The organism is Streptomyces sp. NPDC047081, from assembly GCF_040643775.1.
GTDB lineage: Bacteria > Actinomycetota > Actinomycetes > Streptomycetales > Streptomycetaceae > Streptomyces.
In genome coordinates this window covers 225751-282594 of sequence record NZ_JBEYUY010000006.1, presented here as the reverse complement: position 1 = coordinate 282594, position 56844 = coordinate 225751, and the positions used below count along the sequence as shown (strand labels likewise).

49 protein-coding genes, 1 pseudogene and 1 riboswitch (2 of these 51 cut by a window edge) are annotated in these 56844 nt (G+C 70.7%); of the genes and pseudogenes, 27 read left to right on the top strand and 23 right to left on the bottom strand.

The genetic code is table 11. The annotated features are described in order from the left end of the window. The 3 genes in view from nuoL to nuoN are tightly spaced (at most 5 nt apart) and all read left to right on the top strand, a layout consistent with a single transcriptional unit that may run on beyond the window. A protein-coding gene (nuoL, locus tag ABZ848_RS14240; RefSeq protein WP_360830510.1) for an NADH-quinone oxidoreductase subunit L crosses the window boundary here: on the top strand, positions 1–1841 show its 3' portion. The gene continues 55 nt to the left of window position 1, outside the view; only the last 1841 of its 1896 coding nucleotides appear in the window; its start codon lies off the left edge, out of view; it ends in the stop codon at positions 1839–1841. A gap of 5 nt (positions 1842–1846) precedes the next feature. Next, a complete protein-coding gene (locus ABZ848_RS14235) occupies positions 1847–3418 on the top strand; it encodes an NADH-quinone oxidoreductase subunit M (protein ID WP_360830507.1) in 1572 nt (523 codons plus the stop codon). Beyond that, entirely contained in the window at positions 3415–5073 is a 1659-nt protein-coding gene (gene nuoN, locus ABZ848_RS14230; RefSeq protein ID WP_360830504.1) for an NADH-quinone oxidoreductase subunit NuoN, read from the top strand. The genes ABZ848_RS14235 and nuoN overlap by 4 nt, the downstream gene beginning before the upstream one ends. A gap of 62 nt (positions 5074–5135) precedes the next feature. On the opposite strand, the gene ABZ848_RS14225 is transcribed toward nuoN, so the two are convergent. Then, positions 5136–5684: a hypothetical protein gene (locus ABZ848_RS14225; RefSeq protein ID WP_360830501.1), complete on the bottom strand. Its 549-nt coding sequence runs from the start codon at positions 5682–5684 to the stop codon at positions 5136–5138. Positions 5685–5965: 281 nt separating this feature from the next. Between ABZ848_RS14225 and recQ the strand changes: the two genes are divergently transcribed. After that, entirely contained in the window at positions 5966–7966 is a 2001-nt protein-coding gene (recQ, locus tag ABZ848_RS14220; protein WP_360830499.1) for a DNA helicase RecQ, read from the top strand. Positions 7967–8051: 85 nt separating this feature from the next. On the opposite strand, the gene ABZ848_RS14215 is transcribed toward recQ, so the two are convergent. The 8 genes from ABZ848_RS14215 to fahA form a co-directional block, all read right to left on the bottom strand. Next, the gene (locus ABZ848_RS14215) at positions 8052–11156 is read right to left on the bottom strand and encodes a fumarate reductase/succinate dehydrogenase flavoprotein subunit (RefSeq protein WP_360830496.1); all 3105 of its coding nucleotides are present in this window, start codon (positions 11154–11156) and stop codon (positions 8052–8054) included. A gap of 29 nt (positions 11157–11185) precedes the next feature. Then, the gene (locus tag ABZ848_RS14210; RefSeq protein ID WP_360830493.1) at positions 11186–12022 is read right to left on the bottom strand and encodes an ABC transporter ATP-binding protein; all 837 of its coding nucleotides are present in this window, start codon (positions 12020–12022) and stop codon (positions 11186–11188) included. Beyond that, positions 12006–12911 (bottom strand): ABC transporter permease, encoded by a 906-nt coding sequence (locus tag ABZ848_RS14205; RefSeq protein ID WP_360830947.1) that lies wholly within the window; start codon positions 12909–12911, stop codon positions 12006–12008. The genes ABZ848_RS14210 and ABZ848_RS14205 overlap by 17 nt, the downstream gene beginning before the upstream one ends. Positions 12912–12922: 11 nt before the next feature. After that, a complete protein-coding gene (locus ABZ848_RS14200) occupies positions 12923–14320 on the bottom strand; it encodes an ABC transporter substrate-binding protein (protein ID WP_360830490.1) in 1398 nt (465 codons plus the stop codon). Positions 14321–14336: 16 nt separating this feature from the next. Next, positions 14337–14564: a ferredoxin family protein gene (locus ABZ848_RS14195; protein WP_030180763.1), complete on the bottom strand. Its 228-nt coding sequence runs from the start codon at positions 14562–14564 to the stop codon at positions 14337–14339. 35 nt (positions 14565–14599) lie between these two features. After that, entirely contained in the window at positions 14600–15388 is a 789-nt protein-coding gene (locus ABZ848_RS14190; protein ID WP_360830486.1) for a GntR family transcriptional regulator, read from the bottom strand. 143 nt (positions 15389–15531) lie between these two features. Then, on the bottom strand, positions 15532–16473 hold the full coding sequence (locus tag ABZ848_RS14185) for a M56 family metallopeptidase (RefSeq protein WP_360830483.1): 942 nt from the start codon (positions 16471–16473) through the stop codon (positions 15532–15534). A 203-nt stretch (positions 16474–16676) separates the two neighbouring features. Next, positions 16677–17888: a fumarylacetoacetase gene (gene fahA, locus ABZ848_RS14180; RefSeq protein ID WP_360830480.1), complete on the bottom strand. Its 1212-nt coding sequence runs from the start codon at positions 17886–17888 to the stop codon at positions 16677–16679. A 195-nt stretch (positions 17889–18083) separates the two neighbouring features. On the opposite strand from fahA, the gene ABZ848_RS14175 reads away from it, so the two are divergent. From ABZ848_RS14175 to ABZ848_RS14165, 3 genes are all read left to right on the top strand, one after another. Beyond that, on the top strand, positions 18084–19346 hold the full coding sequence (locus tag ABZ848_RS14175; RefSeq protein WP_360830477.1) for an ATP-grasp domain-containing protein: 1263 nt from the start codon (positions 18084–18086) through the stop codon (positions 19344–19346). A gap of 64 nt (positions 19347–19410) precedes the next feature. Beyond that, positions 19411–20613, top strand: a complete 1203-nt coding sequence (locus ABZ848_RS14170) for an FAD-dependent oxidoreductase (RefSeq protein ID WP_360830474.1) — start codon at positions 19411–19413, stop codon at positions 20611–20613. A 131-nt stretch (positions 20614–20744) separates the two neighbouring features. Then, positions 20745–21560: an HAD family hydrolase gene (locus ABZ848_RS14165; protein ID WP_360830472.1), complete on the top strand. Its 816-nt coding sequence runs from the start codon at positions 20745–20747 to the stop codon at positions 21558–21560. 22 nt (positions 21561–21582) lie between these two features. On the opposite strand, the gene ABZ848_RS14160 is transcribed toward ABZ848_RS14165, so the two are convergent. The 3 genes from ABZ848_RS14160 to ABZ848_RS14150 form a co-directional block, all read right to left on the bottom strand. Beyond that, entirely contained in the window at positions 21583–22065 is a 483-nt protein-coding gene (locus ABZ848_RS14160; protein ID WP_360830469.1) for a transglycosylase SLT domain-containing protein, read from the bottom strand. Positions 22066–22069: 4 nt separating this feature from the next. Continuing rightward, positions 22070–22262: riboswitch (cyclic di-AMP (ydaO/yuaA leader) on the bottom strand. 256 nt (positions 22263–22518) lie between these two features. Next, positions 22519–24516, bottom strand: coding sequence for a CocE/NonD family hydrolase (locus tag ABZ848_RS14155; RefSeq protein ID WP_360830466.1), 1998 nt, complete (start codon positions 24514–24516; stop codon positions 22519–22521). Positions 24517–24535: 19 nt separating this feature from the next. Then, positions 24536–26038, bottom strand: a complete 1503-nt coding sequence (locus ABZ848_RS14150; RefSeq protein ID WP_360830463.1) for a peptide MFS transporter — start codon at positions 26036–26038, stop codon at positions 24536–24538. Between the two features lie 229 nt (positions 26039–26267). On the opposite strand from ABZ848_RS14150, the gene ABZ848_RS14145 reads away from it, so the two are divergent. The 5 genes from ABZ848_RS14145 to ABZ848_RS14125 all read left to right on the top strand — a co-directional run bounded on the left by ABZ848_RS14145 (position 26268) and on the right by ABZ848_RS14125 (position 31960). Then, a complete protein-coding gene (locus ABZ848_RS14145) occupies positions 26268–27278 on the top strand; it encodes a polyprenyl synthetase family protein (protein ID WP_360830460.1) in 1011 nt (336 codons plus the stop codon). 141 nt (positions 27279–27419) lie between these two features. Then, a complete protein-coding gene (locus ABZ848_RS14140; RefSeq protein ID WP_360830457.1) occupies positions 27420–28430 on the top strand; it encodes a CHRD domain-containing protein in 1011 nt (336 codons plus the stop codon). A gap of 268 nt (positions 28431–28698) precedes the next feature. Continuing rightward, positions 28699–29934: an outer-membrane lipoprotein carrier protein LolA gene (locus ABZ848_RS14135; RefSeq protein WP_360830455.1), complete on the top strand. Its 1236-nt coding sequence runs from the start codon at positions 28699–28701 to the stop codon at positions 29932–29934. Positions 29935–30069: 135 nt separating this feature from the next. Continuing rightward, complete coding sequence (locus tag ABZ848_RS14130) at positions 30070–31050, top strand: ABC transporter ATP-binding protein (protein WP_360830452.1); 981 nt, start codon at positions 30070–30072, stop codon at positions 31048–31050. Beyond that, on the top strand, positions 31037–31960 hold the full coding sequence (locus ABZ848_RS14125) for an ABC transporter permease (protein WP_360830449.1): 924 nt from the start codon (positions 31037–31039) through the stop codon (positions 31958–31960). The genes ABZ848_RS14130 and ABZ848_RS14125 overlap by 14 nt, the downstream gene beginning before the upstream one ends. 3 nt (positions 31961–31963) lie before the next feature. On the opposite strand, the gene ABZ848_RS14120 is transcribed toward ABZ848_RS14125, so the two are convergent. Together ABZ848_RS14120 and ABZ848_RS14115 are read right to left on the bottom strand one after the other, a co-directional pair. Continuing rightward, positions 31964–32551, bottom strand: coding sequence for an NAD(P)H-dependent oxidoreductase (locus tag ABZ848_RS14120; protein WP_360830446.1), 588 nt, complete (start codon positions 32549–32551; stop codon positions 31964–31966). Between the two features lie 153 nt (positions 32552–32704). Next, positions 32705–33223 (bottom strand): DUF6668 family protein, encoded by a 519-nt coding sequence (locus ABZ848_RS14115; protein WP_360830443.1) that lies wholly within the window; start codon positions 33221–33223, stop codon positions 32705–32707. Between the two features lie 230 nt (positions 33224–33453). On the opposite strand from ABZ848_RS14115, the gene ABZ848_RS14110 reads away from it, so the two are divergent. Next, positions 33454–35022 (top strand): tetratricopeptide repeat protein, encoded by a 1569-nt coding sequence (locus ABZ848_RS14110; protein ID WP_360830440.1) that lies wholly within the window; start codon positions 33454–33456, stop codon positions 35020–35022. A gap of 9 nt (positions 35023–35031) precedes the next feature. Here ABZ848_RS14110 and ABZ848_RS14105 read toward each other — a convergent pair. The 4 genes and pseudogenes from ABZ848_RS14105 to ABZ848_RS14090 form a co-directional block, all read right to left on the bottom strand. Next, positions 35032–35218, bottom strand: a pseudogene (locus ABZ848_RS14105) (M28 family peptidase); the annotation flags it as partial. A gap of 175 nt (positions 35219–35393) precedes the next feature. Next, positions 35394–35870: a VOC family protein gene (locus ABZ848_RS14100; RefSeq protein WP_360830437.1), complete on the bottom strand. Its 477-nt coding sequence runs from the start codon at positions 35868–35870 to the stop codon at positions 35394–35396. A 31-nt stretch (positions 35871–35901) separates the two neighbouring features. Continuing rightward, complete coding sequence (gene rarD / locus ABZ848_RS14095; protein ID WP_360830434.1) at positions 35902–36888, bottom strand: EamA family transporter RarD; 987 nt, start codon at positions 36886–36888, stop codon at positions 35902–35904. 168 nt (positions 36889–37056) lie between these two features. Next, a complete protein-coding gene (locus tag ABZ848_RS14090; protein WP_360830432.1) occupies positions 37057–37911 on the bottom strand; it encodes an SDR family oxidoreductase in 855 nt (284 codons plus the stop codon). Positions 37912–38003: 92 nt separating this feature from the next. On the opposite strand from ABZ848_RS14090, the gene ABZ848_RS14085 reads away from it, so the two are divergent. From ABZ848_RS14085 to ABZ848_RS14065, 5 genes are all read left to right on the top strand, one after another. After that, positions 38004–38414, top strand: a complete 411-nt coding sequence (locus tag ABZ848_RS14085) for a helix-turn-helix domain-containing protein (protein WP_360830429.1) — start codon at positions 38004–38006, stop codon at positions 38412–38414. A gap of 227 nt (positions 38415–38641) precedes the next feature. Further along, positions 38642–39226, top strand: coding sequence for a DUF6082 family protein (locus ABZ848_RS14080; RefSeq protein ID WP_360830426.1), 585 nt, complete (start codon positions 38642–38644; stop codon positions 39224–39226). Between the two features lie 282 nt (positions 39227–39508). Next, positions 39509–39745 carry a hypothetical protein gene (locus tag ABZ848_RS14075; RefSeq protein WP_360830945.1) on the top strand — a complete coding sequence of 79 codons (237 nt, stop codon included), beginning with the start codon at positions 39509–39511 and terminating at the stop codon, positions 39743–39745. A gap of 225 nt (positions 39746–39970) precedes the next feature. Further along, a complete protein-coding gene (locus ABZ848_RS14070) occupies positions 39971–40492 on the top strand; it encodes a DUF6082 family protein (RefSeq protein WP_360830423.1) in 522 nt (173 codons plus the stop codon). Positions 40493–40592: 100 nt separating this feature from the next. Beyond that, the gene (locus tag ABZ848_RS14065) at positions 40593–40841 is read left to right on the top strand and encodes a hypothetical protein (protein ID WP_360830420.1); all 249 of its coding nucleotides are present in this window, start codon (positions 40593–40595) and stop codon (positions 40839–40841) included. A 61-nt stretch (positions 40842–40902) separates the two neighbouring features. Here the strand turns inward: ABZ848_RS14065 and ABZ848_RS14060 are convergent, their stop codons facing one another. The 5 genes from ABZ848_RS14060 to ABZ848_RS14040 all read right to left on the bottom strand — a co-directional run bounded on the left by ABZ848_RS14060 (position 40903) and on the right by ABZ848_RS14040 (position 47998). Continuing rightward, complete coding sequence (locus ABZ848_RS14060) at positions 40903–41982, bottom strand: 2-oxoacid:ferredoxin oxidoreductase subunit beta (protein ID WP_360830417.1); 1080 nt, start codon at positions 41980–41982, stop codon at positions 40903–40905. Beyond that, the gene (locus tag ABZ848_RS14055; protein WP_360830414.1) at positions 41975–43918 is read right to left on the bottom strand and encodes a 2-oxoacid:acceptor oxidoreductase subunit alpha; all 1944 of its coding nucleotides are present in this window, start codon (positions 43916–43918) and stop codon (positions 41975–41977) included. The genes ABZ848_RS14060 and ABZ848_RS14055 overlap by 8 nt, the downstream gene beginning before the upstream one ends. A 321-nt stretch (positions 43919–44239) precedes the next feature. After that, the gene (locus ABZ848_RS14050; RefSeq protein WP_277751740.1) at positions 44240–44899 is read right to left on the bottom strand and encodes a response regulator transcription factor; all 660 of its coding nucleotides are present in this window, start codon (positions 44897–44899) and stop codon (positions 44240–44242) included. Between the two features lie 373 nt (positions 44900–45272). Continuing rightward, positions 45273–46649 (bottom strand): sensor domain-containing protein, encoded by a 1377-nt coding sequence (locus ABZ848_RS14045; protein ID WP_360830412.1) that lies wholly within the window; start codon positions 46647–46649, stop codon positions 45273–45275. Between the two features lie 149 nt (positions 46650–46798). Next, on the bottom strand, positions 46799–47998 hold the full coding sequence (locus tag ABZ848_RS14040) for a sensor domain-containing protein (RefSeq protein ID WP_360830409.1): 1200 nt from the start codon (positions 47996–47998) through the stop codon (positions 46799–46801). Positions 47999–48241: 243 nt separating this feature from the next. Here ABZ848_RS14040 and ABZ848_RS14035 point away from each other — a divergent pair, with 243 nt between their 5' ends. The 9 genes in view from ABZ848_RS14035 to ABZ848_RS13995 are tightly spaced (at most 6 nt apart) and all read left to right on the top strand, a layout consistent with a single transcriptional unit that may run on beyond the window. Next, a complete protein-coding gene (locus ABZ848_RS14035) occupies positions 48242–48637 on the top strand; it encodes an NADH-quinone oxidoreductase subunit A (RefSeq protein WP_360830406.1) in 396 nt (131 codons plus the stop codon). Further along, entirely contained in the window at positions 48628–49308 is a 681-nt protein-coding gene (locus ABZ848_RS14030; protein WP_360830403.1) for an NADH-quinone oxidoreductase subunit B family protein, read from the top strand. The genes ABZ848_RS14035 and ABZ848_RS14030 overlap by 10 nt, the downstream gene beginning before the upstream one ends. Beyond that, the gene (locus ABZ848_RS14025) at positions 49305–51176 is read left to right on the top strand and encodes an NADH-quinone oxidoreductase subunit C (RefSeq protein WP_360830400.1); all 1872 of its coding nucleotides are present in this window, start codon (positions 49305–49307) and stop codon (positions 51174–51176) included. Before ABZ848_RS14030 ends, ABZ848_RS14025 begins: the two co-directional genes overlap by 4 nt. Further along, on the top strand, positions 51173–52141 hold the full coding sequence (locus ABZ848_RS14020) for a complex I subunit 1 family protein (RefSeq protein ID WP_360830397.1): 969 nt from the start codon (positions 51173–51175) through the stop codon (positions 52139–52141). Before ABZ848_RS14025 ends, ABZ848_RS14020 begins: the two co-directional genes overlap by 4 nt. Before the next feature lie 2 nt (positions 52142–52143). Then, a complete protein-coding gene (locus ABZ848_RS14015; protein ID WP_360830394.1) occupies positions 52144–52902 on the top strand; it encodes a 4Fe-4S binding protein in 759 nt (252 codons plus the stop codon). After that, a complete protein-coding gene (locus tag ABZ848_RS14010) occupies positions 52899–53696 on the top strand; it encodes an NADH-quinone oxidoreductase subunit J (protein ID WP_360830391.1) in 798 nt (265 codons plus the stop codon). The genes ABZ848_RS14015 and ABZ848_RS14010 overlap by 4 nt, the downstream gene beginning before the upstream one ends. Continuing rightward, complete coding sequence (gene nuoK / locus ABZ848_RS14005) at positions 53696–54094, top strand: NADH-quinone oxidoreductase subunit NuoK (RefSeq protein ID WP_360830388.1); 399 nt, start codon at positions 53696–53698, stop codon at positions 54092–54094. The genes ABZ848_RS14010 and nuoK overlap by 1 nt, the downstream gene beginning before the upstream one ends. Continuing rightward, entirely contained in the window at positions 54091–56085 is a 1995-nt protein-coding gene (locus ABZ848_RS14000) for an NADH-quinone oxidoreductase subunit L (protein WP_360830385.1), read from the top strand. The genes nuoK and ABZ848_RS14000 overlap by 4 nt, the downstream gene beginning before the upstream one ends. Before the next feature lie 6 nt (positions 56086–56091). Continuing rightward, on the top strand, positions 56092–56844 hold the beginning of the coding sequence (locus ABZ848_RS13995; protein ID WP_360830382.1) for an NADH-quinone oxidoreductase subunit M. The gene runs 822 nt beyond the window's last position; the window shows 753 of its 1575 coding nt (coding positions 1–753); its start codon is at positions 56092–56094; the stop codon falls past the right edge of the window.

Sequence of the window (56844 nt, the reverse complement as noted above, 5' to 3'; positions counted from 1 at the left end):
TGCTGTGCGGCGGCCGGCGGCTCGACGCCGTCGGCCACTGGATCGGCGTCCTGATGTCGTCCGCGTCCTTCGTGTTCGGTGTGATCCTCTTCGCCGACCTGCTCGGCAAGGACGCCGAACACCGGACCCTGATGCAGCACCTGTTCAGCTGGGTCCCGGTCGAGGGCTTCCAGGCGGACGTCGCCTTCCGCCTCGACCAGCTGTCGGTGACCTTCGTCCTGCTGATCACCGGCGTCGGCTCGCTGATCCACCTGTACTCGGTCGGGTACATGGAGCACGACGAGCGCCGCCGCCGTTTCTTCGGCTACCTGAACCTGTTCCTCGCGGCGATGCTCCTGCTGGTCCTCGCCGACAACTACCTGCTGCTGTACGTCGGCTGGGAAGGCGTGGGCCTCGCGTCCTACCTCCTGATCGGCTTCTGGCAGCACAAGCCCAGCGCGGCGACCGCGGCCAAGAAGGCCTTCCTGGTCAACCGCGTCGGCGACATGGGCCTGTCCATCGCGATCATGCTGATGTTCACGACGTTCGGCACCTTCGCCTTCGGACCGGTCTTCAGCCACACCGGCGACACGTCCGAGGGCAAGCTCACCGCCATCGGCCTGATGCTCCTGCTCGCCGCCTGCGGCAAGTCCGCCCAGGTGCCGCTCCAGTCCTGGCTCGGGGACGCGATGGAGGGCCCGACCCCGGTCTCGGCCCTCATCCACGCCGCGACGATGGTCACCGCGGGCGTCTACCTGATCGTCCGCTCCGGGGCCATCTTCAACGCCGCGCCGGACGCACAGCTGGCGGTCACCGTCGTCGGTGCCGTCACGCTCCTGTTCGGTGCGATCGTCGGTTGCGCGAAGGACGACATCAAGAAGGCCCTGGCCGGCTCGACCATGTCGCAGATCGGCTACATGGTGCTGGCCGCGGGCCTCGGCCCCATCGGCTACGTCTTCGCGATCATGCACCTGGTGACGCACGGCTTCTTCAAGGCCGGGCTCTTCCTCGGCGCCGGCTCGGTCATGCACGGCATGAACGACGAGGTCGACATGAGGAAGTACGGCGGCCTGCGCAAGTACATGCCGGTCACCTTCATCACCTTCGGCCTCGGCTACCTCGCGATCATCGGCTTCCCGGGTCTGTCCGGCTTCTTCTCCAAGGACAAGATCATCGAGGCGGCCTTCGCGAAGGGCGGCACCGAGGGCTGGATCCTGGGTACGTGCGCGTTGCTGGGCGCGGCGATCACCGCGTTCTACATGACGCGCGTGATGCTGATGACGTTCTTCGGCGAGAAGCGCTGGCAACCGGACGCGGAAGGCCATGAGCCGCACCCGCACGAGTCCCCGAAGGTCATGACGATCCCCATGATCGTGCTGGCCGTCGGCTCGGTCTTCGGCGGCGCGTTCTTCAGCATCGGCGACCGCTTCCTGCACTGGCTGGAGCCGGTCACCGGCCACAGCGAGGGCGACTCCCCGCTCAGCGCGGCGGCGGTCACCGGCGGGACGATGGTCTGCCTGCTGATCGGCGTCGGCATCGCGTACGCCATGTACGGCCGCCGCCCGGTCCCGGCCGTGGCCCCGCGCGGCTCGCTGCTCACCCGGGCCGCCCGGCGCGACCTGCTGCAGGACGACTTCAACCACGTCGTCCTGGTCCGCGGCGGCGAGCACCTCACACGCTCCCTGGTGTACGTCGACCACACCCTGGTCGACGGTGTCGTCAACGGCACGGCGGCCTCGGTCGGCGGCCTGTCCGGGCGGATGCGCAAGCTGCAGAACGGCTTCGCGCGGTCGTACGCGGTCTCGATGTTCGGCGGTGCGGCGATCCTCATCGCCGCGACCCTGCTGATGAGGGCGGTCTGATACCGATGTCCTTTCCTCTGCTGACAGCGACGGCGGTGGTCCCGGCCCTCGGGGCGGTGGCCACGGCCGCCGTACCGGCCGCGCGGCGCACCGCCGCCAAGTGGCTGGCGCTGGTCGTCTCGCTCGCCACCCTCGCCCTCGCGATCACCGTCCTGGTCCGCTTCGACCCGGACGGCGGCCGCTACCAGCTCACAGAATCCCACCCCTGGATCGCCGACTTCGGAGTCAGGTACGAGCTCGGCGTGGACGGCATCGCGGTGGCGCTGATCGCGCTGACCGCCCTGCTGATGCCGTTCATCATCCTCGCGGGCTGGCACGACGCCGACCCGCTGGAGACCGGAAGCAGGCGGTGGCGGCCGACACAGGGCTTCTTCGCCCTGATCCTCGGCGTCGAGGCGATGGTGATCATCTCCTTCGAGGCCACCGACGTCTTCCTCTTCTACATCTTCTTCGAAGCCATGCTCATCCCGATGTACTTCCTCATCGGCGGCTTCGGGGACCGTGCTCACGAGCACGGTGAGGAGGCGGCGTCGACGCAACGGTCGTACGCGGCCGTGAAGTTCCTCCTCTACAACCTCGTCGGCGGCCTCATCATGCTGGCCGCGGTGATCGGCCTCTACGTGGTCGCGGGGAACTTCAGCCTCCAGGAGATCGCCGAGGCCCGCGCCAACGGCTCGCTGCACATGGCGACCAACACCGAACGCTGGCTGTTCCTCGGCTTCTTCTTCGCCTTCGCGGTGAAGGCGCCGCTGTGGCCGCTGCACACCTGGCTGCCCAACGCCATGCAGGAGTCCACCGCCCCGGTCGCCGTCCTCATCACGGCGGTCGTCGACAAGGTGGGCACCTTCGCGATGCTCCGCTTCTGCCTCCAGCTCTTCCCGGAGGCGAGCAAGTGGGCGACGCCCGCGATCCTCGTACTGGCGCTCATCAGCATCATCTACGGGGCGCTGCTCGCGGTCGGCCAGCGGGACATCAAGCGGCTGGTGGCGTACGCGTCGATCTCGCACTTCGGCTTCATCATCCTGGGCATCTTCGCGATGACCAGCCAGGGCCAGTCCGGCGCGACGCTCTACATGGTCAACCACGGCATCTCGACGGCCGCCCTGATGCTGGTCGCCGGCTTCCTGATCTCCCGCCGCGGCTCCCGCCTCATCGCGGATTACGGCGGTGTCCAGAAGGCCGCCCCGGTGCTCGCCGGCACCTTCCTGATCGGCGGTCTGGCCACCCTGTCGCTGCCCGGCCTCGCGCCGTTCGTCAGCGAGTTCCTGGTCCTGGTCGGCACGTTCACGCGCTACCCGGCGGTCGGGATCATCGCGACCTTCGGCATCGTGCTCGCCGCGCTCTACACCCTCGTCCTCTACCAGCGGACGATGACGGGCCCGGTGAAGCAGGAGGTCTCCGCGATGCCCGACCTGCGCGCGCGTGAGCTCGTGGTCGTGGCGCCGCTGATCGTCCTGCTGATCTTCCTGGGCGTCTACCCGAAGCCGGTGACGGACATCGTCAACCCGGCCGTGAAGTCGACCCTGTCCGACGTACACAAGAAGGACCCCAAGCCCTCGGTGGAGGCGGCCAAGTGAGCGCAACAGCCGTCCACAGCCTGTGGACAACGGCGGCGGCCGGGACCGATTCGATCTCGAAGATCCCCGCGCCGAAGATCGAATACGGGCAATTGTCGCCCACCTTGATCGTCGTGGGCGCGGCGATCGTCGGGGTGCTGATCGAGGCGTTCGTGCCGCGCAGGTCCCGTTACTACGCCCAGGTGTTCATGTCCGCCGTCGCGCTCTGCGCCGCCTTCGCGGCGGTCGTGGCGCTCGCGGCCGGCGGATACGGCACCACCAAGGCGCACATCGCGGCGATGGGCGCGATCGCGGTCGACGGACCGTCCCTGTTCCTGCAGGGCACGATCCTGCTGGCCGGTCTGGTCGGCCTGTTCACCTTCGCCGAGCGGCGGCTGGACCCGGAGGCGCACGGCAACCGCGTCGACTCGTTCGCCGCGCAGGCCGCGTCCGTGCCGGGCAGCGACAGCGAGAAGGCGGCCGTGAAGGCCGGCTTCACCACCACCGAGGTCTTCCCGCTGCTGCTCTTCGCGATCGCGGGCATGCTGGTGTTCCCCTCGGCCAACGACCTGCTGACGCTCTTCGTGGCCCTGGAAGTCTTCTCGCTGCCCCTCTACCTCCTGTGCGCCCTGGCCCGCCGCAAGCGGCTCATGTCGCAGGAGGCCGCGGTCAAGTACTTCCTGCTCGGCGCCTTCGCCTCCGCGTTCACGCTGTTCGGCATCGCGCTGCTCTACGGGTACGCGGGCTCGGTGTCGTACGCGCGGATCGCGCAGGTCGTCGACGGCACCGTCACCAACGTCGACCCGGCCCTCGCCGACACCATGGGCAACGACGCGCTGCTGCTGGTCGGCGGTGCGATGATCGTCATGGGGCTGCTGTTCAAGGTCGGCGCCGTCCCGTTCCACATGTGGACGCCGGACGTCTACCAGGGCGCACCGACCCCGGTGACCGGCTTCATGGCGGCGGCGACGAAGGTGGCCGCGTTCGGCGCACTGCTCCGTCTGCTGTACGTCGTCCTGCCGGGCCTGCGCTGGGACTGGCGGCCGGTCATGTGGGCCGTCGCGATCGTCACCATGCTGGGCGGTGCGATCGTCGCGATCACGCAGACCGACATCAAGCGGTTGCTGGCGTACTCGTCGATCGCGCACGCGGGATTCATCCTGGCGGGTGTCATCGCCACGTCGAAGGACGGCGTCTCGTCCGTCCTCTTCTACCTGGGCGCCTACTCCTTCGTGACGATCGGCGCCTTCGCCGTGGTCACGCTGGTGCGCGACGCGGGCGGCGAGGCGACGCACCTGTCCAAGTGGGCCGGTCTGGGCCGCCGTTCACCCCTCGTGGCCGCCGTGTTCGCGGTGTTCCTGCTGGCCTTCGCCGGCATCCCGCTGACCTCGGGCTTCGCCGGGAAGTTCGCGGTGTTCAAGGCGGCGGCGGAGGGCGGGGCGGCCCCGCTGGTCGTGGTCGGTGTGATCTCGTCCGCGGTCGCGGCCTTCTTCTACATCCGCGTGATCGTGCTGATGTTCTTCAGCGAGCCGCGGCCGGAGGGCCCGACGGTCGCCGTGCCGTCGCCGCTGACGATGACGGCGATCGGTCTCGGTGTCGTGGTCACGCTGGTGCTCGGTGTGGCGCCGCAGTACTTCCTGGACCTGGCCAGCCAGGCGGGTGTCTTCGTGCGCTGACCCGCGTTACGTGGGCCCCGGTTCTCCCGTCAGGGGAGCCGGGGCCCTTCGCGTGCGCGAGGTCAGGCCTTCGGGCACGCCACCTCGGGGTTCCACGGCGCGAACAGCCCGCTCTCGTTGGGCTTGTAGATCCAGGCGTGGAGCGTGAAGTAGTTGCCGTTCAGCGGCTCCGGGTAGAAGTCCGGCCCCTGGAACTTCTGGCCGAAGAGGGTCGGTGCCGCCTGGCCGGTGGACTTCACGATCCACTCCACTGCGACGAGCTTGCGCCCCTCGCTGAACTCGTCCACGTCCGCGTACTCGTCCTTGAACGCGTCCGCGTACAGCAGAGCCGCCGGTTTCGCAGGATCGAGTGAATTGATATTCGCCGAGTTGACGTAGTGGTAGCCCATGCCACCCTGCTTCGGGTCGGCGACACAGACGTCGGTGCGGGCGAATCCACCCTTCGGCGCGAACGCCTCGTATCCGTACTTCGCCGTGGCGTCGTACGTCTTCGACAGGTCGTTCCAGACGGACGGGTCGGGGTCGGGCGCCGCGTGCGCGGGCAGGGCGGCCAGTGAGAAGGCCGCGGCCATCGCCAGGGTGACGGCGGCCTTGAGGGGCCGAGGGGCCATGGTCGAACTCCTTGGTGCGGGGGAGGCGCACACGCCTGGCACGCCGTCCATGGGGAAGAGCGGGCCTCCCCCGTCCCGCCCGAGCAGCATGTCCCGGCCGCCGGGGCCACGCCACGTGACGCGGGCCATTGGGCTGAACACCGAGCGTCACCGGATCGCCGGCGGCATGACCCGCCCCGCGCTCGACGGAGCCTGTGGATAACTCCGGCGGTGTCAGTCTCGGCCCCTATCGTGGAGGCAGTGGTCGAGGGACGACGTACGGGGGACGAGCGATGCACGGGATGGGCGGGACGGTTGTGACAACCGAGGCGGAAAGGCCTGCGGCGCACGGCGAGAGCGAGGCACTGGCCACGCTCCACCGCGTCTTCGGGTACGACAGCTTCCGCGGCGAGCAGGCAGAGGTCATCGAGCATGTGGTGGCCGGCGGCGACGCCGTGGTCCTCATGCCGACCGGCGGCGGCAAGTCGCTGTGCTACCAGATCCCGTCCCTGGTCAGACCCGGTACGGGCATCGTGGTCTCCCCGCTCATCGCGCTGATGCAGGACCAGGTGGACGCGCTGCGGGCACTCGGTGTGCGCGCCGGGTTCATGAACTCCACGCAGGACTTCGACGAGCGCAGGGTGGTCGAGGCCGAGTTCCTGGCGGGCGAGCTGGACCTGCTGTACCTGGCGCCCGAGCGGCTGCGCCTGGACTCCACCCTGGACCTCCTCTCCCGCGGCAAGATCGCCCTCTTCGCGATCGACGAGGCGCACTGCGTCTCCCAGTGGGGCCACGACTTCCGCCCGGACTACCTGGCCCTCTCCCTCCTGGGCGAACGCTGGCCGGACGTCCCGCGGATCGCGCTCACCGCGACGGCCACGCACGCGACCCACCAGGAGATCACCCAGCGGCTGCACATGCCGACGGCCCGGCACTTCGTGGCGAGCTTCGACCGGCCCAACATCCAGTACCGGATCGTGCCGAAGGCCGACCCGAAGAAGCAGCTGCTGGCCTTCCTGCGGGACGAGCACGCGGGCGACGCGGGCATCGTGTACTGCCTGTCCCGCAAGTCCGTGGAGTCGACGGCGGAGTTCCTGTCGCGCAACGGCATCGAGGCGGTGCCGTACCACGCGGGCCTGGACGCGGGCACCCGCGCGGCCCACCAGTCCCGCTTCCTGCGGGAGGACGGCCTGGTGGTGGTCGCGACCATCGCCTTCGGGATGGGCATCGACAAGCCGGACGTCCGCTTCGTCGCCCACCTCGACCTGCCCAAGTCGGTCGAGGGCTACTACCAGGAGACGGGTCGCGCGGGCCGCGACGGACTGCCTTCCACGGCCTGGATGGCCTACGGCCTCAACGACGTCATACAGCAGCGCAAGCTGATCCAGTCCGGCGAGGGCGACGAGGCGTTCCGCCGCCGGGCCGCCGCCCACCTGGACTCGATGCTGGCGCTGTGCGAGACCGCCCGGTGCCGCCGGGGCCAGCTCCTCGCCTACTTCGGCCAGGACCCGGACCCGATGGGCTGCGGCAACTGCGACACGTGCATGGTGCCGCCGGAGACCTGGGACGGCACGGTCGCGGCGCAGAAGGTGCTGTCGACGGTGGTACGGCTGCAGCGCGAGCGGGGGCAGAAGTTCGGCGCCGTGCAGATCGTCGACATCCTGCTCGGCAAGCGCACGGCGAAGGTCATCCAGTTCGACCACGACCAGCTGTCCGTGTTCGGCATCGGCCAGGAGCTCGAAGAGGGCGAATGGCGGGGCGTCGTACGGCAGTTGCTGGCGCAGGGGCTGCTCGCGGTCGAGGGCGACTACGGCACGCTGGTGCTGACCGAGGCCAGCGGATCGGTGCTGCGGCGCGAGCGGGAGGTGCCGCTGCGCAAGGAGCCGAAGAAGCCGGCGACCTCGCGGTCGGCGTCGGGGTCGGGCTCGACGAGGGGCGAACGCAAGGCGAAGGCAGCGGCGGCGGAGTTGCCGGAGGCCCTGCAACCGGCCTTCGAGGCCCTGCGAGCCTGGCGCGCCGAACAGGCCAGGGAACAGGGCGTCCCGGCGTACGTCATCTTCCACGACGCGACGCTCCGCGAGATCGCGACGGCCTGGCCGACGTCGGTACGGCAGCTCGGCGGCATCAGCGGGGTGGGCGAGAAGAAGCTGGCGACGTATGGGGAGGGCGTGATCGGGGTGTTGGCGTCGCTGGGCGGGGCGCCGGGGGCGACGGCGCCTGCGACCGCGGGGGCGGCCGGCCACGGCCCGGACGACGACTGGCCTGAGATGGATGCGGAGCCGGAGCCGGAGGACTGGATATAGGGGAGCGGGCGGCTCGTGGGTCGGATGCTGGATATAGGCCGCGGGCCGGCGCCTCTCCGGAGCCGGCCCGCGGCGGGGGCGACCATCACAGGGCCCGTGTCGCGTACGCCCTGACGTCCGCGTCCGAGTCCGCCGTGGCCGTGGCGAGGGCCGCTCGGGCGTCCTCGGTGTGGCTGTGACGGGTCAGGGCGAGGACGGCGGCCTTGCGGACGTCCGCGTTCGAGTCGGCCAGGGCTTTGGCAAGGGCGGGGACGGCCACGTCCGGCTCGGCGGCGGACAGCGCGGTCGCGGCGCCGGACCTGACCTGCCAGGCCTGGGCCGACAGGGCGCCGACGGCACGGGCGGCGAGCGGCGCCGGGCAGCCGGTGGTGCCGAACGCGGCGTAGGCGGCGGCCTGGACGAGGGGGTCCGGGTCTTCGGCGAGGTGGGTGAGGGCGGTGAGGATGGTGCCGGAGTCGGCTGAGGCGGTGCCGACCTCCGCGACAGTGGCGCTGGAGTCGGCGGCGGTGGTGCCAGTGTCCGCGGCGGTGGTGCCGGTGTCCGCGGCAGCGGTGCTGGAGTGGGTGCGGGGCGCGGAGGCCGTAGGCGCGGCGTCGGGCTCAAGGCTCGGGGGACCACCCCCAAAGCCGGCCTGAGCGGCGGCACCGGCCACCTGGACGTCGCTCGCATCGCGCGTATCCCTCGCATCGCCCGCAGCGCTCGCATCGCTCACGGCGGCACCCGCATCCTCCGCGGCCCCCTCCCCTCCCGCACTCCCCGCCCAAACCGTCGCCAACGCCTTCGCGATGGTCACCCGGACCTCGCGGGACGGGTCGGTCGTGGCAGCGCGGGCCAGTTCCACCGCGGCGTCGACCGACACCAGGGCACGGACGGCCTCGATGCGGACGGGGATGTCCGAGTCGGTCAGGGCCCCGGCGAACAGCGTCGCGTCACCCGGGCGCAGGGCGCGCAGGACGTCGAGGGAGGCGGCGCGGACCACCGGGTCGGCCTCGGTCAGCGCGGCGGCGAGGCGGTCGCGGAGGGCCGGTTCCGGCGGGAGCGTCTCGACGAGCTCGCGGAGGGAGGCGGCGGCCGCGGCACGCACCTCGGCGGCGCTGTCGCGAAGCGCCTCGGCGAGGGCGGGCCCCGTGCCCGGCGGCAGCGTCTCCGTGAGGACGGCGACGGCCGCACGGCGGACGGCGGCCGTGGGGTCGGTCAAGTAGGGGAGGAGGGCGTCGAGTTCGGGCTCCTCCTCGGCGAGGGCGACGAGTTCGAGGAGGCGGCCGGAGGAAAGCTGGGCGCGGGTGTCCGCCGACTCGGAAGCGGACACCGACGTCGCTTCTGCGGCACTGCCCGGCCCGGCCTCCGCGATCCCGGCCCCGGCCGCCGGGCCCTGCCTCCCGCCCGCCACCGGCGCCACATCCCGTGACCCCGCCGTCGCCACGTCCTCCGCGTGGACCTCGCCGATGTGACGGGACGGACCGCCCACCGGCGTGAACTCGTCGATGGGCACGAGGTAGGGAGCCACGGGACGGGCCGTGAACTCCATCGCACCGGAGGGGGACTTGTGCAGGTCGAGATGGTGGAACCAGGAGGTGTCGTCGCGGTGGGGATGGTCGAGACGGTCGTGGTAGAGACCCCAGCGGGACTCCGTGCGGGCCAGCGAAGCCCGCGCGGCCATCTCCGCGCAGTCGCGGATGAAGGAGACCTCGGCGCAGCGCATCAGCTCGTGCGGGGTCCGCGCGCCCATCTCCGCGATGTCGGCGCGCATCCGCTCGAAGGCCTCCAGGGCCAGCGACAGCCGGGCCCCCGACTTCGGCGGCGCCACGTAGTCGTTCACGAAGCGGCGCAGCTTGTACTCGACCTGGGTCTGCGGCGGACCGTCCGGATTGCGCAGCGGACGGTAGATCAGCTCGTGCGCGTCCCGGAGCTGATCCGCGGGCAACTCGCCCTCGTACGGCGTGTACTGGGCCGCGTCCGCTCCGGCGAGGTCGCCGAAGACGAACGCGCCGATCATGTAGTTGTGCGGCACGCAGGCCAGGTCGCCGGCGGCGTACAGCCGGGGGACGGTCGTACGGGCGTGGTCGTCCACCCGTACACCCGAGGCCGAATGGCCGCCGCACAGGCCGATCTCGGAGATGTGCATCTCGACGTCGTGGGTGCGGTAGTCGTGGCCCCGGCCGGAGTGGAAGGTGCCGCGCGTCGGGCGTTCCGTCGAGTGCAGGATCGACTCCAGTGCCGAGAGCGACTCCTCCGGCAGATGGCTCAGCTTCAGGTACACCGGCCCCCGGTCGCTCGCCACCTCCGCCGCGAACTCGGCCATCATCTGGCCGGACCAGTAGTCGGAGTCGACGAAGCGTTCGCCGTGCCGGTTGACCTGGTAGCCGCCGAAGGGGTTGGCGACGTAGGCGCAGGCGGGGCCGTTGTAGTCCTTGATCAGCGGGTTGATCTGGAAGCACTCGATGCCGGTGAGCTCGGCGCCCGCGTGGTAGGCCATGGCGTAACCGTCACCGGCGTTGGTGGGGTTCTCGTAGGTGCCGTAGAGGTATCCGGAGGCCGGCAGTCCGAGTCGGCCGCACGCGCCCGTCGCCAGGATCACCGCGCCCGCGCGCACCGTCACGAACGCGCCCGTGCGCGTGTTGAAGCCGACCGCCCCCACGGCCCGCCCCTCCGCGGTCAGCACCCGCACCGGCATCACCCGGTTCTCGATGCGGATCCTCTCCCTCATCTCGCGCCGCCGCAGCTGCCGGTACAGGACCTTCTTGACGTCCTTGCCCTCGGGCATCGGCAGCACGTAGGAGCCGGAGCGGTGGACCTGCCGGACCGCGTACTCGCCGTGCTCGTCCTTCTCGAACTTCACGCCGTACGACTCCAGTCGCTGCACCATGCCGAAACCGCGCGTGGCGGTCTGGCGGACGGTGGACTGGTCGACGATGCCGTCGTTGGCGCGGGTGATCTCGGCGACGTAGTCGTCGGGCTCGGCGCGGCCGGGGATGACCGCGTTGTTGACGCCGTCCATGCCCATGGCGAGCGCGCCGGAGTGGCGGACGTGCGCCTTCTCCAACAGCAGCACGCTCGCGCCGTGCTCGGCGGCGGTCAGCGCGGCCATGGTGCCGGCGGTGCCGCCACCGACGACGAGGACGTCGCAGCGGATCTCCTCGGCATCGGTGAGCGCGGGGATCTGCAAGGGGTTGTTCACGGGGGTGGTCACCGAGGTGCCTTTCGGTTCCGGGGCGCCGGTCAGGTACCGAGCGAGGAGAGGACGTCACGCCGCAGCGCCACGCGCGCGGGGTCGTCGTGCGCCGTACGGTCGCGTGGCCGCGGCACTTCTCGTACGGCGGTCAGCCGGCCGTTGCCGAGCAGGGCCACGCGGTCGCCGAGGAAGAGGGCCTCGTCCACGTCGTGGGTGACGAAGACGACGGTCGCGCCCGTGCCGCCGAGCACCTCGACCAGGAGGTCCTGCATGCCGGCGCGGGTCTGGGCGTCGAGGGCGCCGAAGGGTTCGTCCATCAGGACGGCGCGGGGCGCCGCCGCGAGCGCACGGGCCAGCTGGGCGCGCTGGCGCTGCCCGCCGGAGACGCGGTGCGGCAACTGCCGGGCGTGGTCGGCGAGTCCGACCCGGCCGAGCCAGGTGTCGGCCTGGGCCCGGCGTTCCGTACGCGGCAACCCCTTGATGGCGAGGGGGAGTTCGACGTTGGCGCGCAGGGTGCGCCAGGGGAGCAGCGCGTCCTCCTGGAAGACCAGGGCGCGGTCGGCGGCCGGGCCGGTCAGCGGGCGGCCGTCCTGGCTGACCTCGCCCGCGAGCAGGGGGAGCAGTCCGGCCAGGGTGCGCAGGAGCGTCGACTTCCCGCACCCGGAGGAGCCGACGACGGTGAGGATCTCGCCGGGCGCGACGTCCAGGTCGACGCCGGTGACGACGGGGGCGTGCGGGCGACCGAGCGTGGCGGCGCGGAGGGCCAGGCGGGTGCCGCGGGCTGGGGCGATGACTCCGGCGCCGGTCACCGGAGTTCCCGTACCGGTCGCGGACGTCTCCGACGCTCCGCCCGTCGCCCGGGCCGTCTCAGACGAGGTGCTCATCGCGGGCCTCCCCGGCCTCGGTGTCCTTCGATATGAGGGCGGTACCGGCTCCGCCGGGGACGTCAGCCCGAGCCCGCCTCCCAGTCCCCGTCACAGCAGCCGCCCGCGGCACTCGCCCACCCGGCACGTACGACGTACGCGGCAACCAACGCGTCAGCCACCTGCCCAGCAGCTCCACGGCCGTGGAGGTGAGCCAGCCGAGCACGCCGATCGTGACCATGCCGACGAAGACGCCCGCGTAGTTGACGACCGTGTAGTCCTGCCAGGTGCGGTAGCCGACGCCGTACTGGCCGGAGATCATCTCGGCGGAGATCACACAGATCCACGAGACGCCGATGCCGACCGACAGGCCCCCGAAGATGCCGGGCAGCGCGCCCGGCAGGACGACCGAGCCCAGGACGCGCCACCGGCCGCCGCCCATGGTGCGCACCGCCTCCTCCCACACCGGCGTCAGTGCGCGCACCGAGTGCCGGGTGGAGACCAGGACCGGGAAGAAGGCGGCGGTGCAGGTGATGAAGACGATGCCCTGTTCGTTGGAGGGGAAGAGGAGGATCGCGACCGGCACGAGGGCGATCGCCGGGATCGGGCGGACGACTTCGAGCAGCGGCCCGAGTACGTCCTCGGCCAGCCGCGAGCGCGCCACGAGCACGCCCGTCGCCACGCCCAGGACCGCGGCGAGGAGGAAGCCGGTGAGGATGCGGGTAAGGCTGTCGGTGAGGTCCGTCCAGTAGTCGGGCCCGGACAGCCGGTCGCCGAAAGCGTGGGCCACGTCGGCGACCGTGGGGAACTGCGAGAAGCGCAGCCACAGATCGACGTTCAGGCTGGTCAGCAGCTGCCAGAGCCCGAGGGCGACAGCCAGGGACGCGGCTCGCAACGCATACCGGGCCACGGGCCGCCGGCTCACGACGCCCGCCCCAGTGCCTCCGCGTACGTGATGACCCGCGCGCCCCCGTGCCCGTCGACGTACGCCCGCGCGGTGGCCGGTGCCACGAAGGGGAGGAGGCGGTCGCCGTCGGCCACCCAGACCGCCTTGTCGGCGAACCAGAGGGTGCCGGTGGTGGCGTCGGGGACATAGGCCGCGCGGATGCCGTCCTTGTGCCGGGCCACATAACTCAGCAGCTCGGCAGGCGACTTGAAGGTCACCGTCTTCTCCGCACCCTTCGGCCACACCTCGTTCGCCGAAGCCGAAGCCGAAGCCGAAGCCGAAGCCGAAGCCGAAGCCGAAGCCGAGGCCGAAGCAGGCGGGGTCGCCGCGAGCCGCTGCGCGTAGTCCGTGCCGAGGGCCTTCTTCACGTACTGCTCGTCGACGAACGAGTCCACGTCGATGTCGCCGGTCAGCTTGGCGGTCTTCAGGACCGAGACGTCCTGCTTCAGCGCGGAGACCAGCTGCGGCTTGATCGCGGGGTCGAAGGTGGAGATGCCGTGGGCGCCGTTGTAGAGGTAGACGACCTCGGCGGGCAGACCGGTGGCCTCGGCGACCGACTCGGCGGCGGCGACCGGGTGGGCGTTGAGGTAGTCCGTGGCCTCCGACTGGGCCTTGAGGAAGGCCTCCAGGACCGCGGGCCGCTGCTTGGCGAAGTCCTCGCGGGCGGTGACGCCGTGGAAGGTGGGGAGGTTCAGTTCGGCACCGTCGTACAGGGCCTTCGCCTTGCCCTGGAAGGCGAGCAGCCCGGGCCAGGCGACGAACTGCGAGAGTGCGTCCGCGCTGCCCGCCGACAGGGCCGAAGCACCCACGGCAGGCTGCTGGTTGAGCTTCTCGATGCCCTTCTCGGGGTCGATGCCGGCCCGCTGCAGGGCTCGTACGAGCGTACCGTCGGCGGCCGAACCGACGCTGGTGGAGACCTTCTTGCCCTTGAGGTCGGCGAGGGAGGTCAGTTTCGAGTCGGGGGAGGTGACGATCGTGTTGAGGCCGCCGCGGAGGTTGTAGCCGGTGACCGAGACCAGGTGGGTCGGCTTGCCGAGCTGCTTGCCGCGGGCCGCGTTGATGAGGAGCGGGAAGTCGCCCATCGAGCCGATGTCGATCTTCCCGGCGGTCATCTGCGCGGTGATCGGGGCGCCGGTGGCGTAGTCCTGCCAGTCGACCTTGTAGGTGTGGCCGTCGTGCAGGGCGTTCAGCTCCTTCTCGAAGTAGCCGAGGGAGCGCAGCAGGGTGCCGGCGGTGACCGTGTTGATGGTCTTGGACTGGTAGCCGACGGTGATGGTGACGTTCTTGCCGTCACCGGCCGCGGCGCTGCCGCCGCAACCCGTCAGCGGAAGCAGGAGGAGGGCGGCGGAGGCCGCGAGTGCCGTGCGTTTCATGGGAGTTCGAGGCCTCTCACCGGAGCAGATAGGGCATGTTGACCGTGACGGCTCCGGTGGGACAGCGGGCCGCGCACGGGCCGCAGTACCAGCACTCGTCGACGTGCATGTAGGCCTTGCCGGTGCTGTCGTCGATGGCCAGGGAGTCCAGCGGGCACATGTCCACGCAGAGCGTGCAGCCGTCGATGCACTTCGACTCGTCGATGGTCACGGGCACGTCGGCCCGCTGGGGCGCCAAGGGCATGGCTGTCTCCAGGAATGTGCGCGAGCGGGGGTGTCTTACAACGACCGGTGCAGCAGGCCGCTCATGGTGATGCGGTCGCCGCGGAAGCGGATGAACTCCAGGTCGACCGGGCGGCCGTCGGCGAGGTGCGTGAGCCGTTCCAGCATCAGTACGGCCGCGCCGCGCGGGGCTTCGAGTACGGCGGCGGAGTGGGCGTCCGCGTTGACCGCCTCCAGGGTGATCTCGGCGTGGCCGAGCCGCTGTCCGGTGATGGACTCCAGGAGGCGGAAGACGTCGGTGTTCTCCAGGTCGGCGCCGAGCAGGGCGGTGCCGATGTCGAGCGGGATGTAGGTGAGGTCGAGGGAGAGGGGGAGGCCGTTCAGGCGGCGCAGGCGTTCGATGTAGAGGACGTCGGTGCCGGCGGGGACGCGGAGGCGTTCGGCGACCGGGGCGGGCGCGGGGGCGGGGCCCATGGTGCGGACCTCGTTGGTGACCGTGCCGTGCTCGCGGAGGGTTTCCGCGAGGCCCATCAGCCGGTCGAGCCCGTGCGGGTACTTCCGGGCGACGACCACGGTCCCGACCCCCGGCAGCCGGTCCACGAGCCCCTCGGCCCTGAGCAGGTCGAGCGCCTGGCGGACGGTGTTGCGGCTGGCGCGGTAGTCCGTGGCGAGCGTGGTCTCGTGGGGGAGCGCGCCGTCCGGGAAACCGCCGGCCAGGACCTGATACCGGAGCAGATCGGCGAGCTGCCGCGCCTGGTCGGCCCGCAGCCGACGCCGCGCACGGTGGGCGGCGACGGTGGTCGCGCCCTGTCCGGCATGGTCTCGGATGCGGTCGCTGGGTGGCATGTTTTGAACCATAGCGAGCCGGTGGGGAATGAAGTGTTGCGGCGGTGTTGCGCCACCACGGGCTCCGCCGATTGGGGCGTTGACCTGCGGTTTCCGTGTCCGGACGGGAAGATCTGCCACCGCCGAGGAAGCGGCGACGGCTGCTACGACAGGGCCGTCAGCCCCGGCGCGAACGTGATCAGCAGGGGCAGCAACGGCACCAGCGCCGCCACCGTCGTCGTCAGCGCCCTGCTCCGCCGGCCGAGCCGCGGCTGCGGCTGCAGCAGGCGGTCGACGCGTTCGCCGAGCAGTCGGTGACTGGAGGCGCAGGACAGCACGCCCCGGTGCTGGTTCAGCTCGATCAGCGCCAGCGCGGTGGTCAGATGCCCGCACCGCCGCGACGCCGTGTCGTCCGCGGCCAGCTCCACAAGGCGGTGCGTCTGATCGCGGAAGTGCGCGAACAACGGCACCCGGGGAAACCCCGTGGCCAGCGCGCTCGACAGATGCAGCAGCCAGTCGTGGTGCGCCCGCGCGTGATCCCGCTCATGCGTGAGTACGGCGTCCAGCTGGTGGTCGGTCAGCCGGTGCAGCGCCCCGGTCGTGACGACCAGCTGCGGCGGATGCCCCGGCATCCACCAGGCGTCCGGATACTCGTCCTCCAGCACCAGCAGCGGCCCGCGCGCCGCCTCCTCAAGACCGCCGGGCAGCTCCGGAGCCCGCTCGCGCAGATGCGCCCGGGCCACCCCGCGCCGCCGCCGCGCCTCGACCAGCTCACGGGCCAGCATCGCGGTCGTCCAGGCGGCACCGCAGGCCAGCAGCAGGGTGAGGGCCGCCGCCCAGACCGGCGCGACGGACAGGTCGTACGCCGCGGTGACGGCCGGGGGCGCCGGCGCGAACACATGGTCGCGGACGGTGTGGAAGACCGCGGTCGCACCCAGCACGAGCGCCGTCAGACAGCACATCAGCACTGTGGCGACCAGGCACTGCCACACCCACAGCGCGACCACGGGCTCCCGCTCGGGCCAGGCCGCCCGCACCAGGGCACGCGGAACCGGCACTGCGGCCGTCAGCGCGACGACGCTCAGCAGGAGCAGACAGACGGTCATGCCACGGGCTCCGGATCCTGATCGGAGGAGAGGGGCGAGGGCGGGGCGACCGCCCCCAGGGCCCGTCCGGCGGATCGGCCCCGGCGCACGAGTCGCCCGCCGCCAGTATGACGGCGAAGCGGGCAGGAGTCAGGAGCCGAAGCGGCCCCACTACGTCCCGTACAGCGACCGTCACACCCGCAACTTCCCCCTCAGCGCTTGACTCACCCGGCCACGATCCGCCCCACCACCTCCCCCAGCCCGACCCGCGCCCCACCCGGCCCGGGCGCCCACGCCGACAGCGTCACTACGTCCCCGTCCTCCAAGAACGTCCGCTTGCCGTCCGGAAGTTCCAGCGGATCGCGCCCGTTCCAGGTCAGCTCCAGCAGCGACCCCCGCTGCCCCGCCTCGGGCCCGCTCACCGTGCCCGAGCCGTACAGGTCGCCGGTCCGCAGCGAGGCCCCGTTCACCGTCATGTGGGCGAGCTGCTGGGCGGCCGTCCAGTACATGGTGGAGAAGGGCGGCTCGGAGACGACGTGACCGTTGATCGCGACCGAGATGCGCAGGTCGTAGCCGCCCGGCTCGGCGTCGGGGCCGGCGTCGTCCAGGTACGGCAGCAACGCGTGCGTGCGCTGCGGCGGCGCCACGCGCGCGTGCTCCAGCGCGTCCAGCGGCGTGATCCACGCCGACACCGACGTGGCGAAGGACTTCCCGAGGAACGGCCCGAGGGGGACGTACTCCCAGGCCTGTACGTCGCGCGCGGACCAGTCGTTGAGGAGGCAGAGCCCGAAGACGTGCTCGCGGAACTCCCCGAGCCCCACGGCCGTTCCCATCTCGGACGGCACGCCCACCACGAAGCCGACCTCGGCCTCGATGTCCAGGCGGACCGAGGCCCCGAAGACCGGTGCCGCGTCGGTCGGGGCCTTGCGCTGCCCGGACGGCCGTACGACATCGGTGCCCGACACCACGACCGTCCCCGACCGGCCGTGGTAACCGATCGGCAGGTGCTTCCAGTTGGGCGTCAGCGAGTCCGCGGCGTCGGGCCGGAAGATCTGGCCGACGTTCCTGGCGTGGTTCTCGGAGGCGTAGAAGTCGACGTAGTCGGCGACCTCGAAGGGGAGGTGCAGGGTCACGGACGACAAGGGGTGGAAGAACCCGGCGATCTCCTCCTGGCGCACCGTCACCCACGCCGTCAGCGCGCGCCGCACGTCCGACCAGGCGGTGCGGCCCGCGGCTAGCAGCGGGTTCAGGGAAGGCCGCGCGAGCAGGGAGGCGTACGGCGAGTCGAGCGCCAGGGCCGCCGCGCCCGCGTCGAGGACGTGGTCGCCGAGCCGGACGCCGACCGTCCGCTCCGCCGAACCCGCGCGCGAGAAGACGCCGTAGGGAAGGTTGTGCGGACCGAAGGGATCGCCCTCGGAAACGTCGAAGGGGGGCATGGGGTGCTGCCTCACTCTCGTGTGTTCCTGCTGGTCGTGCCACACGTTACGGCCGAGCCGCCGGTCCTGGGCAGTGTCTAAAGAGTTTGCAATGTCCGAAATGGGCTTGTCGGACTAGGCAATTCCGGCTTAGCGTCCTTTGGGGGACACGGACGGGGTGGGTCCGGTCCGTAGGGGGGACGCGTGGGGGGACCCGTGGCCAGGAGCAGTGTGCCTTTCCGGGCCGATCGTGATGTGCCCGGCCTGATCGTCAAGTTCGGCGACTACCCGCTGCACCACGGAGGGGTCGGGGCGATACGCAGCCTGGGCCGCCTCGGCGTGCCCATGTACGCGATAACGGAAGACCGTTACACACCGGCCGCCTCCTCCCGCTATCTGAAGAAGGCCTTCGTCTGGCCGACCACCGGCACGGAGGACCCCGAGCACCTGGTGGAGGGCCTGCTGCGCGTCGGGCGCCGCATCGGCCGCCCCACCGTCCTCGTCCCCACCGACGAGGAGGCCGCCGTCCTGATCGCCGAGCACCAGGACGTGCTCGCCGGCCGCTTCCTGTTCCCGCGCGTCGACCCCGCCCTGCCCCGCCGCCTGGCCAGCAAGCAGGGCCTGCACGAACTGTGCGTGGAACACGGCATCCCGAGCCCGACGGCCGCCTTCCCGCAGTCGTACGACGACATCGTGGCCTTCGCCGAGAAGGCCCGCTTCCCGGTCGTGGCGAAGAACCGCGAGGCCTTCCTGCGCCGAAAGCAGCCCGCGGTGAACGGCACGACGCGGATCGCCACCCGCGAGGGCCTGCTCGACCTGGCCCGCGACTGGGGCGAGCGGCCCGGAGTGATCCTCCAGGAGTACCTGCCGAGGGAGGACGCCGAGGACTGGATCGTGCACGCCTACTTCGACCAGGACTCGACCCCGCTCGCGATGTTCACCGGCGTGAAGGTGCGCTCTTGGCCGCCGCACGCCGGAATGACCGCGAACGCGTACGTCGTCGACAATCCGGAACTCGCGGACCTCGCCGCGCGTTTCATCAAACAGATCGGCTTCACCGGAATCATCGACCTCGACCTGCGCTTCGACCGGCGCGACGGACAGTACAAGCTCCTCGACTTCAACCCGCGCATGGGCGCCCAGTTCCGCCTCTTCGAGAACGAGTCGGCGGTGGACGTCGTACGCGCCATGCATCTGGACCTGACCGGCCGCTCCGTCCCGGAGGGGGAACAGCGGGCCGGCCACCGGTACATCGTGGAGAACATCGACCTGCCCGCCCTGCTCGCCTACCGCCGCAGCGGCTATACGACGCCGCACGCCCCGGCGCGCGCGAGCGGGACGGAGCTGGCCTGGCTCGCGGGTGACGACCCGCTGCCGTTCCTCACGATGCTCGCGCGCTTCGTGCGACCGGGCGCGAAGCACCTGTATCAGCTGTGGCGCACCAACCGCCGCGGCAGCACCACCGGTTCGGGAGGCTGAGCCAGCACGCACAGCCGTCCGGGCCGGCACGAAGTGACGAAGTGACGTCCTGGGGAGGGACTTCGTGATCCGACCGGTTGCAGTCATCGGCGCCGGGCCCTTCGGCCTGTCGACCGCCGCCCATCTCCGAGCCCGCGGCATACCCGTCCGCGTCTTCGGCGAGCCCATGGTCAGCTGGCGCGACCACATGCCCGCCGGCATGCTCCTGAAGTCGACCCCGGCCGCCTCCAACCTGGACGCGCCGCAGCAGGGTCACAACCTCGTCGACTACTGCGACGCCGCCGGCATCAAGCGGCTGGTCACCGACGAGGACATCATCCCGGTCGAGACCTTCATCGCGTACGGCGAGTGGTTCCAGCAGAAGCTGGTGCCCGAGCTGGAGCGGGTCCGGGTGGTCTCGGTGGACCGGAACAAGGCGGGCGGCTTCGAACTGAAGCTGGACTCGGGGGAGTTGTTCACCGCCCGCGCGGTCGTCGTCGCCACCGGCCTGTCCGGCCTGGCCCATCTGCCGGCCGAACTCGCCACGGCCGCGGCGGACGGACCCACCCCCACGGGCCCGGTCTCCCACAGCTCCCAGCACCACGACCTCACGCGCTACTCCGGCAAGGACCTGATCGTGGTCGGCGCCGGCCAGTCCGCGCTGGAGACGGCGGCGCTCGCGGCGGAGGCGGGCGCCCAGGTGCGGGTGGTCTCCCGCGGCCGCGGCCGGGTCGCCTTCGGCGCACCGCCCTGGAAGCAGCCGAAGCTGCGCCCCGAGTCACCCTTCGGCCGCGCCTGGTCCCTGTGGGCCCTGAGCTACTACCCGCACCCGTACCGCTACCTGCCCGCCGAGACCCGCCACTACCTGGTCCGCCGCGTCCTCGGCCCGCTCGGCGCCTGGTGGCTGCGCGACCGTTTCGAGGGCAAGGTGCAGGTCAGCGAGGTCGAGCGGATCGTCCGCACGGACGCGGACGGCGGCAGCCCCACGCTCACGGTCCGCAGCCACGCCGGCCGCACGGAGACCCTCTCCGCGGACCACGTCATCGCCGCCACCGGCTACCGCGTCGACATAGCGGCGATGGACTTCCTCGGCCACGAGCTGCGCACCGGCCTCGCCGTGAGCCGCGGCACGCCCAAGCTCGGCGCCGGTTACGTCTCCTCGGTCCCCGGCCTGTACTTCACCGGCCTGCCGTCCGCGTCCTCGTACGGCCCGGTGATGCGGTTCGTGTGCGGCACGGAGTTCGCCTCGCCGAGGCTGGCCAAGCACCTGGTGGCCGCTCACGCCTGACGACGGCATACGCCACCGCCCGCCCCGAAGAGCAGACACAGGTACGGGAGTTGACTGAGATACGCAGGTGAACAAGGCGGTCGGCCGGTTCGCGATGAGTCCGTTGGGCGTCCTGTCCGTATTCTCTGATCATGGCCGCACCCACCGCATATGCACTCGTCGCCACCGACCTGGACGGCACGCTGCTCAGAGGCGACGACACGCTGTCCGACCGGTCCCTCGCCGCCCTCGCGCGGGTGGCGGAGGCCGGTGCCCGGCACCTCGTCGTGACGGGCCGGCCGGCCCCCAGAGTGCGGCCGCTCCTCGACGACCTCGGCAGCAGCGGGCTCGCGGTGTGCGGGCAGGGCGCGCAGGTGTACGACGCCGGCGCGGACCGTCTGCTGTGGTCGGTCACCCTGGACCGGGAGCTGGCCGAGACCGCGCTCGGCAAGATCGAGGCCGAGGTGGGCCAGGTGTACGCGGCCGTCGACCAGGACGGCGTCGACGGGCTCACGCTCATCGAGCCCGGCTATCTGATGCCGCACCCGACCCTGCCGGCGGTCCGGGTCAGCCGCCGCGACGACCTGTGGTGCGAGCCCATCAGCAAGGTGCTGCTGCGCCATCCCGACCTGTCCGACGACGAGTTGGCCTCGACCGCGCGCGCGGTGGTCGGTTCCCTCGCCACCGTCACCATGTCGGGGCCTGGGACCGTCGAACTCCAGCCATGCGGCATCACCAAGGCGACCGGCCTGGCGCTCGCCGCCGAACACCTGGGCCTGGGCCCGCACCAGACGATCGCCTTCGGGGACATGCCCAACGACATCCCGATGTTCGACTGGGCCGCGCACGGCGTCGCGATGGCCAACGCCCATCCCGAACTCAAGTCGGTGGCCGACGAGATCACCCTGTCGAACGAGGACGACGGCATCGCCGTCGTCCTCGAAAGACTGTTCCCGCAGGCCCGGTAGCGACGGGGCCCGGTGGCGCCTCCTAGTAGGCGCCCCACACGTTGTCGATGGAGCCGTACCGCTGGGCCGCGTAGTTGCAGGCGGCGGTGATGTTGGCGACCGGGTCGTACGGGTCGTACGAGGTGCCCGAGACGTGGTACGCGGCGAAGGTCGGGTCGATGACCTGGAGCAGGCCCTTCGACGGGGTGCCCGCGAGCGCGTTGGAGTCCCAGTTGTTGATGGCGTACGGGTTGCCGGAGGACTCGCGGATCACGTTGCGGTAGATGCCGTTGTACGTGCCGGGGATGCCGTGCTGCGCCATGACCTGGAGGGAGGCGCGGATCCAGCCGTCGAGGTTGTTGGCGTACCCCAGCGAGGTGGCGGTCACGGTCGTGGTGGTGGCCGCGGAGGCGCTGGTCGCGCCGATGACCGGGAGGGCGAGGACGGTGGCGCCGAGGCTCACGACGGCGAGCTTGCGGGCGAGACGGGAGCCTCTGGAGCGGCGGTGCTGAGCGGCAGCAGACATGACGGGTTCCTCTCCGTCGCCTGCGAGGTGAGCTGTCGGGTTCGGGCGGGAGATGCCCGGCCGCGCCGCCGCAAGGCGACACGACTTCACCCCAAAGCCGGTCCGGAATGTCCGAAGACGCCCCGGCCCGGCGACTTACCTGGGTCCCCCGCTCCTGCCCGTACGTTCTCGGTGGATGGCTCGGGCGGTGGCAGGATTCGGCGTCCGCCCGACAGGCCGGGAACGTATGCGAGAGCACATGTCCGGAACAAGTGCCGGATTCACAGAACACCCCTATTGACCTTGCTCTGAGTCATATGAGGCACTTGATCCTTTGCGGCTGCCAAGCCTCAACTGGCATACCGGAAAAGGCGGATCGGCCGAAATGCGGCGGAATGCGGATCATGGTCCGGCGTGAGCCAACTCACTGCAATCCACAAGAGTCGCAAATCGGGCAATGCCCTCAACTCACCGTCAACCGGCCGTCCGTGGAATCCGCTTCTCCCAGGTCCGGTGGAAGACGACCTCGCCGCCCTCCGCGCAAACAACCTCATTGGAGGTCAAAAAGGACTCCGCGTCACAGGTGATCTCGGAGCGCGTACGGATCGTCGTCTCCCAGGGCAGATCCGGGCGGTGCAGCCGGATCGACCAGTCGGAACGGGTACGGGCCGACAGCGGATCGCCCTCCTGGATCGTGTACGTCTCCAGCGCGTCCTCGGTGAACTCCAGACCGTCCGGGTACACGCGCGTGCCGCCGTACCGCGGGTCGACCTCCAGCCGCCACTCACCCCTGGCGACGTCCCGCACGACCAGCCGCTCGGGCCGCGGTTCGTCCAGCGTGACGGGGTGGTTGACGCCGAGCGGCTCGTACTGCTCCGGCTCCTCGAAGGCGATCGCCGGTTCCTCCGACGCACGCGCGCGTGCGGGCAGTTCCAGCGAGCTGCCCGCCGGGTCCAGCGTGAACCCGGCCGCCGACTCCGGCTGCGGCCAGATCCACGGCCAGTACGCGGAGGACACGGCGACACGGAGCCGGTGCCCGGGCGGGAAGGCGTGCCCGATGCCGTTCAGCTCGAACTCGACGTCCTCGGTGGCGCCGGGTGTCCAGGGGACGTCCTTTTCCCGCCCGTGCCGCGCGGAGAGGTTCAGCGCGCCGCGCGTGACGAGGGTCGAGGAGCCGTCCGGCGCGACGTCGCACAGGCGGGCGACGACCTGTCCACGTGGCGCCTGGGAGGTCAGCCGCAGCCGGACCCTGGGCCGCCCCAGCACCCAGGTCTCCTCGGCGACCTCGAAGTCGAAGCAGGCCGAGCGGGCGTCCTCGTCGCGCTGGTCGGGCGGGAGGTCGGCGTCGTTGCCGAAGGGGAAGAAGCGGCCGGCGTCGAGGCCGGTGTGCTGGGGGGAGCGGACCGGCACGGGGTCGCCCCGAAGGCCGTACGAGATCGTCGTGACGTTCGGCGAGGGCCAGGCGGGCTCGCCGACCCAGCGGCCGGGGAGGGTGTCGTAGACCGTGACCGGAGGGTGCGGGTCGCTGACGTACGCCCTCAGGAGCGGCTCGCGCATCACACCCGTGTCGGCGCCCTTGAGGTGCTGGTCCCACCACCGCAGCGTCTCCTGGAGGAACCCGATCGCGGGCCCCGGCGGCAGCCCCCGGTCCGGGTACTGGTGCGACCACGGCCCGATCAGTCCCCGTACCCGATCGGCCGGGAGGTGTTCCACCAGCCGCAGCACCGTGTCCCGGTACGGGTCGTGCCAGCCGCCCACCGCGAGGACCGCGGCCTCGATGGCGCCGTAGTCCTCGCAGACGCTGCCGTGCCGCCAGTATTCGTCCCTGGTCTGGTGTTCGAGCCAGGTGTGGATGAACGGGTCGACCGTCTCCAGGCGCTTGAGCCACATGTCCCGCCAGACCGGGCCGACGTACAGCGGGTCGGGCGGGCGGGAGACGAAGGCGAGCATGGTCGCCGCCCACGCGTGCATGTCGACGGCGAGGACGGAACCTCCCATGTAGTGCACGTCGTTGTCATAGCGATCGTCCGTGGAGCACACCGTGACGATCGCCTTGAGCGGCTCGGGCGCGAGGGCCGCGATCTGGAGGGAGTTGAAGCCGCCCCAGGAGATGCCGAACATGCCGACTTTCCCATTGCACCAGGGCTGCTCCGCAAGCCAGTTGACGACGGCGACCCCGTCGGCCAGCTCGGTCGCCGAGTACTCGTCGCCCGGCATGCCCTCGCTGTTGCCGTGCCCGCGGATGTCGACGCGGACGGAGGCGTAGCCGTGGCCGGCGTACCAGGGGTGGCGCTGGTGGTCGCGGGGCGCGGTCCAGTCGGTCAGGCGGTACGGGAGGTACTCCAGGAGCGCCGGTACGGGTTCGTCGGTCAGCGGGCGCCACACGCGCGCGTACAGCAGCGTCTGGTCCGGGAGGGGGATCCAGAGGTCCTCGTGGGTCGTGTCGTGGGGGAGGGACGTACGGATGTGCATGAGCGGGACCCCGTTGGCTTCAGTGGACCGGGTGCATCGTGCGGCGCAGCCAGGGCGCCGCGGCCATGACCGCGAGGCCCGCGGCCACCGCGATCGCGCCGTTGACGCCGAAGTAGGCGGGCTTGGAGACGTCGTCGTAGAGCTTCACGGTCTGGGCCTGGATGCCGTTGGCGAGGGCCAGGGACAGGAACCAGAGGGACATGGTCTGGCTGGAGAAGGCGGCCGGGGCGAGTTTGGTCGTGGCCGACATGCCGGAGGTCTCCAGCAGGATGTCGCCGAGGCCCAGCAGGAAGTACGAGCCCACGATCCACCAGGCCGACATCAGGTAGTCGTCGTTCGCGTGCCCCGAGGTCGGCAGCACCATCAGCAGGAAGGACAGCCCGCCGAGTACGACGCCGATCGCGATCTTGTTGGAGGCGTGCGGCTGGCGCCTGCCCATGCGCACCCACAGGGCGGCGACCACGGGCGCGAGGCCGACCTCGAAGGCGCCCAGCGCGGAGGCGTACCAGCTGGCGGGGAAGTCGAAGCCGAGGATGGTCGACTCGGCGTTCGAGGCGGCCAGCAGCATCATCGTCGAGTAGGCCTGGAAGAGGATGAAGTTGAAGACCGTGGAGGCGAGGAAGAGCACGATGTACGGCCGCAGCCGGCCGCGTTCCTCGGGGGTGACGCGGGGGCTCGCGAACATCACCGCGAAGTAGACCACCGGGGCGATCACGGAGATCAGGGTGAGCAGGTCGACGAAGCGGCCCATGGTCAGCCAGCCGGCGGCGGCCAGAAGGGCGGCGAGCACGGCCACGGCGGCCACACCGGCCACGATCAGGCGGATCGCCCGGCGCATGGCGTCCGGGGCGAGCGCGAACTCCGCGGTGTGCTTGCGCCCGGCCAGGTGACGGCGGCCCGCGACGTACTGGACCAGCCCGAACGTCATGCCGATCGCGGCCGCCGAGAATCCCCAGTGCCAGCCCTTGTGGTCGCCGAGCCAGCCGGTGATCAGCGGGCCCGCGAAGGCGCCGATGTTGATCGCCATGTAGTACAGCGCGAAGCCCGCGTCCCGGCGCTCGTCGTCGGTCCGGTACAGCTTGCCGACCATGGTGGCGACGTTGGGCTTGAGCAGCCCCGTGCCCGCGCTGATGAGCCCGAGGCCCACCCAGGTCATCGCCTGGGTCGGCACGGCCATCGCGTAGTGGCCGCAGGCGATCAGGATGCCGCCCCACAGGACCGCGCGGTACGAGCCGAGGATGCGGTCGGCGAGCCAGCCGCCGGCGACGGAGACCAGGTAGACGAGGGTGCCGTAGGCCGCGGAGACGGAGGCGGCGGTGCCGGCCGCCATGCCCATGCCGCCGTGGGCGACGGTGTCGGCAAAGTAGAGCACCAGGATGGCCTGCATGCCCAGGAACGAGAAGCGTTCCCAGACCTCCAGGCCCGAGAGGGTGAGCAGACCCCTGGGCTGGCCGAAGAAGGCGTGATCGTCCTCGGGGGGCGGCTGGTTTCCGGGCTCGACGTCGACTTCGGTTCGGGACACGGGCGGCGGCTTCCCTCCAGGTGGAGCAAGTGGACAGCTCAAGTCGATAAATATCCGTTGTTATCAGGTGATCAGAAACATACCGGGCGTGATCCGATACCGCCCGTGCTGGACGGGTGGGCGGCATCGGTGATCGAAAGGTGACCGGATACGCTGACTTGAGTGATGGCAGCGACCTATCGACAAACCGCGTAACCGCCAGTAGACACCAGCAGACAGGAGACCCCTCGTGACCGTCGTCGGGCCGTTCGGGCTGAGCGTGCGGGACCAGGCTCTGGAAGCCGATGTCCAGGCCGGATTGGCGGCCGTCGAGGAGGGACTGCTCGAAGCCACCAAGAGCGAGGTCCCCTTCATCACGGAGGCCGCCCAGCACCTGGTACGCGCGGGTGGAAAGCGGTTCCGTCCACTCCTCGTGATGCTCGCCGCCCAGTTCGGGGACCCGTACGCCCCCGGAGTCGTGCCCTCGGCCGTGGTCGTGGAGCTGACCCACCTCGCGACGCTGTACCACGACGACGTCATGGACGAGGCTGCCGTGCGCCGCGGGGTCGACAGCGCCAACACCCGCTGGGGCAACTCGGTCGCGGTCCTCACCGGCGACTTCCTCTTCGCGCGCGCCTCGCACATCCTGGCCGACCTCGGTCCCGAGGCGGTACGGGTGCAGGCCGAGGCGTTCGAACGGCTGGTCACCGGCCAGATCCTGGAGACGGCGGGCCCGCAGGACGGCCGCGACCCGGTCGACCACTACCTGGACGTGCTCGGCGGCAAGACCGGCTCGCTGGTGGCCGTGTCGTGCCGGTTCGGCGCGATGATGTCGGGCGCCGACGAGACGGTCGTGGACGTGCTCACGCAGTACGGCGAGCGGCTCGGGGTCGCCTTCCAGCTCGCCGACGACGTCCTGGACATCGCCTCCGACTCGCACGAGTCCGGCAAGACGCCGGGCACCGACCTGCGCGAGGGCATCCCGACGCTGCCGGTGCTGCGGCTGCGCGAGCGGGCGGCGCGCCTCGGGCTGCCCGAGGACATCGCGCTGTGCGAGCTGCTGGACTCCGACCTCACCGACGACGCGCGGCATGCCGAGGCCCTGGCCGGGCTGCGGGCGCACCCCGCGCTGGAGCAGGCACGCCGGGACACCGTCCGGTACGCCGAGGACGCGCGGGCCGCGCTGGCCCCGCTGCCGGAGTGCGACGCCAAGCTGTCCCTCATGGAGATGTGCGACGCGGTGGTCCACCGGGCCGGCTGAGCCTCGTACCGCCTCCTGGGGTGTGTGACGCACGTCACTACTCTGGACTGAGTCCAATCCAAGATTGATTCCGTACTCGTAGTCAGAAGGCCGGCGCAGGGGGTGCCGGCCGAGCTACGGGGAGACAAAAGAATCATGGGCATGAACGCGACGTTCTCGAAGCGCCGTAAGAGCCTGATCGTCACCGCTGTCGCGGTGGCCGCAGCGGGCGGTGTCGCCGCGACGGTGATTCCCGCCTTCGCCGCCGGAGGCATCCGCGCCGACCACGCGGGGCACGCCGGCATGAGTGACCAGACCATCGTCAGCCAGAGCGGGACCGTCTCCGGCGGCACCGGGGGGACCCTGCTCGCGACCAGCCTGCGGGGCGCCAACGAGGTTCCCGTGGCGGGCGGTCCGGCCGTGGGCGACAAGGACGGCGCCGCGCTGGAGTTCATCAAGGTCAAGGGCGACAAGGTCTCCGTCGCCGTGACCTGGCGCGGCACCGGCAAGCCGACCATGCTCCACATCCACCAGGGCGCCAAGGGCACCAACGGCGGCGTCAAGGTCGACTTCAGCAAGCTGCTGGAGAAGAGCCGGCGGCACAGCGTCACCGGCACGGTCAAGGTGAAGGACAAGGCGCTGCTGGACGCGCTGAAGTCCGACCCCGGATCCTTCTACGCCAACCTGCACACGGCCGAGTTCCCGGGCGGCGCCGTCCGCGGCCAGCTCCACAAGGTCACCGTCGCCGCCTTCGACTTCCGTGACGCCTTCGACAACTTCCAGGCGTCCGTGGTCAAGGGCAAGCAGATCTACGAGTGCAAGCCGGCCGACGGCGGCGGCTACGCCTTCGCCCAGCGGGACGTCAGCGCCCTGCTCGGCGGCGGCATCCAGCACTCCTTCGTCAAGCCCAACTCCGGTACGCCGCAGTGGGTCGCGCCCGACGGCAGCGCCGTCACCGGCGCCCTCCTGTCCAAGACCCCGAACGGCGACGGCAACATCCCGGAGCTCGACCTGAAGGCCACGCAGTCCGGCAAGCACCACGGCCTGCTCGCCGGCACCGCCGAGATCCTGCGCCTGAACACCGTCGGCGGAGTCGCACCTTCCGGCTCCTGCTCGCCGGGCACCATCGTCGGCGTGCCCTACCAGGCGGACTACGTCTTCGTGCAGGGCTGAGACAGGAGTTGACACTCGCTCCACCGGGCGGCGCCTTCCCGCACACGACCCCTACGGGTCGGGGGAGGCGCCGCCCTCTCACGTCATACCCCAGGAGTACACGGAGTTGCCTCCGGGGTCTGACGCTTCATCCCGGCCGATTTGGTCAACTGGAAACCACGGAAAACACCACTCCTCACCGATTCGGGTGAGAATGGCGGCTGGGGTGGAAGACGAGTGCAGTCAGACGAAGTTGGAAGCCGCCGCCGACGACGGAGGTAGCGCACACATGGCACCGTACGAATCCGACGACAGCACGAGTGCCGGGGAGGCCGACGACCTGCACCCCGGTCGACGCAAGGCCGCGCGGTACGTCGTCCCGGTCGCGGTGGTGGGGGTGGCGGCCGCGACCATCGGGCTCGTCCCGGCACTCGCCGACTCGGGCGACCCCGACCTGCCGAAGATCAGCGCGCAGCAACTCCTCGAGAAGATCGCCAAGTCGGACGTGCAGCAGATGTCCGGCACGGTGAAGGTGACCACGGACCTGGGCCTGCCCGACCTCGGCGGTCTGGAGAGCAGCCTGACGTCCGGGGCCACCAGCGGCTCCGGTGACGGATCCTCCGCCGACCCCTCCACCAAGCTCACCGAACTGGCCACCGGCACGCACACCCTGCGCGTCGCCGCCGACGGCCCGGACAAGCAGAAGCTGTCCCTCCTGGAGAACGCGGCGGAGTACAGCCTCATCCACAACGGCAAGGACGTCTGGGGCTACGACAGCCAGTCGAACGAGGTCTACCACTCGACGGTCGCCGACAGCGCCGACGCCAAGCAGAAGCAGGACGAGACCCCGGCCACGCCGGACCAGCTCGCCAAGGACGCCCTGAAGGCGGTCGACGACACCACCTCGGTCACCGTCCAGGGCACCGCCCAGGTCGCCGGCCGGGACGCGTACCGCCTGGTCATCAAGCCGAAGGACAGCGGCTCGACGGTCGGCCAGATCACCGTCGCGGTCGACTCCAAGACCGGTCTGCCGCTGAAGTTCACGCTGACCCCGGCGAGCGGCGGCGCGGCCGTGATCGACGCGGGCTTCACCCAGATCAGCTTCTCGAAGCCGTCCGCCTCGACCTTCGACTTCAAGACGCCCAAGGGCGCGAAGGTCACCGAGGACAACAAGGCCGACGACACGAACGGCCACTTCGCGGGCAGCCTGAAGGGCGCCGACAAGGGCGCCAAGTCCGACGAGGACCTCGGCAAGGGCCTCGACGGCCTGAACGTCATCGGCGAGGGCTGGGACTCCATCGCCACCTTCGACACCGGCGGCCAGGGCATCCCGTCCGGCTCCGATGCCGGCGGCGGCGCCTTCGGCGGCTTCCTGGACTCGCTGGGCGACAAGGTCTCGGGCAAGTTCGGCTCGGGCACGATCTTCAAGACCCGCCTGATCAACGCCCTGATCACCGACGACGGCAAGGTCTACGTCGGCGCGGTGGACAAGGCCGCACTGGTGAAGGCGGCGAACGCGGGCTAGGCCTCTCCGGCCCGGGGCGGCTCCGGCGGGCGACACGCCGGACGGCACCGGGCCGGGAACCTTGCGTGACGGCCGTTCGTAGTCACTGTGAGTAGTCGTCATGTGGGGTCGTACGAGCACGAATCGAGGGGGTCGATGGACGAGCCGTCCGCCAAGGAGCCGGACCGGGAGCAGGAGGACGCGGGGGAGACCGTGATCGCCACCCGCGCCCTCACCAAGCGCTACCGCGGCGGACAGCTCGCCGTCGACGGCCTCGACCTGAGCGTCCCGGCGGGCAGCGTCTTCGGCTTCCTCGGCCCGAACGGCTCGGGCAAGACCACCACCATCCGCATGCTGATGGGCCTGATCGAACCCACATCGGGCACGGCCCGCGTCCTCGGCCACCCCATGCCCCGCGCCTCCCGCGCGGTCCTCCCACACGTAGGCGCCCTGATCGAGGGCCCCGCCCTCTACGGCTTCCTCTCCGGCCGCGACAACCTCCTCCGTTACGACGCCGCGGACCCGACCGCCGACCCCCGCACCCGGCGCGCCCGCGTCGCCGAGGCACTGGACCGGGTGGGTCTGACGGCGGCGGCCGCCAAGAAGGCCAAGGCCTACTCCCTGGGCATGAAACAACGCCTGGGCCTGGCCGCCGCCCTCCTGCAGCCCCGCAAACTCCTGGTCCTGGACGAGCCGACCAACGGCCTCGACCCGCAGGGCATGCGCGAAATCCGCTCCCTGGTCCGCGAGTTGGCCTCCGACGGCACGACGGTGTTCCTCTCCTCCCACCTCCTGGACGAGATCGAACAGGTCTGCACCCACGCAGCGGTCATGGCCCAGGGCCGCCTGATCACCCAGGGCCCGGTGGCGGACCTGGCAGCGGGCACGCGCGGCCGCCTGGTGGTCACGACCCCGGACCCGGGAGAGGCGGCCCGGGTCCTGAAGGAACAGGGCGCGAGCGATGTGGCGACCGAGGACGACAAGGTGACGGCAGAGCCCCCGGACCGCGACCTGGCGGACGTCAACGCCGCGTTGGTGTCGGCGGGTGTCCGGGTCCGAGGCTTCGGTCTGCAACGTGCCTCACTGGAAGACGCGTTCGTGGCGCTGACGGGGGAGGGCTTCGATGTCGCAGGTTGAGGCAGACGCCGCCAAGGGGCGCGGGGAACTGCGCGACAAGCCCCCACTACCCGTCACCCGCCGAACAACCCTCCGTGGCACCCTCTTCGGCAACGAACTACTCACAACGTTCCGCCGCTGGCGCACCCTCGCCCTACTCGCAGTCCTCGCTGCCGTCCCCATCCTGGTCGGCATCGCGGTAAAGATCGAAACCAGCGACGGCTCTCAGACCGGCCCCGGCGGACGCGGCGGCGACGGTGGCCCGGCCTTCATCTCCCAGATCACCAACAACGGCCTGTTCCTGGTCTTCACCGCCCTCGCCGCCACCCTCCCCTTCTTCCTCCCAATGGCGATCGGCGTCATCGCCGGCGACGCGATAGCCGGCGAGGCGAACGCCGGCACACTCCGCTACCTCCTGGTCGCCCCCGCAGGCCGCACCCGCCTCCTGCTCACCAAGTACGCGACGGTGCTGACGTTCTGCCTGGTGGCAACGCTGGTCGTGGCGATCTCGGCCCTGACGGTAGGAGCCATCCTCTTCCCACTCGGCGACCTGACGACGATCTCCGGCACACAGATCAGCTTCACCGACGGCCTGGGCCGAGCGTTCCTCATCGCCTTGGTGGTCGCCGCGTCGCTGACAGGCATAGCGGCTCTCGGCCTGTTCATCTCGACGCTCACCAATAGCGGCATCGCGGCGATGGCGACGACCGTGGGCCTGCTGATCACCGTCCAGATCCTCGACCAGATACCCCAACTGCACGCGATACAGCCGTACTTCTTCTCCCACTACTGGCTGTCGTTCGCCGACCTGATGCGCGACCCGGTTTACTGGGACGACCTGACCAAGAACCTAGGCCTACAGGCCCTGTACGCCGCGGTGTTCGGCTCGGCGGCCTGGGCACGGTTCACGGCGAAGGACATCACGGCGTAGAAGTCAGGCGGCCTGGTACGGGAAGCGGGCGAGAGGCGCGTCCTGGGCGAAGAAGGTCTTGGCGCGGGCCAACGCGTCCGTGTCGGCAAGCACGTCCCCACGCCGACTGCCGTTGCCGAGCAGCACCCCGCCGAACCGCATCCCCATGTACGCGGCCGAGTTGTTGAGGGTGCCGACCAGCGGGTCGGCGACGCTCGGCTCCGCGTCGGCGAGGGCGGCGACGCCCCAGAGGGTGCGGCCGGCGAGTGTCGCCTTGAAGTCGATGCCGGGTGTGCGCAGCCAGCCCGACCAGTAGTCGAGGTAGCGCTTGGTGAGGCCGGAGACGGAGTACCAGTACACGGGGGAGGCGATCACGATGTCGGTGGCCGCGAGCGTCGCGTCGAGGAACAGCGCCGGGGTGCTCCCGGTCGGCGGATGCACATGGTCGCTGTCGCGCCGCAGGTCCACGAAGTCCGGCAGTGGATGCTCGGCCAGGCTGAGCCACTGCTGCTCGACGTCCGCGGGCAACTGCTCGGCGGCCCGGCGGGCCAGCAGCTCGGTGTTGCCCTCGGTACGGCTGCTGCCCAGGACGAACAGGAAGCGGCGGGTCATGACATCTCCCCAGGATGTTGGGCACAGGATGTTAGGCGTACGACGATTACTCGCATCTGCATTATATGCGTGCGCATCTATATGTCCAGGGGCGGCCGTGGCGGCGGCAGCGGGCTGCCCAACCCGCCCCGCTCGCTCAGCCGCGCCGCTCGCTCACCCGCGCCGCTCGGTGGCCCCCGTGAGGCGGGCCAAGGTCTCCGTCCCGCGGGGGACGCGGCCGCCGAGGTCGCCGAGGCGCCAGTCGGGGACCCAGGGCACGCGGTACACGTCGATGACGGACGCGAGCTGCCGGACGTGGCGGTCCAGCGGCTTCGGCAGTCGGCCCGGTGCGTCCGCGACCAGCACCAGTGCGTCGAGGTCGAGCCCGGCCGGGGCCTCCCCGAGCCGGAACGCGTCGAGGGCGCGGGCGGCGGCGGCCAGGCCGGAGGCGTGGGTGCGGGCGACGAGCAGGACCGAGCGCGGGGCGTCGGGGCCGGGCCAGTCGCGTCCGCTGTCGTGGCCGCCGTAGACGGTGGCGAGGGTGGAGACGCCGGCGCCGCCGTGGGTGCCGACCCAGGAGTAGCGCCGGGCGGTGGCGGCCGCCGGGTACGCAGGGTCTCGCGGCCCGGGTTCCGGCACGGCGACCGGACCGCGGAGCCAGATCTCCGGTCCCTGCTGCACGTCCCTGCGCATGCCCGCTCTCCTCCCTCCCCACGCCCGCCGAACTGGGGCGGCGCCCGCTCCTGGGACGAGTCTGTGACGCCACGGTGACGTGAGAACCGGGAGCGACCGGAGAGACTCAACAGTACGTGTACGACCGGATCTTGATGTCGGGGGAGCGGAAACCCGGCGGCGGGAGGGAGCACCATGGAACCCGAAGGCGCCGTCCGCCGCACTGCCGACGCATCCGAGTGAGGGAAGCGATGTCTCGACTCAGCCGCGAGAAGAAGCGGGAAGAGAAGCTCGCCGCACAGCCGGCGGCGCTCGTGGCCGCGCCGATCGACGTCCGCGTCCTCGCCGACGGGCCGCGCGCGGGCGACGCGACGGTGGGCGGCGTACCGGTCCCCGCGGTCGCCGGCGAGGAGATCCAGCAGACGGTCCTGAACCACCTCCACCGCATCGCCCTCGCGACGGGCCACCCCGTCCGGGCGATGATCCACGACGAACGGATCGGCTACGTCGTACCACTGGAGGTGGGAGCGGACGGCGGGAGCTCGTTCGCGGGGGAGCCGGTGGCCATGGCTGAGCCGGTGGCCATGGCCGGGGACGATTCCGAGCGTGCCGTCGCATCGGCGTCACCGCCCGCACCCGCGCCGTCGGCGGGGCAGGTGCCGCCCTCGGCGCCCGCAGCCGAGTCGTCGCCGCAGCCTCAGCCCGAGGGCGCGCCGCAGTGGCCCGGGACCGCGTCGTCCTCCCCGCCCGAGCGGCCTGAGGAGCCCGAGGACGCGCCGCGGTTCGACAAGCCGACGCATGTCATGCGGACGGTTTCGGAGCCGGTGCGGGACAGTGCGCCCACCTTCCCGTTGCGGGCGGTGACCGAGCCGCAGCCGCTCGGGGAGAACGTGCCGACGTTCCGGTTCCGGGCGCTGCCGGCACCGCCCCAGGACCGGGCTCCCGGCACCGTCGCGCCGCCCCAGGGCGAGTTCGGACCACCGCCGGTGATGGACGCCGTACCGCAGCGTCCGGCACTGGAGGCCGGCCCAGCGCCGGAGGCCAGCCCGGCGCTCGAACCCGGCCCCGACCGCACCGCCGCACCCGAACAGTCGACCGCACCCGAGCCGCTCAGCGCCCCCACCCCCGAATCCACCCTCCGCCCGCAGATCACCACCGGCCCCTCCACCTCCTCCACGTCCTCCCTCTCCTCCACCGGCTCCCTCTCCTCCACCGGCTCCCTCTCCTCCACCGGCTCCCTCTCCTCCCCTCCGGCCCCTCTCGCCTTCCCCATCGAGCCCGAACCCGACCCGAAGCACACTCCCGCCCGCGGGTTCGACGCCGTCGCCGAGGCCGTGCTCGGGGACGAGCCGCCGACCGGACCCGGGTTCCTCGCGGAGCCCATGGGGCGGATCAACGAGGCCGTGAAGGCGGGGCGGGTGGACGAGGCGGCCGGGGTGGCCGAACGTACCGTCGGGGAAGCGATGGCCGTCCTCGGGACCGAGCACCCCGAGGTGCTGCGGTTGCGTGAACTCAGCGCCTACATCGCCTACTTGGCCGGCGAACCCGTCCGCGCCTTCCGGCTCTCGCTCGACCTCGCCCGGATCCACCGCCGCACCGGCGACCCGGAGGCGGCGTACGGGAACATCCAGAGCGCGGCCTCCGCGTGGCGCGCCGTACGCGACCCCCGCCAGGGCCTGGACCTCGGCCGCGACCTGATCGCCCTGTGGACCGAACTCACCACCGAGGACGGCCCGGCAGCCGAGGACATCGAACGCCTGGAGTCGGCCCGCTCCCGCATGGACCGACTCACGGAACGAGCCCGCAAGTCGGCCCAGTAGCAGTCCCTTTTACGACGACAGCTCCCACACCGCATACGCGATCGCGTCGCCGTTGCGGTCCGGGGCCGTGCCGTCGATGTTCGACGTCGTGTCGCACGCCGAGTGGTAGCAGCCGTCGAACGCCTTGCCCGACGTACCGCTTCTCGATGGCCGGGTCGTCGTCGTGGACGAACTAGCCCGGGCTGGGGGAGCCGACGCGTCCAGCTTCGCCTACACAAAGTCGAGCGAGGCCTTGTAGCCGGTGCGGCCGTGCGCGCGGTTGCGGAGCAAGCCGCCGGAACAAGCCGCCGGAACAAGCCGCCGGAACAAGCCGCCGGACCAAGCCGCCGGAACAAGCCGCCGAAGCGAGCCGCCCCGGAAACTGCCGCGGCCTACTGCACGCAGAACTCGTTCCCCTCCGGATCGGCCATGACCACCCACTCCCCGCCCTGCTCCCGCACCCGCCGCAGCACGCTCGCGCCGAGCCCCTCCAGCCGCTCGACCTCCTCGTCCCGCCGCTCGGCGCCGGGATGCAGATCGAGATGCAGCCGGTTCTTGACGGTCTTCGCCTCGGGCACCCGCTGGAACAGCAACCGCCGCCCCAGCCCGGTCCCACTGCCCGGGTCGTACGGATCGTCCGGATGCCGTACGGCGATGAGGTCCCGGAAGGCCGGGCGGCCGTGGAAGTCGACGGTGCCCTCGGCGGGCACGGCCCCGGCGTCCAGCAGTCGCCGTACAAGCGCGCTGTTGTCCTCGACGGCGTAGTGCAGCGCGGCGGCCCAGAAGTCGGCCTGGGCGTGCGGGTCGGCGGAGTCGACGACGAGCTTCCAGTGGAGCGGCGTGGGCGTGACTGCGGGCGTCTCGGTCATGCCCCCACTATTCACCCCCCCACCGGCCCGCTCAGACGTCCACGGCTGCCGATGTCGATGTCGATGTCGACGTGGATGTCGACGCCGACGCCGGTGCCGAGAGCTCCGGCACACTCACCTCGGCCCGCACCCGCCGCGCCGCCCGCCACGCGTCGAAGGTCAGCAGACACAGCGCGGCCCACACCAGCGCGAACCCGGCCCACCGCTCGGCCGGCATCGCCTCATGGAAGTACAGAATGCCCAGCACGAACTGGAACACCGGCGCCAGATACTGCAGCAGCCCCAGCGTCGACAACGGCACCCGGATCGCCGCGGCCCCGAAGCACACGAGCGGCAGCGCGGTCACCACCCCGGTCGCCGCGAGCAGCAGCGCGTGTCCCGCCCCCTCGGTCGCGAAGGTCAGGTCACCCCGCGAACTCAGCCACACCAGATACCCGAGGGCCGGCAGGAACTGGATAGCCGTCTCCGCGGCCAGCGACTCGATCCCGCCGAGGTTGACCTTCTTCTTCACCAGTCCGTACGTGGCGAAGGAGAAGGCGAGCACGAGGGAGATCCACGGCGGCTGCCCGTACCCGACGGTCAGTACGAGCACCGCGGCGAAGCCGATCCCGACGGCCGCCCACTGCACGGGCCGCAGCCGTTCCTTCAGCAGCAGGACGCCCATGGCGATGGTGACCAGCGGATTGATGAAGTATCCGAGCGAGGCCTCCACCACGTGCCCGTGGTTCACGGACCAGATGTACACGCCCCAGTTGACGGAGATGACGGCCGCGGCCACCGTGACCAGCGCCAGCCGCCGGGGCTGCCGCAGCAGCTCGCCGGCCCAGGCCCAGCGCCGTACGAAGAGAAGCGCGACGCCCACGAAGGCGAGCGACCAGACCATGCGATGGGCGAGGATCTCGACCGCCCCGGCGGGCTTGAGCAACGGCCAGAAGAGCGGCACGAGCCCCCACATGCCGTATGCCGCGAAGCCGTTCAGCAGACCTATTCGCCGCTCACCCTTCGACTCCCCGGTCACGGGCACCTCCGTCTCGCCTCTTCGCGCCTCATCGCACACGCGTGCAGGCAAGAAGGTAACGCCGAGCACCCCCGCCTGTCATGCCCGTATCGCTATACGGTCATGACAGGCGGGGGTGGCGGTGAGGAACTTGACGGCCGGAGCTCAGCGCACCGGCGTTTGCGCTGGTCAGGCCTTGACGGCCGCGGTGATCGCGTCGGCGAGCGGCGTGGTCGGCCGGCCGATCAGACGGGACAGGTCGCCGCTGGAGACGACCAGCTCGCCCTTCTCGATGGAGGCGTCGACGCCGGCGAAGACGTCGGCGAGCGGCGCGGGCAGCCCGGCGCCGGTCAGGATGCCGGTGTAGGCCTCGACGGAGACGGGGCTGTAGACGATCTCCTTGCCGGTCTGCTTGCTCAGCTCGGCCGCGTACTCGGCGAAGCTCCACGCCTCGTCACCGCCGAGCTCGTACGTCTGGTTCTCGTGCCCCTCGCCGGTCAGTACGGCGACCGCGGCGGCCGCGTAGTCGGCGCGCGAGGCGGAGGAGACGCGGCCGTCGCCGGCGGCCTGGACGACGGCGCCGTGCTCCAGGGCGGGGGCGAGGTTCTCGGTGTAGTTCTCGTGGTACCAGCCGTTGCGCAGCAGGGCGTAGGGCACGCCGGAGGCGAGGAGGGCCTCCTCGGTGCCGCGGTGGTCGTCGGCGAGGGCGGCGGTCAGGGTGCCCGGGGCGCTGGTGTAGGCGAGCAGCGCGACGCCGGCCGCCTTGGCGGCCTCGATGACGACCTTGTGCTGGCCGACGCGGCCCTTGTCGAACTCGTTGCCCGAGATGAGCAGCACCTTGTCGCCGGCGGAGAAGAGGCTGCCGAAGGTCTCGGGGGCGTTGTAGTCGGCGACGGCGAGCTTGACGCCGCGCGCGGCGAAGTCGGCGGCCTTCGACTCGTCCCGTACGACGGCCGTTATCTGCTCCGCCGGAACCTTCTCCAGCAGCTGCTCGACGACGTGACGGCCGAGGTGTCCGGTGGCTCCGGTGACGACGATGCTCATGATCTGCGATCTCCTTGTGGGGTGCGGATGTCACTAACCCTAGGGGAGGCGCTAACTCTGCGAAAGTACCCACTTTGAAGTAAGGTACTGGCATGGCCGTAAGCAGGGAGCCGACAGTCGTCGGCAAATACGACATGGGCGACGGCGAGGCGATGTGCCCGTACCGCCTGGTCCTGGAACACGTCACCAGCCGCTGGGGCGTCCTGGTGCTGATCGAGCTCCTGGACCGCCCGTACCGCTTCAGCGAACTGCGCCGGGCGATCGGCAGGGTCAGCGAGAAGATGCTCACGCAGACCCTCCAGACCCTGGAACGAGACGGCCTGGTCCACCGCGACGCGAAGCCGGTGATCCCGCCGCGCGTCGACTACTCCCTCACCGACCTGGGCCGCGAGGCGGCGGAACAGGTGCGGGGCCTGGCGGAGTGGACCCAGAAGCGGATGGCGGCGGTGCAGGAGGCGCGGGAGGGGTATGACGCGCGGAAAGCGGGGGCTGAGCAGGGGTGACGCGGAGGAACCGGTCCCACTGAAGGAATGTGGACGGCGCCAGGGGGCACACATATGTCAGGGCGTTGGTTGACATGAGCGGAACGTCCATCCATGCGCCCCCTCTCCGCCTCCCGCGCCGACTTGAGCCACCGGGCACGCTGGATGCGGAGCACTTGCCCACCGTGCGTCGCCCCGCGATGCCACCGCATGGCGCATGGTCACCGGATCCAGGGGGATGCCTTGACATGGCCACACAGACTCCGGCCGCCCGTAGTAGGAGTATCGGTTCTGCTGTTACGGCGGGACTCGGCCTGATGCGAGCCCTGTTCACCCGGCGCTCCCGTCGGCGGCGCCAGGAGGACATCCTGCTGGAGTTACTCGGTCAGCTCAGGGTCATGACCGAGGAGATCCACCGCGCGAACCTGATCCAGCAGTACCGCCTCACCCTGGACCAGATGGACCGCGCGATCGACGACCCGACACTGGCGGACGCGGGCAGCACACTCACCGGCCTGTCCGAGGCGAAGCGCCGTCAGATGATTTTCGCCAACCGGGAGTTCGGAAGTCTTTTGATGGCCCACCGGGTGGGGGTCTACACCTGGGACGAGCTCGTGGGCCATCTGCGTGTGCTGTGCCGCAACAAGCTGTTCGCCGAGTACTGGGATCGGACGATCGAGCACCGTAGGTCCATTCCGGGGGACTCGACGGAGGCGAAGGTCGGCGCGATCGTCGACGTGATGATCGAGGAGCTCGCGGACGATCCGCAGGAGTGGTGGATCGTGGGCCGACCGGGCTCGGACGCGGCGGAATCCGGATCCCGTGCCGATTGACTCGCGCGATAAGGCCGAACGGCTGTCGACTTGCCGACATGATTACAGCCAGTTACATGTTTTGGTTTGACGTGTGGCAGGGTGTAATCGTCGGCCTGGGGTCTGACGCCGCCGCAACGCGGAAGGCTTTCCCGCGTGTCGGCAATTCGTCACATTCAGTGGTCCTTCTCCGCTGCGTGCTGATCCTGCTCTGTCGCGTCGGCGGACACTCGTGTGCCGCCGCGCCGACACGTCCGGACGGCCTGGGCGAGAAGAGGGTGCGCAGAGGGAGCCCAGGTGTCCTTGAGTGTCGTCCGCCGTCTCGGAGATCCACCCAAGCTGCGAGGCAGCGGAACGATGGAGACGTGTCCGGATATTTTCGAGCTGAGTGACGGTACGTTCGCCGTCATCGGCACCGAAGCCACAGCCGACCTGGACCCCCTCCTCCCGCCGGACGCCGCTCGCGCCGACTACGAGCGCATCGTCATCATCGATCGCGAGACCCTCCTCCGCGCCAAGCGCGACATCCCGGACGCCTGACAGGGCTCCGCGACGCCTGCCTGGTTCCCGCAACCCGCGGCTCGGCGTGAACGGGCGAGACAGGGTGGACGAGTTGTCACGCTCGGCCACCCGTGCGCCCCCTTTCCGCCTCCAGCGCTGCCTTGTACATCCGGGCATGCTGAGAGTGAGGTGGCGTCGATCGGGGCGGTGTCCGCTCCGACAGCTCGGCCGTCGGACGGCCACCGGAGGCGGGGGTGTTCCGACATGGCCGTACCGGATCAAGAGGATCTCCTGCTGGGCCTCGCCAAGGCGCTCGCCGGTGTCGGGGAGGGCATGGCCGCGGTGGCGAAGGAGCTGCACCGCACGAACCAGATCCATGTCCAGCGTCTCGTCGCGGAGTCGCTGGACCGGTCGATCGACGACCCGGTGCTGGCCGAAGCCCTGCTTCCCCTGGACGGCACCTCCGCGGACAAGCGTCGGCAGATGCTCTTCGCGAACCGGCACTACGGCCTGGTCCTACTGGCCTACCAGGTCGGGGTACTGGACCGGGGCGAGCTCCTCGGCGCGTTGAAGATCATGATCAGGAGCCCGGTCTTCGTGGAGTACTGGGCGCGGACGGCCGAGGCCCGAACGGACCTGCCCGTGGAGTCGATCGAGGCTCGCATCGGCCGTGCGATCGATGCCATCGTGGATGAGCGGCTGGGAGATCTCGAGGAGTGGTGGGTCGTCGGATCAGAAGAATCGGATCAGAAGAAAGGGCATCCGCCGAGTGATGGGGGCGACTAGGCTCCCGGCGCCGCAGCCGCTTTCTGCGGGCCGCGGCACGCCCTCTCCTTGGGCGTCCTCCTCTTTTTGGGTGTCCTCCCAGGAAGGAGACAGGATCCGCATGGAATCCTCATCCCCCTGCATCGTCCGCCGTCTTGGCGCCCCGCCGCGCCAACGGGGCAGTGTGACCGGCAGTTCGTGCCCCGACATCTTCGAGCTCAGCGACGGCAATTTCGCCGTGATCGGCACCGAGGCCACGGCCGCTCTGGACCGTGAGCTGCCCACCCACGGCCGGGCCGACTACGAGCGCATCGTGGTGATCACGCGCGAAACCCTGCTCCGAGCCAAGCCAGACATCCCCGACGCCTGACGAGCCAAGGGAAAGGGCCCGGATGCCGTACGCATCCGGGCCCTCCGTGTGTTCCGTGAGGTCAGCCCACAACCGTCCAGGTGTCCCCACCCGCCAGCAACGCCGCCAGGTCGCCCTTCCCGTTCTGTTCGATCGCCGCGTCCAGCTGGTCCGACATCTGCGTGTCGTACACCGGGCGGTCCACCGACCGCAGCACCCCGATCGGGGTGTGGTGGAGGGTGTCCGGGTCGGCCAGGCGGGACAGGGCGAAGGCGGTGGTCGGGGAGGCCGCGTGGGCGTCGTGGACCAGGATCTGAGACTCGTTGTCCGGCGTCACGTCGACCACCTTCAGGTCGCCCGTGACCGCATCCCGGACCACACCCCGCGAACCGTCCGCGCCGAAGCGGATCGGCTGCCCGTGTTCCAGGCGGATCACCGCCTCCTCCGCCTGCTGCTTGTCCTTCAGAGCCTCGAAGGCGCCGTCGTTGAAGATGTTGCAGTTCTGGTAGATCTCGATCAGCGCCGTGCCCGGATGGGCGGCCGCCTCTCGCAGGACCGAGGTCAGGTGCTTGCGGTCCGAGTCGATCGTGCGGGCGACGAAGGAGGCCTCCGCGCCGATCGCGAGGGACACCGGGTTGAAGGGGGCGTCCAGGGAGCCCATCGGCGTCGACTTGGTGATCTTGCCGACCTCCGACGTCGGGCTGTACTGGCCCTTCGTCAGGCCGTAGATCCGGTTGTTGAAGAGCAGGATCTTGAGGTTGACGTTCCGGCGCAGGGCGTGGATCAGGTGGTTGCCGCCGATCGACAGCGCGTCGCCGTCGCCCGTCACCACCCACACCGACAGGTCCCTGCGCGACGACGCCAGGCCCGTCGCGATCGCCGGTGCGCGGCCGTGGATGGAGTGCATGCCGTACGTGTTCATGTAGTACGGGAAGCGGGACGAGCAGCCGATGCCCGAGACGAAGACGATGTTCTCCTTGGCCAGGCCGAGCTCGGGCATGAAGCCCTGGACGGCCGCCAGGATCGCGTAGTCACCGCAGCCGGGGCACCAGCGCACTTCCTGATCGGACTTGAAGTCCTTCATGGACTGGCGGGCCTCGGCCTTGGGGACGAGCGAGAGCGCCTCGATCGTGCCCGTGCCTTCCGTGGACGTCTCAGCCATCGATGGCCTCCTTGAGAGCCGTGGCGAGCTGCTCAGCCTTGAACGGCATGCCGTTCACCTGGTTGTACGAGTGGGCGTCGACCAGGTACTTCGCCCGGATCAGCGTGGCGAGCTGCCCGAGGTTCATCTCGGGGATGACGACCTTGTCGTACGCCTTCAGCACCGCGCCCAGGTTGCGCGGGAAGGGGTTGAGGTGGCGCAGATGCGCCTGCGCGATCGACTCGCCGGCCGTGCGCAGCCGGCGGACCGCCGCGGTGATCGGGCCGTACGTGGAGCCCCAGCCCAGCACCAGCGTGCGCGCCTCGTGCGGGTCGTCGACCTCCAGATCCGGTACGTCGATGCCGTCGATCTTGGCCTGCCGGGTGCGGACCATGAAGTCGTGGTTGGCGGGGGCGTACGAGATGTTCCCGGTCCCGTCCTCCTTCTCGATGCCGCCGATGCGGTGTTCGAGACCGGGCGTGCCGGGGATGGCCCAAGGCCGGGCGAGGGTCTGCGGGTCGCGCTTGTACGGCCAGAAGACCTCGGTGCCGTCGTCCAGCGTGTGGTTCGGCCCCTGTGCGAACTGCACGGTCAGGTCCGGGAGTTCGTCCAGTTCCGGGATGCGCCAGGGCTCGGAGCCGTTGGCCAGGTAGCCGTCCGAGAGCAGCATCACCGGGGTGCGGTACGTCAGCGCGATGCGGACGGCTTCGACCGCCGCGTCGAAGCAGTCGGCCGGGGTGCGCGGGGCGACGATCGGGATGGGGGCCTCGCCGTTGCGCCCGAACATGGCCTGCAGCAGATCGGCCTGCTCGGTCTTGGTCGGCAGCCCCGTCGACGGGCCGCCCCGCTGGATGTCGATCACGAGCAGCGGCAGCTCCAACGACACCGCGAGCCCGATCGTCTCCGATTTCAGCGCGACACCCGGACCGGAGGTCGTCGTCACGGCCAGCGAACCGCCGAAGGCCGCGCCCAGGGCCGCGCCGATGCCCGCGATCTCGTCCTCGGCCTGGAAGGTCCGTACCCCGAAGTTCTTGTGCCTGCTGAGCTCGTGCAGGATGTCGGACGCCGGCGTGATCGGGTACGAGCCCAGGAACAGCGGCAGGTCCGCCTGGCGGGAGGCGGCGATCAGGCCGTACGCCAACGCCAGGTTCCCGGAGATGTTGCGGTAGAGGCCGGGTGGGAACGCGGTCGTCGCCGGGGCGATCTCGTACGAGACCGCGAAGTCCTCGGTCGTCTCGCCGAAGTTCCAGCCCGCTCGGTAGGCGGTCAGGTTGGCCTCGGCGATCTCGGGTTTCTTCGCGAACTTGGCCCGCAGGAACTTCTCGGTGCCCTCGGTCGGCCGGTGGTACATCCAGCTCAGCAGCCCGAGCGCGAACATGTTCTTGCTGCGCTCGGCCTCCTTGCGGGACAGGTCGAAGTCCTTGAGCGCCTCGACCGTGAGGGTCGTCAGCGGCACCGGATGGAGGCTGTAGCCGTCGAGCGAGCCGTCCTCCAGGGGCGAGGCGGCGTAGCCGACCTTCTGCATCGCCCGTTTGGTGAACTCGTCCGTGTTGACGATGATCTCCGCGCCGCGCGGCAGATCGCCGATGTTGGCCTTGAGGGCCGCCGGGTTCATGGCGACCAGGACGTTCGGCGCGTCGCCCGGGGTGAGGATGTCGTGGTCGGCGAAGTGGAGCTGGAAGGAGGAGACGCCCGGCAGGGTGCCGGCGGGGGCGCGGATCTCGGCGGGGAAGTTCGGAAGGGTCGACAGGTCGTTCCCGAACGACGCCGTCTCGGAGGTGAAGCGGTCGCCGGTGAGCTGCATACCGTCACCGGAGTCTCCCGCGAACCGGATGATCACCCGGTCCAGCCTGCGGACGTCCTTGGTCCCGGCCGGCCTGCGCTGCTCTCCCACGACGGCTCCGTCGTCCGGATCCGTGTCTGCCTGCTCCGCTGTCCTGCTGACCTGGCTGGTCACTGAACTGGACCTCCCTCGAGGCGGCTGTCTGGGACCGGCCTTCCCGCAGACCGTCCCAAAATCAACCCTACGTCCGTTAGGGTCGCCTTCCCTCGGCCATTCGCATGATGGACACGCTTTTGAGACGGTCGGACGCCCTGACTTGTCATGATTTCTCGCCCCCCGGCGCTTCCCTTGAAGACGCTCCCCGCGATTGGTTCGGTTCTAGGGCTGACGGACGTTGGACTGTCGCTTGGCTGGCGCTTGACTGGCGTTGGGCTGGCTCGGCTGGACGCTGGTCTGACGGCTGAAACGCGCGGCTACTGACCCAGTGTCAGCCCGTCAGGAGTTCAGATAGGTGAGGACCGCGAGAACACGCCGGTGATCCCCGTCACTCTGCGACAGCCCGAGCTTCAGGAAGATGTTGCTGACGTGCTTCTCCACGGCACCGTCGCTGACCACGAGCTGCCGGGCTATGGCCGAATTGGTCCGCCCCTCGGCCATCAGCCCCAGAACTTCCCGCTCCCGAGGCGTCAGCCCGGCCAGCACATCCTGCTTACGGCTGCGCCCGAGCAACTGCGCGACGACCTCCGGATCCAGCGCGGTACCCCCCTGGGCCACCCGCACCACGGCATCCACGAACTCCCGGACCTCGGCGACCCGGTCCTTCAGCAGGTATCCGACCCCATGACTGGAACCGGCCAGCAGTTCGGTGGCGTACCGCTCCTCCACGTACTGTGACAGGACAAGCACCCCGAGCCCCGGATGCGCTTTCCGCAGTTGTACGGCGGCCCGCACGCCCTCGTCCGTGTGTGTCGGCGGCATCCGCACATCCGCGACGACGACGTCCGGCAGCTCGCCCTGCCCGTCCAGTTCGGTGATGGTCTTGATCAGCGCCTCGCCGTCCCCGACCCCGGCGACGACGTCGTGCCCTCGGTCGGTCAGCAGCCGCGTCAGCCCCTCCCGCAGCAGCACCGAATCCTCGGCGATGACCACCCGCACCCTGTCCTCCACGATCTCCGGCCCCCCAGCCCGACTCCGTCTGCCAGTAGTCCAGCATTCCAGCATTCGGATCGCCCTGCGCCGACGAGACGCGAATCAACGGGAAAACGCGCAGGGCGTGACGGCTTTCGGCCGGGAGGGGAGGGAGGGGGCCGTTCCAGGGGAGGGGCGGTCGCGGGACGGGGCGGTGCCTTCTCAATACCGGCCGGCGAAACTTCAGCCCGTCTGGGGGTGCCCCCTCTGGGGGAGTTTGAGGACGAGGCCGTTCAGGCCGACGGGGGTCCAGGGGGCGGAGCCCCCTGGTGGGGTCGAAGGGGCGAAGCCCCTGGGGATGGGACGGGCAAGGGCGGCGGGGGCGAGAAAGAACCGCAGGTCAGCCCAGCGCCCGCTCTCCCCGCCAAGGCAACTCCGCAGTCACCCGCGTAGGCCCCCCCACCGGCGAATCCACGACCAGGATCCCGTCAACCGCATCCAACCGCTCCGCCAGCCCCGCAAGCCCCGACCCCCCGCCGGAGGCATCCGCACCCCCCACCCCGTTGTCCAGGACCTGCACCATCAGCCGACTCTCCACCCGCCAGACATCCACCGCCGCCCAAGTGGCCCGAGAGTGCTTGCTGATGTTCTGCAGCAGCTCAGACACCGTGAAGTACGCGATCCCCTCGATCGCCGGCGCCGGCCGCTCCTCCAGATCCACCTCCACCTGCACCGGCACGGTGCACCGCGAGGCAACAGCCGACAGCGCCGCATCCAGCCCCCGGTCCGTCAGCACCGCCGGATGAATCCCCCGCGCCAGATCCCGCAACTCCTGCAGCGCCGTCTTCACCTCACCGTGCGCCTCGTCCACCATCCGCGCCGCCGCCTGCGGATCCTCCGCGAGCTTCTCCTTCGCCAACCCCAGATCCATGGCCAACGCCACCAGCCGAGCCTGCGCACCGTCATGCAGGTCGCGCTCGATACGCCGCAGGTCCGCAGCCGCCGTATCCACCACGACTCCCCGGTCCGACTCCAGCTCCACCACCCGCGCCGACAGCCGCGACGGCCCGAGCAGCCCGTGCACCAGCAACCGGTCCACCATCGTCAGCGCCCGCACGATCCACGGCGTGGCCAGCGTGAACAACAGCCCCACCAGCGCCGTGACGGTGATCTCGAAGGGGTTGTCCAGGTAGATCGAGTGCTGCCCGTCGCCGTACAACTGGATCCCGCCCTGACCGGCGTACACCGGAAAGATCCAGAACCACAGCGGATACGTCAGCAACGCCCAGCCGTACGCCCAGAAGTTCAGCGCGACCACGAACGAGAACACCGACCACGGGAACTGCAGCACCGCGTACAGCAGCGTCCGCCAGGACGTGCCGCTCTTGAGGACCGCGCCCATCCAGGCCATCACGCCGGACTTCCGCATCCGCAGCGGCTCGGGGTCGGCGACGTCCAGGTCCAGCAGGCCGCGCGCCCGCGTCCGCTCCAGCGCCGCGAAGCCCCGGCAGCCGGCCAGCCCCGCCGCCAGCACCGGAATCCCGAGGAACGTCACCAGCAGACCCGCGCCGAGCGCGACCATCGTGACGGCGTACGTGAAGAGCATGATGCCGATGGGCAGGCTGAGCAGCACGTACCCGAACTCGCGCCAGCTGCGGGCTTCGAACGGCGCCCGCAGCCCGGCCGGCAGCCGGTGCCGCCGCGCCCCCTCGGGGGCCCCGAAGCCGCTGTCGTACCCGTATCCAGGCCCGTAGCCCTGTCCGTACTCCGTGGCCATCGGCGTCGTCCGTTTCTACTCGTTCGTCCGCTTCTCCCGCGTGCTGCGGCCGGCTGTCCCGCCGTACCTCCACACTCCTGCGCCGCAGGTCCGCGGACCATGGAGTCCGTCGGCGTCTTGGAAGGGGGGTTTTCCCTACCTCGGCGCCGCTACCTCTCCGTCGGCCCCCGGTCCCGCCAGGGCAGCTCCGCCGTCACGGTCGTCGGACCGCCCTGCGGGGAGTCGAGGACGAACAGCCCGTCGACCGCGTCCAGCCGCTCCGCCAGCCCCTGCATCCCCGTACCGCCGTCGAGGCGCGCGCCGCCGCGGCCGTCGTCCTCGACCTGGATGAGCAACCGCTCGTCGGCCCGCCACACCTCGACGGACGCCGTCTTCGCGCCGCTGTGCTTGCTGATGTTCTGCAGCAGCTCGGAGACGGTGAAGTAGGCGATCCCCTCGATGGCCGCTGCGGGCCGCTCGACGAGGTCGACCGTCACCTTCACGGGCACGGTGCAGCGCGAGGCGACCGAGGACAGCGCGGCGTCCAGACCGCGATCGGTGAGTACGGCGGGATGGATGCCGCGGGCCAGGTCGCGCAGCTCCTGCAGTGCGAGCTTCACCTCGCCGTGCGCCTCGGCGACCATCTCCGCCGCCGAGTCTGGGTCCTCCAGCAGCTTCTCCTTCGCGAGCCCGAGCCCCATGGCCAGGTTGACCAGGCGGGCCTGCGCGCCGTCGTGCAGATCGCGCTCGATGCGCCGCAGGTCGGCGTTGGCCGTGTCGACAACGACCCCGCGGTCCGACTCCAGCTCCGCGATCCGCCGCTCCAGCTCGTCGCTCGGCGACAGCAGCCCGCGCACCATCGCCCGGTCGGCGTTGGCCAGACCCCGCGCGATGAACGGCAGCACCGGCCACAGCACGAACAGCGAGGTCAGCGTGATGACGAAGGTGAGGATGCCCCAGGGCAGCCGGATGAAGTCGTACAAAACCGTCCGCCAGCCCACCGAGTCCTTCAGCGCCATCCACAGCCACGGCAGGAAGCCGCCCGCGCTGCGCCTGCTGGGCAGCGGGCTCGGCTCGTCGACCCGCACCCCGAGCAGCGCCCGGGCCCTGGCCCGCTCCATCCGCCCCAGCAGCCGCGCGCCGATCAGGCCTGCCGCGAGCAACGGGAACCCGATCACCGTCACGGCCAGCCAGAAGCCGGTGGTCAGCACGGTCACGCTGTAGACGAACCCGACCAGCGCCACCGGAAGGTTCACCAGGAGGTGCGCGATCTCCTTCCAGGTGTGGCGGTCGTACGCGAAACGGGCGGGCGGCAGGCGGTCGCCGTCCCCCGCCGGGGCTCTGGTCGCGAGCGAGAGTCGTTCGGTCATATGGGCTAGCGTGCCGCGCGCCGGACGCCCGCGCCATGAGGCCGACCGCCCCCACGTGCGGGGGAAAACCCCACCCCCACATATCGGCGACGTCTCAAGCAGACATCTCAAGCAGTCATCTCAAGCGGCGACGGGCTGCTTACCGTCTCTTTATCAGGGCCTAGACTCCCGTGCGTACAGATCGTCTGCGTACAGGTCATCTGCGCGCAGGTCATCGAAACAGCTGCGAGTGAGGGGACGGACGTGCGGGAACCGACCGTCGTCGGCGCGGCGGGCTACTTCCAGTCGTACTCGGTCGTCGGACTGCTCGCCGTCGTCGGCGTGCTCTTCGTCGCCGTCGCCTTCGGCGCGGGCCGACTGCTGCGGCCGGTGGTACCCACGCCCGAGAAGCTCCTGACGTACGAGTGCGGGGTCGACCCCGTCGGCGAGGGCTGGGCCCACACCCAGGTCCGCTACTACGTCTACGCCTTCCTGTACGTCGTCTTCGCCGTCGACTCGATCTTCCTGTTCCCCTGGGCGACGGTCTTCGCCGACCCGGGCTACGGCGCGACGACCCTCATCGAGATGTTCATCTTCCTCGGCTTCCTGGCCGTGGGCCTGCTGTACGCGTACAAGAAGGGCGTTCTGGCATGGATGTGACGACGCCAGACACCAATGGGCAGCCGAACACCGACGGGCAGTCGGCGGAACCGGTGTTCCTGCCGGAACCGAAACGCCTGGGCGCCCTGGCCCGACTGGCCCCCGAACCGATGAAGGTCATCCTGAACTGGGGCCGCAGGTATTCCCTCTGGGTCTTCAACTTCGGCCTGGCCTGCTGCGCGATCGAGTTCATCGCCGCGTCCATGGCCCGCCACGACTTCATCCGCCTCGGCGTCATCCCCTTCGCACCGGGCCCGCGCCAGGCCGACCTGATGGTCGTCTCGGGCACGGTCACGGACAAGATGGCCCCGGCGGTCAAGCGCCTGTACGAGCAGATGCCGGAACCGAAGTACGTCATCAGCTTCGGCGCCTGCTCCAACTGCGGCGGCCCGTACTGGGACTCGTACTCCGTCACCAAGGGCGTCGACCAGATCATCCCGGTCGACGTGTACGTCCCCGGCTGCCCGCCACGCCCCGAGGCCCTCCTCCAGGGAATCCTGAAACTCCAGGAGAAGATCGCCCGGGAGTCACTGGGGGAGCGGTACGGGGTGACGGCGGGCCGGCCTTCGGCGGGGGCACTGCAGAGCGACCTGGTGAAGGGCCCGGCACCGACACCGGCCAACGGCACGCCCGCGTCTCCTCCCGCGTCTCCTTCCGAGGAGGGGCGATGAGCGGCACGGCGGCGGGTGGCACGGTGGGCTGGCTTCCCGCCCCCGTCGAGGAGTTGTTCGGTACGGAGGCCACGGCCGAGGAGTCGTACGAGGTCCTCACGGTCGACGTCCCGCCCGCCTCCTGGATCACGTCCCTGGAGACGGCACGCACCACCCTCTCCTGCACGTACTTCGACTGGCTGAGCGCGGTGGACGAGCCCGGCACGGGCTTCCGCGTCTCGGCGCACGTCGTCGCCCTCTCCCCGGTCCGCCGCCTCCTGCTCCGCACGACGGTCCCGCACGAGGCGCCGGCCCTGCCGTCCGCCGTCGACGTCTACGCCGGTGCGGCCTGGCACGAACGCGAGACCCACGAAATGTTCGGCGTGACCTTCGAGGGCCACCCGTCCCTGGACCACCTCCTCCTCCCGGAGAACTTCGAAGGCCACCCCCTCCGCAAGGACTTCGTCCTCGCGGCCCGCGTGGCCAAGGCCTGGCCCGGCGCCAAGGAACCGGGCGAGTCGGAACACGGCACCCCCAAACGCCGCCAAATGCTCCCCCCAGGCGTCCCCGACCCCAACGAATGGGGCCCCCTGAAGGGCCAACTCCCCGCGGCCCCGGCCCGCCCGGCACGAGGCGCGGGCCGCGCGACAGGCGAGCGCCCTGCCCGCGCGGCGGGGGAGCGCCCGGTACGGAGGGCTCGATCGGCGACGGAGGGATCGGCAAGCCAGCCGGCCGAGCAGGCAGGCACGGCTGGGACTGGAGCTGCGGCGACTCCGGGTGGGGCTCGGCGTGCTCGGTCGGCTGCGGAAGGGTCGGCGACCCAGACCGGGGCTGCGGGGTCCGGGGATGCTCCGGTGACGGCTCGGCGGTCCCGATCCGCAGCGGAGGGCTCGGTGAGCCAGACGGCGGCGGAGGGCTCGGCGAGCCAGGCGGCGGCGGAGGGCTCGGCCAGTCAGCCGGCGGCGGAAGGTTCGGCCGGCCAGCCGGGTGCCGAGGGTGCTTCGGGGGCTGGGCCGCTGCGTGCTCGGTCCGCTGCGGAGGGGTCGGCAAGCCAGGCGGGTGCCTCGGGGGCTGTGCCCCGGCGTGCTCGGTCGGCGGCCGAGGGGTCCGCGAGCCAGCAGGCAGAGGGGGCTTCTCCGACGGCTGGACCCCGACGGGCGCGTACGGCGTCGCAAGGCTCCGCGAGCCAGCGGGCGGCGTCCGCTGCGGAGCCGTCTGCCGACGACAAGGGCGAGAACATCGCGTCCCCAGGCATGGAAAGCACGCCCCCGCCGAAGGCGCCCACTGCCCCGCGCAGCTCGGACGCCCCGTGGCACCACGCCCGCCCGGCCTTCGACGAACCCGAACGTCGGCCCAGCGCTGCCGCCCACCCCACCGAGGAACCGCACCAGCCGGAAACCGAACAGCCGACGCCGACTTCGGCCCCCGGGCAGCCTGCGCCTGAGCAACTCGCGCCCGACCAAGGCACATCGGACAGGTCCGAGCCCGACCAGCCGGCGGCCGAGCAGCCGTTGACTGAACAGCAGCAGCCGGTGGCTGAACAGCCTGCCGCCGAGGAGCGCGCGTCGGAGAGCCCCGCGACCGAGTCGTCCGCTCCTGCCGAGCAGACCGGGTCAGAGCCCCCGGCGCCCGAGCGCCCCGCTCCTGAAAAGGCCCCCGCGCCCGAGCAGGAGACGGAGTCCGAGCGGCAGCCGGAGTCTGGGCAGAGGTCGGAGCCGGAGTCTGAGCGGCAGTCGGAGTCTGGGCAGAGGTCGGAGCCGGAGTCTGAGCGGCAGTCGGAGTCTGCGCAGGCTGCCGACTCCGAGGCCGCCGCGGATTCCGACGGCCCCACCTCTGACGCCCCACCCACCCGACCCAACCCCGACAACCCCGCAGGAGGCCCGCAGTGAACGACGCGCTCGACGTCACCCTGCGACTCCTGATCGTCTTCGTCGTCTTCCTCACCTTCCCCCTGATCGTCGGCCAGACCGAACACAAGGTCATGGCTCACATGCAGGGCCGCCTCGGCCCGATGTACGCCGGCGGGTTCCACGGCTGGGCCCAACTCGTCGCCGACGGCGTCAAGTTCGCCCAGAAGGAAGACGTCGTACCGGCCGGCGCCGACCGCCGCATCTTCCAGCTCGCCCCCGCGGTCGCCCTCCTCCCGTACTTGATCGTCCTGCTCGCCATCCCCATCGGCCCAGGCGAGGGCGCCGTCGGCCAGGTCCTGGACGCCGGCATCTTCTTCGTCCTCGCGGTGATGGGCGTAGGCGTCCTCGGCTCCCTCATGGCCGGCTGGGCCAGCGCCAACAAGTTCTCCCTCCTCGGCGGCCTCCGCACCGCCGCCCAGCTCCTCGCCTACGAACTCCCCATGCTCCTCACCGCCGCGTCCGTCGCCATGGCGGCCGGCACGGTCTCCCTCCCCGGCATCCTCGATGCCTTCGAGTGGTGGTGGCTGCCCTGGCAGATCGTCGGCGCGATCGTCTTCTTCGTCGCCGGCCTCGCCGAACTCCAACGCCCACCCTTCGACATGCCCGTCGCCGACTCGGAGATCATCTTCGGCGCCTACACCGAGTACACCGGCCTGCGCTTCGCCCTGTTCCTCCTCGCCGAGTACGCCGGAATCGTCGTCCTGTGCGGCCTCACCACCGTCCTCTTCCTGGGCGGATGGCACGGCCCCTGGGGAGCCGACGGCCTCGGCTGGATCTGGACCCTGCTGAAGACCGCCGTCCTGGCCTTCGTCGTGATCTGGCTCCGCGTCACCTACCCCCGCCTGCGCGAGGACCAGCTGCAGAAGCTCTCCTGGACCCTCCTCGTCCCCCTCTCCCTCGCTCAGATCGCCCTCACCGGCATCGTCAAGGTGGTGATCCAGTAACCGTGGCCCCCATCCCCGGCGCCGGCCTGGCCAAGGGTCTGGCCGTCACCCTCCGCACGATGACCAAGAAGACGGTCACCGATCAGTACCCCGAGGTCCAGCCCGACCTCCCGCCCCGCACCCGCGGTGTCATCGGCCTGTTCGAGGAGAACTGCACGGTCTGCATGCTCTGCGCCCGGGAGTGCCCGGACTGGTGCATCTACATCGATTCCCACAAGGAGACGATCCCGGCCGTGACGCCCGGCGGCCGCGAGCGCAGCCGCAACGTCCTCGACCGCTTCGCCATCGACTTCTCCTTGTGCATGTACTGCGGTATCTGCATCGAGGTCTGTCCTTTCGACGCCCTGTTCTGGTCCCCGGAGTTCGAGTACGCCGAGACCGACATCCGTGATCTCACCCACGAACGCGACAAGCTCCGCGAGTGGATGTGGACCGTCCCGGCCCCGCCCGCCCTCGACCCCGGCGCGGAGGAACCCAAGGAGATCGCGACCGCCCGCAAGACCGCCGAGAAGCTGGCGGCAGCGCAGGCGGAGCCGGGTCAGGCACGGCCCGGGTCCCCGACGGCAGCAGGTGAGGCACCGTCCGGGTCTCCGGCGGCAGCGGGCGATGCACCGTCCGCGTCCCCGACGGGACCGGCCGAGCCGCAGCCCGGCCCCTCGACCGGACAGGCCAACCCGCGCTCCGGACCGACCGACCCGCAGTCCGGGCCGCCGTCCGATCCGCCGTCCGGGCCGGCCACACCCGAGGGAGGCGCGTCGTGACCCTCGCCGCAGCCACTGCTGCCGGAGCCACCGCCGCAGCGCCCGCCCACGCCGCCCTCACCGGCGCTGCCGCCGAGACCCACGGGTTCCTCTCCCCGACCGGTGTCGAGATCGCCTTCCTCCTCGTCGGCCTGGTCACCTTCGGCGCCGCCCTCGTCACCGTCACCACCCGGCAGCTGGTGCACGCCGCCCTGTGGCTGGTGGTCGCCCTCGGTGGTCTCGCCGTCGAATACCTCCTGCTCACCGCCGAGTTCATCGCCTGGGTGCAGGTCCTCATCTATGTCGGTTCCGTAGTCGTCCTCCTTCTGTTCGGTCTGATGCTCACCAAGGCCCCCATCGGCCGCTCCCCGGACGCTGACTCCGGCAACCGCTGGGCCGCGCTCACCGTGGCCGTCGCCGCCGCGGCGGCCCTGGTCTGGGTCGTCGTCGACGCCTTCCGCGCCACCTGGATCGACCTGGACGGCCCGGCCGCCGGCTCCACCGCCGTCACCGGAGCGAGCCTGTTCCAGAACTGGGTGCTCCCCTTCGAGGCCCTCTCCGTCCTTCTCCTCGCGGCCCTGGTCGGGGCGATCGTCCTGTCCCGCAAGGCGAAGGCGGAGTCGAGCTCTCCCCCTGTGAACTCCCGGGCCACGCCCGGTGGTTCCCCATCCATCCCGAATTCCCGCAATCACCCGATCGGGCGAAAAGGTTCGGTTTCGGGAACTGTTCCGACCGAGGCCGCCAGCCCCGGCGAGGCCACCGGCCCGGCTGAGACCACCTCTGACCCGGCCAAGCAGGAAGGCGGTGCCCGCTGATGCACCTCGCCTATCCCGCAGTCCTCGCCGCCCTCCTCTTCTGCACGGGCCTGTACGGAGTCCTCGCCCGCCGCAACGCGATCCTCGTCCTCATGTCGGTCGAGCTGATGCTCAACGCCGTCAACCTGAACCTGGTCGCCTTCGACGTCTGGCTCAGCAAGGCCGCCCAGGACACGCTGCACTCCGGCCAGGCCCTGACCCTGTTCACCATCGCCATCGCCGCCGCCGAGATCGGCATCGGGCTGGCGATCGTCCTCGCCGTCCACCGCAACCGCGGCACCTCGGACATCGACAAGCTCCGCGACACCGCCGAGGGACCCGAGACCGACGGCCCCGACAGCGACAGCCCCGCGGCCGCGCAGGCCGACCGGGCCGGGAAGGCTGAGGCCACCGCGTGACCACGACCACCCTCGCCGTCCTCGTCCCCCTCCTGCCGTTCCTGGGGGCGGCCGCCGGCCTGCTGCTCGGCCGTACGGCCCCCGGTTTCGTCCGCCCGCTCGCCGTCCTGCCGACCCTCACCGCCCTCGTGCTGGCCGTGCTGGTCGCCGTACGACAGGGCGGTGACCAGGTCGTCGACGCCCACACCGAGCTCACGCCCACCGGTTCGGTCCCGATCGAACTCGCCCTGAACATCGACGGCTTCGCCGCCCTCGTCGCCGTCCTGGTCGGCGTCGTCGCCACCTGCGTGCAGATCTACTCCACGGGCTATCTGCGCGACGACCCGCGCTACCCCTCGTACGCCGCTCTCGTCTCCCTCTTCACCTCCGCGATGCTGCTCGTCGTCTACTCCGGCGACCTCATCGTGCTGCTGGTCGGCTGGGAGATCATGGGCATCTGCTCGTACTTCCTGGTTGGCCACTACTGGGAGACCCCGGAGGCGCGCGCCGCCTCCATCAAGGCCTTCCTGGTGACCAAGCTCGGTGACGTCCCCTTCCTCATCGGCCTGTTCGCCCTCGCCACCGACGTCGGCTCCTTCCGCATCACGACGATCCTGGGCTCCGTCGCCCACGGCGGGCTCGACCACCCGACCCTCATCGCCCTGCTGCTCCTGGCCGGCGTGGCGGGCAAGTCGGCGCAGTTCCCGCTGCACACCTGGCTGCCCGACGCGATGGCGGGCCCGACCCCCGTCTCCGCGCTCATCCACGCGGCGACCATGGTCGCCGCCGGTGTCTACTTCATCGCCCGTCTCCTCCCGGTCTTCGAGGCCTCCCAGGCCGCGATGGTGGTCCTCGCCGTGATGGCCGCCGTCACGATGCTCGGCTCCGGTCTCGCCGCACTCGCCCAGGACGACATCAAGCGCGTCCTCGCCTACTCGACGATCGGCCAGCTCGGCTACATGACCGGCGCCCTCGCCGTCGGCGACCGCTCAGCCGCCGTCTTCCACCTCCTGTCCCACGGCGCCTTCAAGGCGCTGCTCTTCCTCGCGGCCGGCGTGGTCATCCACGCCGCCGGCACCAACTCGCTGGCCGCCATGTCCCGCATGCGGGGCCTGCGCGACCGCATCCCGGACGCGTACTGGACGATGACCGTGGCACTTCTCGCGCTCGCCGCGATCCCGCCCTTCAGCGGCTTCTTCTCCAAGGAGTCCGTCCTCGGCGCCGCCGAACACGTGGCCACCGGTCACACCGAGAACGCCCCCGGCGCCGCGGGCTGGATCACCCTCGTCGCCGGCCTGCTCACCGCCGTGCTCACCGCCGCGTACGCGACGCGCCTGTGGCTGCTGGCCTTCCAGGGCCGGGGCGCCGAGGCCCCCGACCACGGTCGCCAGCCGCTGACCATGACCGTGGTGCTGTGGGTGCTCGCCCTGCCGTCGCTCGCGCTCGGCGGGTTCGCCTACCGCTCGCTGCCCGACTGGTTCGACGGCCACGACCTCACCCCGACGCTCACGACCTCCGTGCTCGGCACGGGCGTCGCGCTGGTCGGCGGCCTCGTCACCTACGCGGCCTGGCGGCACACCTCGGCCCTCGCGGCCCGCGCCCCGCTGGGTGCGGTCGCCGCCCACCCCGAAGGCGACGCCGGACTGGTCGAGGCCGAGGCGATCGCCAGCCACGCGCCCGTGTACGGCGACGTGGCCTACGCGCCCGACCCGGCCGATCCCGGGCGGCTGCTGCTCGGCCCGCTGCACCGGCACGCGGCCGTCGGCTTCCACCTCGACGCCGTGTACGCGGCCCTGTTCGTCCGCCCGGTCCAGGCCGGAGCGAGCCTCGTCCGCTTCCTCGACCGCGAGGTCGTCGAGACCTACGTGCGCGGCGCGGGCGCCTTGCCCCGCCTGCTCGGGGCCGCCGTACGGCGCGCCCAGACCGGCAATGTGCAGACCTATGTGAGCGCGCTGCTCGCCGGCACCGTCGTCCTGGCGGTCGCCGCCCTCCTCGTCGCCACGGGAGCGTGAGCAGGCGTGATCGATATCAGCGAGTCCGTGATGCAGTTCCTTCTTGCGTTCGTCGTCGTCGGCCCGCTCCTCGGCGCCGCCGCCGCTCTCCTGCCCGCCCCGCCCGGGCTGAAGGGGAAGTCGCCCGAGCAGGCCGTGCTGCGGCACGGTGTGACCGTGACCGGCGCGGTTCTCATCGCCGCGATCGTCCTGGCGCTCGGCTTCGACCACGACCATCCGTCGAGGATGCAGGCCACGACCGACATCAGCTGGATCCCCGCACTCGACGTGCGCATCCACCTCGGCATCGACGGCATTTCCCTCCCCCTCGTCGTCCTGACCGCGCTGCTGACCTTCCTCTGCGCGCTCTACACGTACTTCAAGATGCCTGCGGGCCCGACCCCGAAGGCCTTCGTCGCACTGCTGCTGGTCCTCGAGTCCGGCACGCTCGCGAGCTTCGCCGTCCTCGATCTGCTGCTGTTCTTCCTCGCGTTCGAGATGGTCCTCATCCCGATGTACTTCCTCATCGCCCGCTGGGGCGGCGAGGGCAGGACCCAGGCCGCCTGGCGGTTCATCCTCTACACGCTGCTCGGTTCGGTCGTCATGCTGCTCGGCCTGCTCCTGATCGGAATCAAGGCGGGCACATTCGACATGGTGGCACTCGCCACTGACAACGGCCGGTCGCTCACCACATCCGTGCAGGTCATCGCCGTTCTGGCGATCGGGATCGGGCTCGCGGTCAAGACGCCGATGTGGCCCCTGCACAGCTGGCTGCCGGAC

Coding starts and splice junctions, on each gene's coding strand:
- ABZ848_RS14235 (WP_360830507.1), top strand. CDS start 1,847: ATGTCCTTTCCTCTGCTGACAGCGACGGCGGTGGTCCCGGCCCTCGGG.
- ABZ848_RS14225 (WP_360830501.1), bottom strand. CDS start 5,684: ATGGCCCCTCGGCCCCTCAAGGCCGCCGTCACCCTGGCGATGGCCGCG.
- recQ (WP_360830499.1), top strand. CDS start 5,966: ATGGGCGGGACGGTTGTGACAACCGAGGCGGAAAGGCCTGCGGCGCAC.
- ABZ848_RS14210 (WP_360830493.1), bottom strand. CDS start 12,022: ATGAGCACCTCGTCTGAGACGGCCCGGGCGACGGGCGGAGCGTCGGAG.
- ABZ848_RS14200 (WP_360830490.1), bottom strand. CDS start 14,320: ATGAAACGCACGGCACTCGCGGCCTCCGCCGCCCTCCTCCTGCTTCCG.
- ABZ848_RS14195 (WP_030180763.1), bottom strand. CDS start 14,564: ATGCCCTTGGCGCCCCAGCGGGCCGACGTGCCCGTGACCATCGACGAG.
- ABZ848_RS14190 (WP_360830486.1), bottom strand. CDS start 15,388: ATGCCACCCAGCGACCGCATCCGAGACCATGCCGGACAGGGCGCGACC.
- ABZ848_RS14185 (WP_360830483.1), bottom strand. CDS start 16,473: ATGACCGTCTGTCTGCTCCTGCTGAGCGTCGTCGCGCTGACGGCCGCA.
- fahA (WP_360830480.1), bottom strand. CDS start 17,888: ATGCCCCCCTTCGACGTTTCCGAGGGCGATCCCTTCGGTCCGCACAAC.
- ABZ848_RS14165 (WP_360830472.1), top strand. CDS start 20,745: ATGGCCGCACCCACCGCATATGCACTCGTCGCCACCGACCTGGACGGC.
- ABZ848_RS14160 (WP_360830469.1), bottom strand. CDS start 22,065: ATGTCTGCTGCCGCTCAGCACCGCCGCTCCAGAGGCTCCCGTCTCGCC.
- ABZ848_RS14155 (WP_360830466.1), bottom strand. CDS start 24,516: ATGCACATCCGTACGTCCCTCCCCCACGACACGACCCACGAGGACCTC.
- ABZ848_RS14140 (WP_360830457.1), top strand. CDS start 27,420: ATGAACGCGACGTTCTCGAAGCGCCGTAAGAGCCTGATCGTCACCGCT.
- ABZ848_RS14135 (WP_360830455.1), top strand. CDS start 28,699: ATGGCACCGTACGAATCCGACGACAGCACGAGTGCCGGGGAGGCCGAC.
- ABZ848_RS14130 (WP_360830452.1), top strand. CDS start 30,070: ATGGACGAGCCGTCCGCCAAGGAGCCGGACCGGGAGCAGGAGGACGCG.
- ABZ848_RS14125 (WP_360830449.1), top strand. CDS start 31,037: ATGTCGCAGGTTGAGGCAGACGCCGCCAAGGGGCGCGGGGAACTGCGC.
- ABZ848_RS14120 (WP_360830446.1), bottom strand. CDS start 32,551: ATGACCCGCCGCTTCCTGTTCGTCCTGGGCAGCAGCCGTACCGAGGGC.
- ABZ848_RS14115 (WP_360830443.1), bottom strand. CDS start 33,223: ATGCGCAGGGACGTGCAGCAGGGACCGGAGATCTGGCTCCGCGGTCCG.
- ABZ848_RS14110 (WP_360830440.1), top strand. CDS start 33,454: ATGTCTCGACTCAGCCGCGAGAAGAAGCGGGAAGAGAAGCTCGCCGCA.
- ABZ848_RS14100 (WP_360830437.1), bottom strand. CDS start 35,870: ATGACCGAGACGCCCGCAGTCACGCCCACGCCGCTCCACTGGAAGCTC.
- ABZ848_RS14090 (WP_360830432.1), bottom strand. CDS start 37,911: ATGAGCATCGTCGTCACCGGAGCCACCGGACACCTCGGCCGTCACGTC.
- ABZ848_RS14085 (WP_360830429.1), top strand. CDS start 38,004: ATGGCCGTAAGCAGGGAGCCGACAGTCGTCGGCAAATACGACATGGGC.
- ABZ848_RS14080 (WP_360830426.1), top strand. CDS start 38,642: ATGGCCACACAGACTCCGGCCGCCCGTAGTAGGAGTATCGGTTCTGCT.
- ABZ848_RS14070 (WP_360830423.1), top strand. CDS start 39,971: ATGGCCGTACCGGATCAAGAGGATCTCCTGCTGGGCCTCGCCAAGGCG.
- ABZ848_RS14065 (WP_360830420.1), top strand. CDS start 40,593: ATGGAATCCTCATCCCCCTGCATCGTCCGCCGTCTTGGCGCCCCGCCG.
- ABZ848_RS14060 (WP_360830417.1), bottom strand. CDS start 41,982: ATGGCTGAGACGTCCACGGAAGGCACGGGCACGATCGAGGCGCTCTCG.
- ABZ848_RS14045 (WP_360830412.1), bottom strand. CDS start 46,649: ATGGCCACGGAGTACGGACAGGGCTACGGGCCTGGATACGGGTACGAC.
- ABZ848_RS14040 (WP_360830409.1), bottom strand. CDS start 47,998: ATGACCGAACGACTCTCGCTCGCGACCAGAGCCCCGGCGGGGGACGGC.
- ABZ848_RS14030 (WP_360830403.1), top strand. CDS start 48,628: ATGGATGTGACGACGCCAGACACCAATGGGCAGCCGAACACCGACGGG.
- ABZ848_RS14025 (WP_360830400.1), top strand. CDS start 49,305: ATGAGCGGCACGGCGGCGGGTGGCACGGTGGGCTGGCTTCCCGCCCCC.
- nuoK (WP_360830388.1), top strand. CDS start 53,696: ATGCACCTCGCCTATCCCGCAGTCCTCGCCGCCCTCCTCTTCTGCACG.